This is a genomic window from Psychrobacillus sp. FSL K6-4615 (assembly GCF_038008225.1).
GTDB lineage: Bacteria > Bacillota > Bacilli > Bacillales_A > Planococcaceae > Psychrobacillus > Psychrobacillus psychrotolerans.
Genome location: NZ_JBBOYQ010000001.1, coordinates 3,056,591 through 3,114,261, shown reverse-complemented (window position 1 = coordinate 3,114,261; position 57,671 = coordinate 3,056,591). Strand labels below are relative to the sequence as shown.

51 protein-coding genes and 3 pseudogenes (2 of these 54 running past the window's edge) are annotated in these 57,671 nt (G+C 36.1%); 41 read left to right on the top strand and 13 right to left on the bottom strand.

Translation table 11 applies throughout. From position 1 onward, the window contains the following. From MKX53_RS15560 to MKX53_RS15525, 8 genes are all read left to right on the top strand, one after another. Positions 1-383, top strand: the 3' end of a protein-coding gene (locus MKX53_RS15560) for an ABC transporter substrate-binding protein (protein WP_340912404.1). Its footprint begins 988 nt before the window's first position; 383 of the gene's 1,371 nt are visible here — the last part of the coding sequence; its start codon lies off the left edge, out of view; the stop codon is at positions 381-383. A gap of 277 nt (positions 384-660) precedes the next feature. Continuing rightward, positions 661-1,557, top strand: coding sequence for a carbohydrate ABC transporter permease (locus tag MKX53_RS15555; RefSeq protein WP_434092747.1), 897 nt, complete (start codon positions 661-663; stop codon positions 1,555-1,557). A gap of 14 nt (positions 1,558-1,571) precedes the next feature. Continuing rightward, the gene (locus MKX53_RS15550) at positions 1,572-2,453 is read left to right on the top strand and encodes a carbohydrate ABC transporter permease (protein ID WP_245762756.1); all 882 of its coding nucleotides are present in this window, start codon (positions 1,572-1,574) and stop codon (positions 2,451-2,453) included. A gap of 13 nt (positions 2,454-2,466) precedes the next feature. Beyond that, positions 2,467-3,381: a dihydrodipicolinate synthase family protein gene (locus MKX53_RS15545; RefSeq protein ID WP_424514061.1), complete on the top strand. Its 915-nt coding sequence runs from the start codon at positions 2,467-2,469 to the stop codon at positions 3,379-3,381. An 18-nt stretch (positions 3,382-3,399) separates the two neighbouring features. Continuing rightward, the gene (locus tag MKX53_RS15540) at positions 3,400-4,104 is read left to right on the top strand and encodes an N-acetylmannosamine-6-phosphate 2-epimerase (RefSeq protein WP_340912397.1); all 705 of its coding nucleotides are present in this window, start codon (positions 3,400-3,402) and stop codon (positions 4,102-4,104) included. A gap of 5 nt (positions 4,105-4,109) precedes the next feature. Then, entirely contained in the window at positions 4,110-4,988 is an 879-nt protein-coding gene (locus MKX53_RS15535) for an ROK family protein (protein WP_340912394.1), read from the top strand. Between the two features lie 351 nt (positions 4,989-5,339). Continuing rightward, a complete protein-coding gene (locus MKX53_RS15530) occupies positions 5,340-5,966 on the top strand; it encodes a 3D domain-containing protein (protein WP_340912391.1) in 627 nt (208 codons plus the stop codon). A gap of 169 nt (positions 5,967-6,135) precedes the next feature. Continuing rightward, complete coding sequence (locus tag MKX53_RS15525; protein WP_340912388.1) at positions 6,136-6,894, top strand: 3D domain-containing protein; 759 nt, start codon at positions 6,136-6,138, stop codon at positions 6,892-6,894. Between the two features lie 49 nt (positions 6,895-6,943). Here the strand turns inward: MKX53_RS15525 and MKX53_RS15520 are convergent, their stop codons facing one another. Together MKX53_RS15520 and MKX53_RS15515 are read right to left on the bottom strand one after the other, a co-directional pair. Then, complete coding sequence (locus MKX53_RS15520) at positions 6,944-7,972, bottom strand: FecCD family ABC transporter permease (protein WP_407691721.1); 1,029 nt, start codon at positions 7,970-7,972, stop codon at positions 6,944-6,946. Further along, positions 7,969-9,003: a FecCD family ABC transporter permease gene (locus MKX53_RS15515; RefSeq protein WP_407691723.1), complete on the bottom strand. Its 1,035-nt coding sequence runs from the start codon at positions 9,001-9,003 to the stop codon at positions 7,969-7,971. The genes MKX53_RS15520 and MKX53_RS15515 overlap by 4 nt, the downstream gene beginning before the upstream one ends. Positions 9,004-9,116: 113 nt before the next feature. On the opposite strand from MKX53_RS15515, the gene MKX53_RS15510 reads away from it, so the two are divergent. Beyond that, the gene (locus MKX53_RS15510) at positions 9,117-10,109 is read left to right on the top strand and encodes an ABC transporter substrate-binding protein (RefSeq protein ID WP_340763557.1); all 993 of its coding nucleotides are present in this window, start codon (positions 9,117-9,119) and stop codon (positions 10,107-10,109) included. 25 nt (positions 10,110-10,134) lie between these two features. On the opposite strand, the gene MKX53_RS15505 is transcribed toward MKX53_RS15510, so the two are convergent. Beyond that, on the bottom strand, positions 10,135-10,653 hold the full coding sequence (locus MKX53_RS15505) for a hypothetical protein (RefSeq protein WP_340912386.1): 519 nt from the start codon (positions 10,651-10,653) through the stop codon (positions 10,135-10,137). A gap of 142 nt (positions 10,654-10,795) precedes the next feature. On the opposite strand from MKX53_RS15505, the gene purU reads away from it, so the two are divergent. Beyond that, on the top strand, positions 10,796-11,704 hold the full coding sequence (gene purU / locus MKX53_RS15500) for a formyltetrahydrofolate deformylase (RefSeq protein ID WP_340912385.1): 909 nt from the start codon (positions 10,796-10,798) through the stop codon (positions 11,702-11,704). Positions 11,705-12,203: 499 nt separating this feature from the next. Here the strand turns inward: purU and MKX53_RS15495 are convergent, their stop codons facing one another. Then, complete coding sequence (locus MKX53_RS15495) at positions 12,204-13,250, bottom strand: acyltransferase family protein (protein ID WP_340763554.1); 1,047 nt, start codon at positions 13,248-13,250, stop codon at positions 12,204-12,206. Positions 13,251-13,360: 110 nt separating this feature from the next. Here MKX53_RS15495 and MKX53_RS15490 point away from each other — a divergent pair, with 110 nt between their 5' ends. The 6 genes from MKX53_RS15490 (at position 13,361) to tsaD (ending at position 17,562) form a co-directional block, all read left to right on the top strand. Continuing rightward, the gene (locus MKX53_RS15490) at positions 13,361-13,972 is read left to right on the top strand and encodes a GDSL-type esterase/lipase family protein (protein ID WP_340912382.1); all 612 of its coding nucleotides are present in this window, start codon (positions 13,361-13,363) and stop codon (positions 13,970-13,972) included. Positions 13,973-14,033: 61 nt separating this feature from the next. Beyond that, positions 14,034-14,444, top strand: a complete 411-nt coding sequence (locus tag MKX53_RS15485; protein WP_093538274.1) for a YugN family protein — start codon at positions 14,034-14,036, stop codon at positions 14,442-14,444. Positions 14,445-14,965: 521 nt separating this feature from the next. Next, entirely contained in the window at positions 14,966-15,418 is a 453-nt protein-coding gene (gene tsaE / locus MKX53_RS15480) for a tRNA (adenosine(37)-N6)-threonylcarbamoyltransferase complex ATPase subunit type 1 TsaE (RefSeq protein WP_093538275.1), read from the top strand. Next, positions 15,415-16,101: a tRNA (adenosine(37)-N6)-threonylcarbamoyltransferase complex dimerization subunit type 1 TsaB gene (tsaB, locus tag MKX53_RS15475; protein WP_340912381.1), complete on the top strand. Its 687-nt coding sequence runs from the start codon at positions 15,415-15,417 to the stop codon at positions 16,099-16,101. The genes tsaE and tsaB overlap by 4 nt, the downstream gene beginning before the upstream one ends. After that, positions 16,091-16,546, top strand: coding sequence for a ribosomal protein S18-alanine N-acetyltransferase (rimI, locus tag MKX53_RS15470; protein ID WP_340912379.1), 456 nt, complete (start codon positions 16,091-16,093; stop codon positions 16,544-16,546). The genes tsaB and rimI overlap by 11 nt, the downstream gene beginning before the upstream one ends. Continuing rightward, positions 16,543-17,562 carry a tRNA (adenosine(37)-N6)-threonylcarbamoyltransferase complex transferase subunit TsaD gene (gene tsaD / locus MKX53_RS15465; RefSeq protein WP_340912378.1) on the top strand — a complete coding sequence of 340 codons (1,020 nt, stop codon included), beginning with the start codon at positions 16,543-16,545 and terminating at the stop codon, positions 17,560-17,562. The genes rimI and tsaD overlap by 4 nt, the downstream gene beginning before the upstream one ends. Positions 17,563-18,126: 564 nt before the next feature. On the opposite strand, the gene MKX53_RS15460 is transcribed toward tsaD, so the two are convergent. Continuing rightward, positions 18,127-20,058, bottom strand: a complete 1,932-nt coding sequence (locus MKX53_RS15460; protein ID WP_340912376.1) for an ABC-F family ATP-binding cassette domain-containing protein — start codon at positions 20,056-20,058, stop codon at positions 18,127-18,129. A 129-nt stretch (positions 20,059-20,187) separates the two neighbouring features. Here MKX53_RS15460 and MKX53_RS15455 point away from each other — a divergent pair, with 129 nt between their 5' ends. Beyond that, positions 20,188-20,829: a redox-sensing transcriptional repressor Rex gene (locus tag MKX53_RS15455; protein WP_093538280.1), complete on the top strand. Its 642-nt coding sequence runs from the start codon at positions 20,188-20,190 to the stop codon at positions 20,827-20,829. A 73-nt stretch (positions 20,830-20,902) separates the two neighbouring features. On the opposite strand, the gene MKX53_RS15450 is transcribed toward MKX53_RS15455, so the two are convergent. Next, complete coding sequence (locus MKX53_RS15450; RefSeq protein ID WP_093538281.1) at positions 20,903-21,631, bottom strand: CPBP family intramembrane glutamic endopeptidase; 729 nt, start codon at positions 21,629-21,631, stop codon at positions 20,903-20,905. A 187-nt stretch (positions 21,632-21,818) separates the two neighbouring features. On the opposite strand from MKX53_RS15450, the gene groES reads away from it, so the two are divergent. The 4 genes from groES to MKX53_RS15430 all read left to right on the top strand — a co-directional run bounded on the left by groES (position 21,819) and on the right by MKX53_RS15430 (position 26,792). Beyond that, complete coding sequence (groES, locus tag MKX53_RS15445) at positions 21,819-22,103, top strand: co-chaperone GroES (RefSeq protein ID WP_340770366.1); 285 nt, start codon at positions 21,819-21,821, stop codon at positions 22,101-22,103. Positions 22,104-22,145: 42 nt separating this feature from the next. Beyond that, positions 22,146-23,777: a chaperonin GroEL gene (gene groL / locus MKX53_RS15440; protein WP_093538283.1), complete on the top strand. Its 1,632-nt coding sequence runs from the start codon at positions 22,146-22,148 to the stop codon at positions 23,775-23,777. A 94-nt stretch (positions 23,778-23,871) separates the two neighbouring features. Further along, entirely contained in the window at positions 23,872-24,783 is a 912-nt protein-coding gene (locus tag MKX53_RS15435; protein WP_340912375.1) for a tyrosine-type recombinase/integrase, read from the top strand. A 554-nt stretch (positions 24,784-25,337) separates the two neighbouring features. Then, positions 25,338-26,792: a hypothetical protein gene (locus tag MKX53_RS15430; protein WP_340912373.1), complete on the top strand. Its 1,455-nt coding sequence runs from the start codon at positions 25,338-25,340 to the stop codon at positions 26,790-26,792. Positions 26,793-27,159: 367 nt separating this feature from the next. Here the strand turns inward: MKX53_RS15430 and MKX53_RS15425 are convergent, their stop codons facing one another. The 4 genes from MKX53_RS15425 to MKX53_RS15410 form a co-directional block, all read right to left on the bottom strand. After that, positions 27,160-27,681 carry a hypothetical protein gene (locus MKX53_RS15425; RefSeq protein ID WP_340912371.1) on the bottom strand — a complete coding sequence of 174 codons (522 nt, stop codon included), beginning with the start codon at positions 27,679-27,681 and terminating at the stop codon, positions 27,160-27,162. Between the two features lie 124 nt (positions 27,682-27,805). Beyond that, complete coding sequence (locus MKX53_RS15420; RefSeq protein ID WP_156187596.1) at positions 27,806-27,976, bottom strand: hypothetical protein; 171 nt, start codon at positions 27,974-27,976, stop codon at positions 27,806-27,808. Positions 27,977-28,061: 85 nt separating this feature from the next. Next, positions 28,062-28,943, bottom strand: a complete 882-nt coding sequence (locus MKX53_RS15415; protein WP_340912368.1) for an aminoglycoside 6-adenylyltransferase — start codon at positions 28,941-28,943, stop codon at positions 28,062-28,064. A gap of 456 nt (positions 28,944-29,399) precedes the next feature. Further along, positions 29,400-29,870: a DUF4188 domain-containing protein gene (locus tag MKX53_RS15410; RefSeq protein WP_340912366.1), complete on the bottom strand. Its 471-nt coding sequence runs from the start codon at positions 29,868-29,870 to the stop codon at positions 29,400-29,402. Positions 29,871-30,148: 278 nt separating this feature from the next. On the opposite strand from MKX53_RS15410, the gene MKX53_RS15405 reads away from it, so the two are divergent. From MKX53_RS15405 to MKX53_RS19755, 3 genes and pseudogenes are all read left to right on the top strand, one after another. Further along, positions 30,149-31,024 (top strand): tyrosine-type recombinase/integrase, encoded by an 876-nt coding sequence (locus MKX53_RS15405; protein ID WP_340912365.1) that lies wholly within the window; start codon positions 30,149-30,151, stop codon positions 31,022-31,024. Between the two features lie 376 nt (positions 31,025-31,400). Then, on the top strand, positions 31,401-32,309 hold the full coding sequence (locus MKX53_RS15400) for an STM4504/CBY_0614 family protein (protein WP_340912363.1): 909 nt from the start codon (positions 31,401-31,403) through the stop codon (positions 32,307-32,309). Positions 32,310-32,626: 317 nt separating this feature from the next. After that, positions 32,627-32,767 (top strand): annotated as a pseudogene (locus tag MKX53_RS19755) (hypothetical protein); the annotation flags it as partial. 9 nt (positions 32,768-32,776) lie between these two features. Here the strand turns inward: MKX53_RS19755 and MKX53_RS19750 are convergent. Then, positions 32,777-33,032: pseudogene (locus MKX53_RS19750) on the bottom strand (tyrosine-type recombinase/integrase); the annotation flags it as partial. A gap of 346 nt (positions 33,033-33,378) precedes the next feature. On the opposite strand from MKX53_RS19750, the gene MKX53_RS15395 reads away from it, so the two are divergent. From MKX53_RS15395 to MKX53_RS15375, 5 genes are all read left to right on the top strand, one after another. Further along, complete coding sequence (locus MKX53_RS15395) at positions 33,379-34,554, top strand: AAA family ATPase (RefSeq protein WP_340912360.1); 1,176 nt, start codon at positions 33,379-33,381, stop codon at positions 34,552-34,554. 6 nt (positions 34,555-34,560) lie between these two features. Beyond that, on the top strand, positions 34,561-36,012 hold the full coding sequence (locus MKX53_RS15390; RefSeq protein ID WP_422195084.1) for a VWA domain-containing protein: 1,452 nt from the start codon (positions 34,561-34,563) through the stop codon (positions 36,010-36,012). Positions 36,013-36,392: 380 nt separating this feature from the next. Beyond that, a complete protein-coding gene (locus MKX53_RS15385) occupies positions 36,393-36,962 on the top strand; it encodes an SF0329 family protein (protein ID WP_340912354.1) in 570 nt (189 codons plus the stop codon). A gap of 208 nt (positions 36,963-37,170) precedes the next feature. Beyond that, positions 37,171-39,957, top strand: coding sequence for a CHASE3 domain-containing protein (locus MKX53_RS15380; protein WP_340912353.1), 2,787 nt, complete (start codon positions 37,171-37,173; stop codon positions 39,955-39,957). A 14-nt stretch (positions 39,958-39,971) separates the two neighbouring features. Continuing rightward, positions 39,972-40,826: a CheR family methyltransferase gene (locus tag MKX53_RS15375; protein WP_340912352.1), complete on the top strand. Its 855-nt coding sequence runs from the start codon at positions 39,972-39,974 to the stop codon at positions 40,824-40,826. A gap of 169 nt (positions 40,827-40,995) precedes the next feature. On the opposite strand, the gene MKX53_RS15370 is transcribed toward MKX53_RS15375, so the two are convergent. Further along, positions 40,996-42,135, bottom strand: coding sequence for a fused response regulator/phosphatase (locus MKX53_RS15370; protein ID WP_340763543.1), 1,140 nt, complete (start codon positions 42,133-42,135; stop codon positions 40,996-40,998). Between the two features lie 179 nt (positions 42,136-42,314). Between MKX53_RS15370 and MKX53_RS15365 the strand changes: the two are divergent. Further along, positions 42,315-43,221: pseudogene (locus MKX53_RS15365) on the top strand (DNA-3-methyladenine glycosylase family protein). Between the two features lie 94 nt (positions 43,222-43,315). On the opposite strand, the gene MKX53_RS15360 reads toward MKX53_RS15365, so the two are convergent. Further along, entirely contained in the window at positions 43,316-43,834 is a 519-nt protein-coding gene (locus MKX53_RS15360) for a CarD family transcriptional regulator (RefSeq protein WP_340912351.1), read from the bottom strand. A 140-nt stretch (positions 43,835-43,974) separates the two neighbouring features. Here MKX53_RS15360 and MKX53_RS15355 point away from each other — a divergent pair, with 140 nt between their 5' ends. The 11 genes from MKX53_RS15355 to MKX53_RS15305 all read left to right on the top strand — a co-directional run. Beyond that, positions 43,975-44,403, top strand: a complete 429-nt coding sequence (locus MKX53_RS15355) for a MarR family winged helix-turn-helix transcriptional regulator (RefSeq protein WP_340912349.1) — start codon at positions 43,975-43,977, stop codon at positions 44,401-44,403. 165 nt (positions 44,404-44,568) lie between these two features. Next, positions 44,569-45,381 (top strand): class I SAM-dependent methyltransferase, encoded by an 813-nt coding sequence (locus MKX53_RS15350; protein ID WP_340912348.1) that lies wholly within the window; start codon positions 44,569-44,571, stop codon positions 45,379-45,381. A 175-nt stretch (positions 45,382-45,556) separates the two neighbouring features. Beyond that, positions 45,557-45,916, top strand: a complete 360-nt coding sequence (locus MKX53_RS15345) for a helix-turn-helix domain-containing protein (protein WP_340763536.1) — start codon at positions 45,557-45,559, stop codon at positions 45,914-45,916. 295 nt (positions 45,917-46,211) lie between these two features. Beyond that, positions 46,212-47,315: a sugar ABC transporter substrate-binding protein gene (locus tag MKX53_RS15340; protein WP_340770346.1), complete on the top strand. Its 1,104-nt coding sequence runs from the start codon at positions 46,212-46,214 to the stop codon at positions 47,313-47,315. A gap of 236 nt (positions 47,316-47,551) precedes the next feature. Beyond that, complete coding sequence (locus tag MKX53_RS15335; protein WP_093538301.1) at positions 47,552-49,072, top strand: sugar ABC transporter ATP-binding protein; 1,521 nt, start codon at positions 47,552-47,554, stop codon at positions 49,070-49,072. A 13-nt stretch (positions 49,073-49,085) separates the two neighbouring features. Beyond that, positions 49,086-50,261 carry a sugar ABC transporter permease gene (locus MKX53_RS15330; protein ID WP_093538302.1) on the top strand — a complete coding sequence of 392 codons (1,176 nt, stop codon included), beginning with the start codon at positions 49,086-49,088 and terminating at the stop codon, positions 50,259-50,261. 238 nt (positions 50,262-50,499) lie between these two features. After that, positions 50,500-51,480 carry a sugar ABC transporter substrate-binding protein gene (locus MKX53_RS15325; protein ID WP_340912346.1) on the top strand — a complete coding sequence of 327 codons (981 nt, stop codon included), beginning with the start codon at positions 50,500-50,502 and terminating at the stop codon, positions 51,478-51,480. After that, positions 51,477-52,940: a sensor histidine kinase gene (locus tag MKX53_RS15320; protein ID WP_340770340.1), complete on the top strand. Its 1,464-nt coding sequence runs from the start codon at positions 51,477-51,479 to the stop codon at positions 52,938-52,940. The genes MKX53_RS15325 and MKX53_RS15320 overlap by 4 nt, the downstream gene beginning before the upstream one ends. Continuing rightward, entirely contained in the window at positions 52,915-54,462 is a 1,548-nt protein-coding gene (locus MKX53_RS15315; protein WP_340912342.1) for a response regulator, read from the top strand. Before MKX53_RS15320 ends, MKX53_RS15315 begins: the two co-directional genes overlap by 26 nt. Positions 54,463-54,474: 12 nt before the next feature. After that, positions 54,475-55,536 (top strand): D-xylose ABC transporter substrate-binding protein, encoded by a 1,062-nt coding sequence (gene xylF / locus MKX53_RS15310; RefSeq protein ID WP_340912339.1) that lies wholly within the window; start codon positions 54,475-54,477, stop codon positions 55,534-55,536. A 456-nt stretch (positions 55,537-55,992) separates the two neighbouring features. Further along, a protein-coding gene (locus tag MKX53_RS15305) for an endonuclease MutS2 (protein ID WP_340912337.1) crosses the window boundary here: on the top strand, positions 55,993-57,671 show its 5' portion. It continues 226 nt past the right edge of the window; the window shows 1,679 of its 1,905 coding nt (coding positions 1-1,679); it begins with the start codon at positions 55,993-55,995; the stop codon falls past the right edge of the window.

Genomic DNA, 57,671 nt, shown 5'->3' with positions numbered 1-57,671 from the left:
ATCCAAAGCTTGAGCCGTTTCTTGGAGGGTTAGCTGTATTTAACAATGAAGATGACAAAAAGGTAGAGGCTTCTAAGAAATTAATCGACTTTATCGTGAATGATCCAGAATGGGGCGAAAAGAACCTTATTCAAACTGGAGGATTGTCAGCGCGTAACTCCGTAACAGGGATATACGAAGGGTCTGAATATGACTACTCAGAGTTAGCACGTAAATTTATAACAGATCCTCCAACTACTGCAGATGGTTATGCTGAAATCCGTACTTTCTGGTTCCCTGCGCTGCAAGAAGCAATTCTTGAAACGAAAACACCGAAAGAAGCATTAGATGAGTTTGCGGAAAAAGCGAATGCAACGATTGAAAAAGCAAAATCTGCAAAATAGTATTACCGATATTACACAGCAGCATGAATAGATGGAAAAGGAGCAGCATCATAGATGTCTTGCTCCTTTCTAAAAAGAAAAATTAGTCAAAAGCATGCTTGCCGTCGCCCGCGGAGGCCAACAGGATGTAGTCACAAAGGCGTTGCCACACGAGGTGGCGCTCTTAGCCTTTGAAATCAGTAGTATTATTCATTTTTAAAAATTCCATGAACTCAGTGTTCATACTCCATATTTATATACTTATCTTAAAAAAGAATTAGATTGAGGTGGTAGTAAATTGTTAGCAACTATTCGTAAGCCAAACAAACACAAATTGCACGATTGGTTGATGAGTTATTTGTTCTTGTTACCAGCGTTAACATTTTTCCTCATTTTCGTTGTATATCCTATGTTAAGAGGGATATATATGAGTTTCTTCGACTATAGCATTACAAGCTTTGAATTCATTGGATGGGAAAACTATGTAACCTTGTATCATGATGAAACTTTCCATAAGTCACTCATAAATACGATTGTATTAGTAGCTGTTGCAGTCCCTATAGTTATTGGCTTCTCTATTTTCGTCGCAATGGCGATTTACAAGAAAAGTGAGTTTATCCGGTCATTTTGTAGAGGCATCTTTTATCTGCCAGCGGTTACTTCTGTTGTAAGTGTGACCGTCGTATGGGGATGGATCTATCATCCAAACTTTGGACTGCTAAATTATATAACTAACTTTTTCGGAATGGAGCCGATATCCTGGCTTGGAGATCCAAAAACAGCATTAATGGCCATAACAGTCATATTAATCACAACTTCTGTCGGTCAGCCGATCATTTTATATGTTGCTTCTTTAGGTAATATTCCTGCCAGTTATATAGAGGCTGCTCAAATTGACCGTGCAAGTCCAGGACAAATTTTCCGCAAAATTATTTGGCCATTACTAATGCCAACAAGCTTGTATGTAATTGTCATTACTACGATAAATTCGTTTCAGTGTTTTGCACTTATACAATTACTTACTTCCGGCGGACCAATTCATAGTACCTCGACGGTCATGTATGGTGTTTACCAACAAGCATTTCTTTTAGGTAACTTTGGTATAGCCTCAGCTATGGGGGTAATTCTAGCCATTATCATTGGCATAATTTCAATCATTCAATTTAAATACTTAGGGAATGACGTGGAGTATTAAAAGGAGGAAACATCTTGAAAGCAATATCTCCGGTAAAAATGAAGAAAGAAAATGATGGGCGTGGACGTCCAAAATGGTTTCGCGACTTAAGCGCATTTAAAATAATATCCACAATTATATTAGTCCTCTCTGGATTATTCTTTTTGTTCCCACTTTACTGGATTGTTACTGGCGCGTTTAAATCTCAAGTTGTAGCAATCACAATTCCACCAGAATGGTTTCCGTTAAATCCTATACTGGATAACTGGGTAATATTATTTAACAATCCAGTTTGGCGTTGGACATTTAATAGTTTCTTCATAGCAAGTGCAGAGATGATTGCCGTATGTTTTGTAAGTGCAACAGCAGGTTTTGTACTAGCAAAAAAGGTATTTCCTGGTCGTAAGCTTATCTTTATCGCACTTATCGCTGCAATGGCGCTACCTAAACAGGTTATTTTAGTTCCGCTGTTTACGATGCTAGCAGATTTGGGCTGGGTAGATACATATAAAGGACTGATCATTCCTGCAATTGGCTGGCCATTTGGAGTTTTCTTGATGAAGCAGTTCTCACAAACAATACCAAATGAACTCCTAGAAGCTGCAAAAATAGATGGCTGTGGTGAGATTCGTTCATTTTTCCATATCGTGTTGCCGATGCTTAAACCAGCAATCGGAGCTTTAGCCATTTTCACCTTCATGTTAAGTTGGAATGATTATTTTAGCCAACTCGTTATTACGCGTTCCACGGATATGATGACTCTGCCATTAGGTATTGCAACCATGCAGGGTGAATACAAAACAGATTACGGTGTAATGATGGCCGGTGCTGCATTAGCTTCTGTTCCTATGATCATCATCTTCATGCTTTTCCAAAAATCATTCACACAAGGAATTACAATGGGTTCTATCAAGTAAAAGGGTGGGGATTATATTGCTAAACAAATTTAAAGGGATTATACCTGCTTTTTATGCTTGCTATGATGATGCAGGGGAAATATCACAAGAGAGAATAATAAAACTAAGTCAGTATTTATATGAAAAAGGGATCAAGGGTCTCTATGTGGGGGGAAGTTCGGGCGAGTGTATATATCAATCTCTTGCCGAAAGAAAGGCAACACTCAAGTATGTTGCGGAAAGCCTGCAAGGGAAATTGACGCTCATCGCACATGTCGGAGCACCATCTACTAAGGAAAGTGTGGAATTAGCCAAGTATGCGGAGGAATTAGGCTATGACGCGTTATCTGCTATTCCCCCGATCTATTTTCAACTACCTGAAAGTGCGATTGAAAAATACTGGTTGGAAATTATGAATTCAACGGAATTGCCATTTATCATTTACAACATTCCTCAAACGACGGGCTATAACCTTTCTGTTTCGTTACTGAAAAGGCTATTAAAAAATGACAAGCTAATCGGCGTTAAGAATTCTTCTATGCCAGTGATGGATATTGAGCGATTTAAAGCAGCAGCCCATGAGGAATTTATCGTTTTTAATGGACCAGATGAACAATATGTGTCTGGTAGATTAATAGGGGCAGATGGAGGAATTGGCGGAACGTATGGAGTAATGCCGGAGTTATTCTTAAAAGCAGAGGAATTTATTGCAACAGGTAACTTCTCAAATGCTAGAGAAATCCAACATGAAATTAACGATATTATTATTGCACTTTGTTCATTGAATGGTTCGATGTATTCCGTTATAAAAGAGATTTTAAAAATAAGAGGCATAAATATTGGAAGTGTCCGGGGTCCATTAGAGGCACTACATGGAGAAGATTTAGGGAAAGTAGAAGGTATTAAAAGGATGATTGATGAGGCAATCGAAAAATATCAAATGGCTTAAGTATGGAGATGAATATAGATGAAACGTAAAGAGGAAATATTAAAATCCATCGAGCGTGAACTCATCGTTTCTTGCCAGGCTTTGCCTGAAGAACCATTGCATAGCCCTTACATTATGGCAAGAATGGCTTATGCTGCGATGTTGGGTGGCGCAAAGGGGATTAGAGCGAATAGCATTGATGATATTAGAGAGATTAAAAAAGCAGTTAACCTGCCGATCATTGGCATTATTAAACAGGTCTATGATGAATCGAATGTTTTCATCACACCTACACATAAAGAAATAGATTTACTCTATCAGGAAGGCGTCGAAATTATTGCGATTGATGCAACTAATAGGATTAGACCTGATGGTAAAGTAATTAGCGAAGTTTTTCCAGCTATTCGTGAACAATATAGGAACCAATTGTTTATGGCTGATTGTTCCACTTATGATGAGGCAAAACAAGCATATGAATTAGGTTTTGATTGCTTAGGTACTACACTTAGTGGTTATACAACATATACGCAAGGTACTAAATTACCAGATGGGGAGCTGATTGCAAACCTAGTTAGAGATTTTCCAATTCCAATCATTGCAGAGGGTGGAATTTGGACACCTGAGGAACTAAAGGGAGTATTCGAATTAGGTGCATATTCAGCGGTAGTTGGAACTGCCATTACGAGACCGATGGATATTACGAAAAGATTTGTAAAAGCTGTAAAGTTCGATCTAGAAGGATGAACCCGATGAATATATTAGCTATCGATATTGGTGGAACATCTATTAAACTTGGCATCTCTGATGAAAAAGGAAATATAGTAAATTTTCAAGAGTTCGATTCTCAAGCTAAAATGGGAGGGAACCATTTAATAGAAAGAATAATTCAGTTAGTCAAAATGAATTATGTAGACTTCCAAGCTATTGGCATTAGTACCGCTGGGCAGGTTAATAGTAAAGAAGGCTCTATCATCTATGCAAATGATAACATTCCTAATTTTACTGGTATGAGGTTAAAGTCTATTTTTGAGTTGAATTTTAATGTCCCAGTTGCTGTAGAAAATGATGTGAATGCTGCAGCGTTAGGGGAAAAAAAGTTTGGTGCTGGTAAAAGGTATACTGACTTTTTATGTTTAACCTATGGAACTGGTATAGGTGGTGCTATTGTATATAATTCTAGTATCTATAGAGGGTTTAATGGCTCAGCAGCTGAGTTTGGACATATAATTCTATATCCAGGTGGAAGGAAATGTACTTGTGGGTTTTTAGGCTGTTATGAAGTGTATGGTTCCACCACAGCCTTAGTTGAAAAAGCACTTCAAGTCGATCATAAGTATGCGAACGGTCGAGCGATATTTGAAGGGCTTGAAAGAGGTAATGCAGAACTGGAGAAGATTCTGAATGCATGGATAATGGATGTAGCATATGGTTTAGTTTCATTGACCCACATATTCAATCCTCCTGTAATTATTTTAGGCGGTGGAGTTATGGAACAGGACAAATTAGTATCATTGGTAAACAGTAAAGTTAAGGAACTAGTAATGGAAAGTTATTCCGATATAGAAATTGTAAAGGCAACACTCGGCAACAAAGCAGGGTTATTAGGTGCAGTTTCCTTGCATTTATGAATGAAAACTTGTAGAGTTATAAAAAATAAATTGATCTAAAGCCTTGAATCATGATAGTTCTTATCCAATTAAATATAAAAAAAGAAGATGCCAATCCTCTTTGGTAGCTTCTTTTTTGCGTGACAAATAATGATTCTTTGTATGTAAAATACTTATTTCCATATAAAACCTTACATAAAATAATTGTTTTGATGCATATTAAAACAGTCGACAACTTCAGATTTTAAGAGACCTTTATAATGTACGCTTTGGAAAGCTACCTATTGCACTTATAGACAGAAATGTTTGTCTCTCTCTTTTTTAGGGCAATACATAAAAGGGATTATTGAAAAGTACATCGGAGGTATAACATTGAAAAATAGAATTATAATATTTACACTAATATTTATAAGTATAACTTTATCTACAGCAAGTGCTTCAGAACCATTGATAAACCAACTAGATTTACCAAATACAAAGGTAGAGGATACACCTATCGTAGAAGAAAGTCTTCCAGATCCAACTATTCATACAGTTGTAGAAGGAGATAATCTGTATGATATTGCGGAAGCTTATAATGTTCCCATTGACTTACTAATGGAGTGGAATGGATTGTCTGATCATGTGATTTATCCAAAAGACCAGTTAATACTAAGTAAGGATGCGGAGCTAGTGAAGCACCCAAGTACTATTCCGCCAGACGGACCAGGACAAGAGATGATAGTGGAGGCAACAGCCTATACAGCCTATTGCTATGGCTGCATCGGCATAACTGCTTACGGCATCGATCTAAGATCCAATCCAGAAGAGAAAGTGATTGCAGTGGACCCTACAGTTATTCCGCTTGGCACTAGAGTGTGGGTAGAAGGATACGGAGAAGCAATTGCTGGGGATACTGGTGGTGCTATAAAAGGTAATCGAATTGATGTGTTCATTCCTACTTATGATGGAGCAATTGAGTGGGGAAGACAGGAAATAATATTGAAAATCCTGGAGTAATTTAGATGTAAACTATGTGTATATAACACCATTTTTCCAAACAGATTTTATATGTTTGGGAGGATGGTTTCTTTTTATTTTGTTAGAATGTTTGTTTTTGAAAGTTTTTGGGCAATACTTAATCAAATTTAAAAGTGATTGAAAGATTGCTTGTAAGGAGGATAAAGTATTGAAAGCAAAAACGTTGTTAATGATTTTAGTAGCTACTTTTTCGATGAGCTCAGTAACGTACGCTGCTGATCCATTTCTAGTCGCCACTAGTGATGGAGAAGAATTTGATATATACAATTCAGATAGCGTCGCGGATTTTTCTTTTTTTGATGATGCACTAAATATCGAACTAGCTTATGATTTTCTACTGGAACCTAAGACATATACGGTAGAAAAAGGGGATAATCTATTTAGGATTGCTCTAGAGCATAGTATTTCATTGGAATCTCTGATGGAATGGAATAATATCGAAGGGGAACTAATCTTACCTGGCGATGTATTAACTGTAAGCAACACTGGTATCCCTGAAACTATTAAGAAGGTAGCAGCTGCTTCAACAACTGTAGCTAGAAGTTCCCCACCTACTAATACGGTGGAAGCACCAAAAGTAACCGTATCTTCTTCCAAAGAAGAGCCGGAAAGTTATGGAGCAGAGATGACGGTTACCGCCACGGCTTACACAGCGTATTGCGCAGGGTGCTCAGGGACGACCGCATATGGGATCGATTTGCGAGCTAACCCTGATCAAAAAGTAATAGCAGTAGATCCTCGGGTAATCCCATTAGGTACAAGAGTGTGGGTAGAGGGTTATGGAGAAGCAATAGCTGGTGACACAGGGGGAGCTATTAAAGGCAATAAAATTGATGTTTTTATCCCTTCCCATGATAATGCTATCGCTTGGGGAGTCAAAGAAGTAAAACTTAGGGTTATCAATTAAATCCAAAAAACAGATCAGCGACTTATGCTGATCTGTTTTTTTTACATATTTAGTTCGTTTTTATAAGTAAGTAGATAAAGTAAGGAGCACCAAGAACGGAGATGACCAATCCGACTGGGAGTTCCATTGGTGCTAATATGACACGGCCAAGGGTGTCTGCGAGCAATAGTAACAGTGCTCCTAGCAAAGCAGCTAGGGGTAGTGACTTGGCATGAGAAGCACCTACTAAACGGCGTGCCATATGTGGAGCGATTAAACCGAGAAAAGTAATTCCTCCTCCAACTGATACGCAAACCGCCGCAATCGCTACGGAAATGAACAGAAGGAAGCGTCTTTCTTTTTCAATATTGGCCCCGACACCTATTGCAATAGAGTCTCCTAACTTTAATACATCTAAGACTCGAGATTTATAAAGAACAATTGGGATCAGGACAACTAACCAAAGGGCAATCATCCAAACAAATGTCCAATTTGTTCCCCAAATACTACCAGAAAGCCAAACGATCGCTTTCATAAAGTCAATCGGCTCCATTTTCATTTGGAAAATAGTTAGACCTGCTCCAAATGCAGCATTAATCCCGATTCCTACAAGTATTAGCCGTATAGGAGTTACACGACCATTTTTCCAGGAAATTATATAGATAAGGAATGCTGCTATAAATCCTCCGATTAGTGCTGCAAATGGCATGATGAAAATAGAAAGCCAACCAGTTATAAAGACAGTTCCTTGAAAAAAGAACATATAAAGCACGATGGTAAAACCTGCACCAGCATTGATGCCTAGAATGCCGGGATCAGCTAGTGGGTTTCCAGAAATTCCTTGCAAAATTGCACCAGATATAGAAATTCCTAAACCTACCAGTAAGGCCATGAATATTCGAGGTAAGCGGAATTCAAATATAGTAAGTTCATTTTGAGGAGTACCATTACCAAACAATGTAGCAATAACATCGGCAATCGGTATTTTCATATATCCTGCATTAATACTTATTAGAATAGCCATAATGATTAAAATAAATGTAGTGATCATAAGAAACTTATATTTGGCTTCATTTTTAGCTAAAGTGTTTGGCATCATAATCCTCTCCCCTCTTTACGTGCTAGGTAGAGAAAGAACGGCACACCGATCAAGGCAGTAATTGCACTGACAGGTGTCTCAAAGGGAGGATTTACACTACGTCCAACGATATCTGCAGTGATCAATAATATACCGCCTAAAATAGCGGAACATGGAATAATCCACCGATAATCTACTCCAACAAGAAATCTAGTGATATGAGGAATTACCAGACCTACAAAACCAATCATCCCAGCAATGGATACTGCAGCCCCCGTTAATAGAAGCACAGCAATTGTTCCTAACAATTGTACATAACCGGTTCGTTGACCGAGTCCTTTTGCGACATCTTCTCCTAAACTTAGCACAGAGATAGAGCGCGACAAGATTAACGCTAATATAAGTCCGACGATGATAAATGGAATAGCAAATAAAATATGTTGCGGCTGAATACTCGATACGCCGCCAGCATACCAGTAGCTGATATCCTTTGATACATTGAATTTAATACCAATAGCTGTGGATAGGGAACTAAGTAGGGAAGTAATGGCTGAGCCGACTAGCGCTAATTTTACCGGAGTCACCCCACCCTTCGCCATAGCAGAGATTCCAAATACTAAAGCTGCACCGAGCCCCGCTCCAACGAATGAGAACATCATTAAGCCCAAGTAACTTATACCTGGTAACGCAGCTAGCGCAATGGCTATTAAAAAAGATGACCCTGAAGTGACCCCCATTATGGATGGGGAAGCCAATGGATTTCTTGTCATCCCTTGCATGATTGCACCAGATACTGCTAAAGCAGCTCCAACAGAAATAGCGGCTATAGCTCGGGGAAGTCGAAGTTCACGAATGATAACATGGGAAGAATTAGTTGGATCAAAGTGAAAAATAGCACTCCATACGTCCTGATAGCTTAAGGTGGAGGATGCCCCAAAATTTATAGATACCACCACACTAAGGGCAAGTAGTATGATGCCAATGATTATGACAGCAGAGCTAGTGAAAGGATTTTTATAATCTAATGTTGTTTTAGTATTCATATGTATCATTATCCCCATTTTAAGAAAAAATAAATATTGACAAATGAAAGAATTTGTATTCTAATTGAAATCGAGAATCATTATCAATGATTCTATTATATCATACCAAAAGGGAGATTAACATGAAAAATATACTAGGTAAAAATAAATGGATACAATTAGTAGGAGCAGGTGCTTTAGCTTTAGCATTAGCGGCTTGTGGGGATGAAGATTCTAAAGAGCAGTCCACAACAGATAAAGCAGAAGAACAAGCAACGGACGTACAGGAAAGCGATACACGTACATTGACAGATGCGATGGGCAATGAAGTAGTAGTGCCTGTTAACCCGGAACGTGTACTAGCTTCATACTTAGAAGATAATTTAGTCGCATTAGGAATAACTCCTGTTGCACAATGGAGTGTAAATGATGGTGCAAGCATACAGGGATATTTACAGGACGATTTAAAAGACGTTCCAATGATTCCTTATGACTTACCATTCGAAGCAGTTCAAGAATACGCACCTGACTTGATCATCATGGATTCAGCAAGCATGGTAGAAGGCGGTAAATACGAGCAATACAGTAAAATTGCTCCAACATACGTAATTGGAACAGAAGTCAACAACGATTGGCGCGACGAACTAAAGCGTGTAGGGGAGGTATTCGGTAAAGAAGCAGAAGCTCAAAAAGCACTGGAAGATTATGATGCAAAAGCGGCAGAAGCAAAAGCAACGATAGAAGCTGAGGTAGGAAATCCTTCAGTAGCTGCTGTATGGCTAGTAGGTGGGAAATTCTTCGTAGTAGGAGAAAACTTATCTAGTGGTGCGGTAATGTATGGTGATTTAGGATTGAAGACACCTGCAGTAGTAAAAGAAATTTCAGCAAGTGCAACTGGTAACTGGAGTGAAATATCTTTAGAAAAACTGGTTGAGTTAGATGCAGAGCATTTATTCTTGATCAATAGTGATACAACAAGTGGTTCTACTGCTTTAAGTGAAGCATTATGGAACAGTGTTCCTGCTGTAAAAGCTGGAAATGTATATGAATTTTCACCAGACGAAAGCTGGTTATACACTGGAACAATTGCTAATGAACAAATTATCGACAATATTTTAAAAAGCATTGTAAAATAGTTTGCCAAGAGAGGCTATCTCCCTGTTATTGGGAGATAGCTTTTAATTGTTTTAGTTCTTCTGCCAATTTAGATCTACGTAACTTTCTGTGTCGCAGAAAGTCCTTCATCTCATCCACGGATTGATAAGACAAGCGAATATTGTAATAATTTATATACTCTGCTAGCGCAAACAGATATAAAAAGAGGGTCCAATAGTAGGCTTTAGAATGATTTATCGATTCATATATCAATATAATAAAGCCAACTCCTATAAGAAAAAGATTCACTCGCTTTAGAATCCTGAAAAATTTCAGATGATAATCGGGCAATATAGTGAAATCCCTATGCTTAGCTTGTCTCCATTTTAAATACCAATAATAACTTCCTTGTAATAATAGAAATTCTAGGAATAGAAATGCATATAAAGGGGGAAAAGAAGTGAAGTATGGATTTGCCCATTCATGCATACGTAAAAACAGTAGCCATACACCTCCAAACATGATTGTTGCGGTCAATTCACCTGTAAACAATTTAAATAGTTTTTTCGTTAGTTTCTGATGCATGTACACACCCTCTTTGCGTAAAATTCTATGTTTAACATCGATTGTACCCCACTTTAATCATTTAATTTACTAAAGGGTTGAGAAGACAGATAGAATGTAGCATAATAAGAAAATTAATATTTATATAATGGGAGCTGTTTCTATGTCTATTAACATGAAAGCAAAAAGTAACTCACAACATCAAAACAGTCATTTTGAAAATCGTGGACGATTGCTAGTAAAATGCCCTGATAAACCAGGAATCGTGTCAGTGCTATCAACATTTTTACACACACATAATTCAAATATTATTGAGTCTAGCCAATATTCCAGTGATCCAGTGAACGGTACATTTTTTATACGAATTGCATATCATTGTGAAGGTTTAGTTGGAAAGTGTGCACAAATGGAAAAGGATTTCGAACAAATTGCTGCAGTGCATAATATGGAATATAGTTTTAATTATTTACGTGAGCGTACACGTTCTGCAATTTTTGTTTCTAAGGAACCACACTGTTTAATGGAGCTTTTATGGGAATGGCAAAACGGAGATTTGGATACAGATATAGTTGTAGTCATTAGTAATCATGAAGACGCCCGGCCATTTGTCGAGGCTCTAGGCATTCCATATTATTATATACCAGCAAACAAAGATATTCGAAAACAAGTGGAAGCTGAACAGGTTCGTTTAATGGAGCAGTACAAAGTAGATTTACTCATCCTGGCTCGTTATATGCAAATATTAACACCAGAGTTTGTAGAGCATTTTGAAAATCGGATTATTAATATACATCATTCATTTTTACCAGCGTTTATCGGTGCTGGTCCATATGAGCGGGCATACGAACGCGGAGTGAAGCTGATTGGGGCTACTTCTCATTATGTAACAAACAATTTAGATGAAGGTCCAATTATCGAACAAGATGTGGAGCGAGTAGATCATCGGGATGACGTAGTTCAGTTAAAGAAAATTGGTCGTACTATCGAACGACGAGTATTAACAAAAGCTGTGAAATGGCATTTAGAAAATCGTGTTATCGTAGAAGGCAATAAGACAATCGTTTTCCACTAAGTCAAAAGTTGGTAATGCTCATATAGGTTGAATGCGCTACTCCTTCTGTATATAATGGATATAGAAACAGAGACTATAAAGACTGGATACGCGAATATCCAGTCAGCAATTACAGACCGCGGAAAGAGCGGTTGGTCCAAGGTCGAAAATAACCGTCAAACCTTTAGCTCAGGGGACGGTTATTTCTTTTTTACAAAGAAAATGATAATGGTCACTACTATGGAAAAGGTTGCTATCAGTACAGCACTAAGCTGGATCAACAAACTCATCATCTGGTATGTTGTCATGGCAACACCTCCTAACGGAAAAGTGACCAGCCGCCTACCCTACTATGTAATTGCCAACTTATTATAACACAAAAAAGAACTAATGTTCTATTTTATTGTTGTGTCGTTATTCGAATCTCTATCTAATGATGTCACAGATGCATGATTTTTCACATAAATTCTCCGACAATAAAAGCCCTACCAGAGCAATTATTTCTCTGGTAGGGCTTCTATTAAATTTGAATGGGTTTCTTTGCTCGAATATCTCCTAATAAGAACCTTCCGTATGGAATCATTTTTTGAATTATGATAGATGCTATGATCGGTATGATTAATCCGAGTGTCGTAAAACCAATAATGCCGTATTGGAAATAGTCGTTCAGGATAATATCAGTGAAAATATGCAAATACATAATAGTAATTGAATGTTTTTCAATTTTTGCCAACCAGTCTAACGAAAGAATAGTAGTAATTCTTTGGAACAGACCAAGAATAACGATTATGAACGCAATGGGTATCACTAAGTCTAGTAGTAAATGTTCATAGCGAAGGAATTTCATACTTAAGTGATAATCAATAACCCCAAGTTTATCAGTAACTATGGCAGTTATTGCCACGATTAGAGCTCCGATAAACCACGTTTTAGTAATGTTCATCCAAATAGATTTAGCATAATAGCCAAGAGAAAAATAGACGATTGCCATTAAGACGACATCCAAGTTCCAAAGCATTGGAATTGTTTGTGAAGCTTTATCTGGTGCTCCACTAATATATTGCATTGCAAAAATACTTTCTAAATGTGCGACGATGTAAAAGACGATAAGTAATACTATTTGTTTGAATCGATTTAAATACTTTGTCATCAATGTGAACAATAAATATGTAAAGAACAATGTGGTGACGAACCAGAAAACTCCATAAGCACCCCGTGCAAAACGACCCGCAATAACTAATTTCCATAAATCTTGTATGTACCAGGATAAGTCGAAGTTACCTCCTGCAAGCTCCATTCCATATCGAACAGTTGTAATGGCTAATAGGAAAAAGAAATAAGGTACCATCAGCTGTAGAAACCTTTTTTTGATAGAGACTTTTGTATCTTGTTCCTCTTTTAATTCTTTGAAAAATAATCCACTTAATAAGAAAAAGGCCGGCATATGAAACCAATATATATAAGTGATAAACGGAAAATCCAATTCACCTGGATAATGTCCGATTACAACTAATATCATTAAGAATCCTTTTGTCACATCCACCCATGTTAATCGCTTGTTAGCCATAAAACTTCCTCCAAAACATAATATCTATGTTTGTTTATCCGTTTTTGGGTAATTATAAACGTATAATGTGTTTCAAGTATATTACATATTTTTAAAAGGAGTTTTGTTATATGTTGGAAGTAATTTGTTTTGGTGATAGTATCACTGCCAGAAAAGAAGGGTATCCATCGCCCATATTAACTCATAAAATGTCTTCAAAAATGCCTAATTATAAATTTATCAATGCAGGAGTATCCGGAAATACAACGGAGCAAGCGATGTTTCGTTTTAACAGAGATGTGTTATCTAAGCGTCCAGATGTAGTGACTGTATTATTTGGAGCAAATGATTCGGCAACTGATAAGTTGGTAGATATAGATACGTTTAAGCGTAATATTTCATTGTTTACAAAGCAGATTGGTCCAGAAAAGACTATATTAATAAGCCCAGCTCCCGTTGATGAATCTCTTCAGCGCAACCGAACGAATGAACGTTTAAAACAATATGCTCAGGTCGTTCAAGAGGTAGCAGAAGAGACAAACAGTTATTTTATCGATTTTTTTCAAATTGTATACTCAAAGCCAAACTATAAGGAGTTATTAGTTGGAGAGAAGAATGATGGACTTCATTTTGGGGAAGCTTGCTATGAATTGCTTTCTGATGTAATAGTGGAAAAGATAGAGGACATGGAAATTGAGGATGGTTTCTTCAAAAAGTTAGTAGACCGATTAATGAGAGGCTAGTATTTTTCTAGCGATTGTTGGTAATGATAATAGAAAGATTCGAATGAGGAGTGAATTTTTCATGCTGCAATTACAAACAGAGTTAGAAGGAAAAGAAATCGGTTTTGGTGATTTAAGAAGTAGAATAGATAGCCTCGGGTATACGATAGGTGGAAATTGGGACTACCATAAAGGCAGTTTTGACAATGTATTATGGCGAAATGAAGGCGAAACCATTTACTTGCGACTTCCATTTGAAGTGGTGGAAGGGGAGTTAGATAATTACGACGCACAGATTAAGTTTCAAACTCCTTATGTGATCAAGCATGTTGTTAATATAGGTTTAGATGATGAGGAGAATTCACTGCTCACTTCTACAGGGTTCAATCAATTCCAACCTCCAGTTGATAAGGATGGTCAAATTGAAAACCAAAATAAATGGACAGCAGCTGGAGAACAAGCAGTTGAGAAAATCGTACGGTTAGTTCAATAAGTGAAAGATCATTTTGCACAAGTTGCGAAATGGTCTTTTTTTAACTGATGAGAAAGTGTATGTAGTGTGAAATTTGGAATTACAGAACTATAAAGGATAAATAATACTACTGACTTTCACTTCCGGCGGACACTTCCCGTGAGCTTGGCTTCAGCTATAGCTGGTGTCACCGCCCCCCTCCGCTCCACTCAATGACATATCTACTTTTTTTAAGTACCGGGTGTTTTTTACCTGGTTTTTCTTATGCTTTAGGAAATTATAAAATCTACGGCATATGGATAACCTTCTACAAGTAATTATTCGTCCAGACTTCAGCGCCTAGCCCCTCGAGTCGCTTCAGAATAGCAATAAAGACAAAGAGCGCCTTTATTGCTATTCTTCCAGCGCTTGTAGGGTCTTACATAGGCGCTTGCGCTTTTGTTCTTGCTAGAAGCTAACTAGAAAGACCCCACACTTACAATATTCGACGTATTTCATTATAATAGAAGCATTAGAGATGTAACTGGAAAGGAAAGCAACCGATGAAATATGAACGAATGATTAATTCGGAGCAAGAAACACAGGCTCTTGCCGAGCAAATGGCAGCTCGCTTACATGCCGGGGATGTCCTGACTCTAGAAGGTGATTTAGGAGCAGGTAAAACGACATTCACTAAAAGTGTGGCAAAAGGCTTGGGTATTAAGCGTAACGTGAACAGTCCCACTTTTACTATATTAAAACAGTATGAGGGTAGGCTCCCGTTAAACCATTTAGATGTTTACCGACTTGCAAATAGTGATGAGGATCTAGGGTGGGACGAGCTGTTTTACGGGGATGCGGTCAGCATTATTGAGTGGGCCCATTTGATAGAAGAAGACCTACCGGCAGAACGACTAGCGATTCAGATACTACGGCTAGATGAGAATGCCAGAAAATTTACGTTTATGCCTCTGGGCGAACGATATGAACAATTATGTGAGGAGCTTTTTGAATGATTTGGTTAGGAATAGATACATCACATTCACCGCTAGCGGTAGCTATTGTAAAGGATGAACAAGTACTTGCTTCGATTCAGTCCTCTATGAAAATTACTCACTCGATTGGGACAATGCCAGCGATTGAAGAATTAATGGAAAAAGCAAATATCAAGCCAAATGAAATAGAGGCAATTGCTGTAGCGAAAGGACCCGGTTCTTATACAGGAGTCCGTATTGGAGTTACGATTGGAAAAACGCTCGCATGGACACTAAAGGTGCCGATATATTCAGTATCAAGCTTACATGTACTTGCCGAGAATGCACCCTATTTCCAAGGAGTAGTGTGTTCTATTATGGATGCACGTCGCGGTAATGTCTTTGCTGGAATCTATACAAACGGTGAAGTAGTAAAAGAAGCGCATATGTCTTTAGTAGATCTACTGACCACGTTAGATAATTTAGAACAGCCAGTTTTGTTTGTTGGGATGGACGTTACAATTCACTGGGAGCGTATAAAGGAAATACTTGGAGATAAGGTGCAACGTGTTAATGCTGCTTTCGATTTACCAAATGCTGCAGTTTTAATAGAAATGGCAAAAAAAATGGAGCCTAACGAAGTGCATACAGTAGTGCCGGAGTATTTACGTATTACAGAAGCAGAGGCAAACTGGATGAAAGAGCAGAAGAAAAATGGAAACTAATATTACGTATCGCAAAATGACAATAGATGATATAGACCAAGTTCTGTTAATCGAAGAGGAAGCTTTCGATACACCGTGGACAAGAGAAGCCTTTGAGCACGAAATGACGACAAATGAATATTCACACTATCTTGTAGCTGAAACTGAAACGAAAGAGATAGTTGGATACTGTGGCATGTGGGTAGTGATGGATGAAAGTCATATTACCAATGTGGCGGTATCGGAAAGAATGCGTGGAAACAAAATTGGCGAAGGCTTAATGCGTGAAGCTATCCGTGTTGTAACAGAGCAAAATGTAGTTCTCATGACGTTAGAAGTTAGAGTTTCAAATGATGTAGCGAAGAACTTATATCATAAACTCAATTTTCAAGACGGAGGCATACGGAAAAATTATTATTCAGATACCGGAGAGGATGCACTTGTGATGTGGGTGGAATTTAAATGATGAAAGACCAATATATCTTAGGGATAGAAACGAGCTGTGATGAGACAGCGGCATCGATAGTAAAAAATGGTCAAGAGATTATTTCCAATGTAGTCGCTTCACAAATTGAAAGTCATAAACGATTCGGTGGGGTAGTGCCCGAAATTGCATCCAGACATCATGTGGAGCAAATTACGATTGTCATTGAAGAAGCATTAAAACAAGCGGGCATGACACCTCAGGATTTAGATGCAGTTGCAGTAACAGAAGGACCTGGGTTAGTAGGGGCTCTTCTAATAGGTATAAATGCAGCGAAAGCATTTGCTTTTGCGAATGGGCTTCCACTTGTTGGGGTTCATCATATAGCAGGGCATATTTATGCAAATGCGTTAGTACAGAAGATGGAATTTCCACTTCTTGCATTAGTTGTTTCTGGAGGGCATACAGAGCTTGTATTGATGAAGGACGATGGTCTGTTCGAACTAATCGGTGAGACTAGAGATGACGCTGCAGGTGAAGCGTACGATAAAGTAGCACGTGTACTGAATCTCCCTTATCCAGGAGGCCCACATATCGATAAACTAGCTAATGAAAGTGACGAAGCACTGCAATTTCCAAGAGCTTGGCTAGAAGACGGGTCCTATGATTTTAGCTTTAGTGGATTAAAATCAGCAGTTATCAATTATCAGCATAACGCCGAGCAACGAGGGGAAAAAGTAAATCCGAACCATCTGGCGGCGGGCTTCCAGCAAAGTGTAGTGGAAGTGTTAACAACAAAAACAATTCGTGCTGCACGAGAATTTAAAGTTAAACAAGTCATAGCGGCAGGTGGAGTTGCTGCCAATAAAGGACTTCGTACATCACTAGAAGAAGCTTTTACTAAAGAAAATATACCTTTTTATGTTCCTCCCATCAAACTGTGTACCGATAATGCTGCGATGATTGCAGCTGCAGGAAATTCGAAATTTTCAGCGGGTCATAGAGGTAATATGTCGATGAATGGTAGGCCTGGACTAGAATTAGATAGTTGGAACTGAAAAAAAACAGAAATACCTATAATAGCCCTGAAAAGCGTTGCAGAATTGACGGTAAGGCTTCTTTTGCCTTTATCCGACATTCTGAAACAACTCAAGGGGCTAGAGCCTAGACAAATAATTGATGCCCCCTTTTCTTCGACAAGAAAAGAGGGTTTTTTAACACGGAATTTAGTAGTTGTCAATAGAGAACATCCGTACTTATGCACAATTTGTGGATAACATGTGTGTAACTTAAGATAAAACTATATATAGTATGATTGTTATGCACAGTGCTGTGGACAACTAAGTTTTTGAATTGTGGACAATGTGGATAAACCTGTTGATAGATTGATATAACTCGTTTTTCTTTGTGAATAAATATGTGGAGAAAAATTTATTGCAAAATAGCACTTGACCAACATATATGTACACCATACGACAGGCATTCAATGAAAAATTAATATAAAGGAAGGATTAATACTAAAATTGTAGAATTTTAGTAGTTAGGGAGAAAATACCAAGATTAGAAAGCAAAAAGAAAAGGTAGTGAAGCCAAAACAAAATTGGTTACACTACCTTTTTTCTTTAAGTCGCTATTTCTTCCAGTTGTTCCTGTAATTCCAACCACTCATTGGATAAGTTATCTTGTTTTTCCTTCAATTGATCGAGTTCCATTTGTAATTGTTGAACAGCTTCATGGTCTTGGAAAATCTCCGGTTCACATAGCTTTTCTTCGATTATCGTAATTTCCGCGTCCACCGTCGGCATCTGACTTTCTAATTCCTCTAACTGACGTCGAAGCTGGCGTTCTTTTTTCTTAGCTTCTTTATCTATAGTGGATGTGTTCACTTTGGTAACTACCGTATTTTCCACGACAGCATTTTCTAAAGCAAGCTCTTCCATTTCTTCTTTTTTCTCTAAGTAATAGTCGTAGTCTCCAAGGAACAGGGTTGCATCATCACTTGCTAACTCAATCACTTTTGTGGCAATTCGGTTAATGAAATACCGGTCATGGGATACGAATATAATAGTCCCTGGGAAATCAAGTAATGCATTTTCGAGAACCTCTTTACTGTCTAAGTCTAAATGGTTAGTAGGCTCATCGAGTACAAGGGTGTTCGCTTTTAAAAGCATGAGCTTGGCAAGTGCAAGTCTAGCTTTTTCACCACCGGACAGTGTAGATACCGTTTTTTGTACATCATCTCCCGTAAATAAGAATCGACCTAATACGTTACGGATATCTCGTTCATTCATCAATGGCCATTCATCCCACAGTTCTAACAAAGCTGTCTTATTGCCAGTCAGTGCCGCTTGCTCTTGGTCATAATAACCAAATTGGACATTTGTTCCGTATTGAATTTTGCCTCCAGTAGCTTCCAGTTGTTTCATAATGGTTTTTAGTAAAGTCGATTTTCCAACTCCATTTGGTCCAACAAGTGCAATTCGATCCTGTTTGTACACAGAAAAGGATATGTTAGATGAAACTGTATTTTTTGGATAACCGACTGCAATTTCCTCTAGGCGGAGAACGTCATTCCCACTAGGTCGGTCGATAGTAAATCCGAATGAAGCAGATTTTTCATCGCCATCTGGGGAATCCATCCAGTCTGTTTTTTCAATAACCTTCCGTCTAGATTGGGCCATTTTAGTCGTAGAGGCACGAGCTAGGTTTTTACTAACAAACTCCTCTAGCTTTGCTTTTTCCTCTTGCTGTTTTTCATATTTCTTACTATCTAATTCATAGTTTTTTGCTTTTTGCGTTAAGTAAGAGCTATAGTTTCCAACAAATCTTGCTACATTATGACGAGATACCTCATACACAAAGGTAACTACCTGATCTAAAAAGTAACGATCATGCGATACGATAAGAACAGCGCCATTATAATTCTTTAAATAATTTTCTAAAAAGCTTAATGTTTGAATGTCCAAATGGTTGGTAGGCTCATCGAGGATAAGTAAGTCTGGCTTACTTAAAAGCATTTTAGCTAATGCTAGTCTCGTTTTTTGACCACCAGACAATGCTTGCACTGGCTTCTCATAATCTTCTGGGAAGAACTGCATGCCATGTAGGATAGATCGAATATCAGATTCGAAGCGATAACCACCAGCTTCATTGAAAGCTAATTGCAATTCATCGTACGTTGCTGCCACTCTTGCATAAGCCTCGGTATCTTCATATACAGAAGGATCAGCCATCTGTGATTCTAAGGAACGAAGCTCTTTTTCTGAGTTAATGAGATGACTAAAAATAGTCTTCATTTCGTCCCAAATAGTCAGCTTAGATTCTAGACCTGCATGTTGCTCTAGATAGCCAAGACGAATATTTTTGGGCATAATGATTTCGCCTGAATCGTATGACATTTCACCAGCGATTATTTTAAGTAAAGTAGATTTTCCAGCACCGTTTCTGCCAACAAGGGCGACCCGGTCTCTGTCCTGAACCTCTAGCTTTACGTTTGTTAATATATCTTCACCGTTAAAGGATTTTGTTATTTGATTGACTTGTAAAACGATCACAGTATTCGCACCTCAATTCTAACTTAAGTGTAATAGATAGGGCTTGTTGTTGCAACGCCATAGCTTTACAATGGTAGAAATGTCTAGTAAGATAAAAACGATTTGTTTGACTAAACTAGGAGGATTTTTATGAAACCAGATATACCAAGAATTCCTCAAGCAACTACAAAAAGACTTCCATTATATTATAGATTTTTACAAAGCTTTGATAATGCTGGACATAAAAGAGTTTCTTCACAGGAATTGAGTGAAGCGATGAAGATTGATTCCGCAACAATTAGAAGAGATTTCTCTCATTTTGGTGCTCTCGGGAAAAAGGGTTACGGCTATGAAGTACCAACGTTACTGGAGTTTTTCCGTAAAACACTTGATCAGGATGAGGCAGCGAATGTCGCGCTTATTGGTGTTGGTAGTTTGGGAACTGCTTTCTTGAAGTATAACTTCCAAAAAAATCATAACACTAAGATTGTCGTAGCTTTTGATACAAAGGCACCTGTTGAGGGAACGACTATTAGTGATATACCTGTATATCATTCTAGTGTTATGCTAGAAAAACTAGAGGAATATGGAATTGAGTTAGTTATTTTCACTTTACCGAGTAGATCAGCACAGCAAGTAGCAGACCAACTAGGGACTTCGTCTATTAAAGGGATACTAAACTTTACACCAATTCGTATTCAAACAACGGATGCGATCCGTGTACACACAATCGATTTATCTGTTGAATTGCAAACCTTGATTTATCTCATAAGAAACGAACATACTGAATAACTAAAGAAGCCTTTGACCACAATGCTAATGGGTCAAAGGCTTTTTATTGAGGACTAGAAGTTATAGGAGGGTACTATTGAAAGAATATTAACTGCATATTGGAATATTGCTTCAAAAATTGCTGGATTTCATCTCCGTAAAATTGAACGAGTACAACGAATCCATTTAATAGCATATGGGAAATCATAGACGCTATAATCCTTTTCGTCTTGTAATAGATAAAGGAGAATATAAATCCTGATACTGCATATAGTAGTATGTGCGTAAAGTCAAAGTGAATAATTCCAAATACAATCGCACTAACAGAAGCAGCTACAAAGAAATTAGTTTTTGGTAATAATGTTCCGAAGATTATGCGTCTGAATATGAGCTCCTCTAAAATAGGAGCGAAAATAACGATGGAAAAAATAGCTAATGGTACAGCTTGGGCGATTTCGATAAACTGGGTTGTATTCTCTGATCCAGGATCCACACCAAACTTTTGTTCAATGTTAGCTGCATAAGCTTGACCTAAAAGGACTAGGAAAAAACCGATAACTCCCCAACCAACTGTTTGAAGGAGTGGACTAGACTTGCCTTTTAACGGTTTTAAGTAATTATTGTCTTTCTTAATAATGAACAAGGTGATTAATGTGGCGATCCCCATACTAAGAAATACCCACCATCCAGAAGCAATGAGGGCCGCATTTTCTATTTCCATAGTTTCTAATAACTTATAAAGAAGCGGTGCAAACACAGCTCCTGATAACTGCATAATACAATAAACAATTAAAATGTAGATACCGGTTTTTTGTTGTTTCATGAACAGTTTGATTCCTCTCTGTATGTACCTTCTCCTTTTATTGTATAGGAAATAGGAAATAAAAGAAAAAGATACCTTCTCACTTGCAAAATGTTCTGTGATTAATTATTATTATAAGTGTGTTAGCACTCAAAGAGTAAGAGTGCTAATAATATTACATTTTACTATTTTAGGGAGGTAGTTTCACTTGTTAAGACCATTAGGTGATCGTATCATAATCGAATTAATCGAAGCTGAGGAAAAAACAGCATCTGGCATCGTACTTCCAGACTCTGCTAAAGAAAAACCGCAAGAGGGAAAAATTGTTGCTATAGGTACTGGACGAGTACTTGAAAACGGCACTCGCGTTGAACTTGACGTTAAAGAGGGAGACCGTATCATCTTCTCTAAATATTCAGGTACAGAAGTGAAATATGACAACAACGACTATTTAATATTACGCGAAAGCGATGTACTAGCTGTAATTGGCTAATAATAAAACTTTACAAAATATATTCAGGAGGTAACTATACACATGGCTAAAGAAATTAAATTCAGTGAAGACGCTCGTAGTGCAATGCTACGTGGAGTGGATAAACTTGCAGATGCTGTTAAAGTAACACTTGGACCAAAAGGACGTAACGTTGTTCTAGAGAAAAAATTTGGTTCACCACTTATTACTAATGATGGTGTAACAATTGCAAAAGATATCGAATTGGAAGATGCATTCGAAAACATGGGTGCTAAATTAGTGGCAGAAGTTGCTTCTAAAACAAACGATATCGCTGGTGACGGTACAACAACTGCTACAGTACTTGCACAATCCATGATTCGCGAAGGATTGAAAAACGTAACAGCTGGTGCTAACCCAGTAGGGATCCGTAAAGGTATTGACCTTGCAGTTGCTGCAGCAGTTACAGAACTAAAAGCAATCTCTAAACAAATCGAAGGCAAAGAGTCTATTGCTCAAGTTGCAGCTATATCTTCAGGTGATTCTGAAGTGGGTGAACTAATCGCTGAAGCAATGGAACGCGTTGGTAACGACGGTGTTATTACTATTGAAGAATCTAAAGGGTTTACAACTGAACTTGATGTAGTAGAAGGTATGCAATTCGATCGTGGATATGCATCTCCTTATATGGTGACAGATTCAGATAAAATGGAAGCTATTTTAGATAATCCATATATTTTAATTACTGATAAAAAAATCACAAGCATTCAAGAAATTCTTCCTGTGCTTGAGCAAGTAGTTCAACAAGGCAAGCCACTTTTACTAATCTCTGAGGACGTAGAAGGAGAAGCACTTGCTACTCTAGTGTTAAACAAATTACGTGGAACTTTCAATGCTGTAGCTGTTAAAGCTCCAGGATTTGGTGACCGTCGTAAAGCAATGCTAGAAGATATTGCCGTATTAACTGGTGCTGAAGTAATTACAGAAGATTTAGGTTTAGATTTAAAATCTGCTAATATTACACAGTTAGGTCGCGCATCTAAAGTTGTTGTATCTAAAGACAATACGACAATCGTAGAAGGTAACGGAGATTCTGATCGTATCGCTGGTCGTGTAACACAAATTCGTTCTCAATTAGAAGACACAACATCTGAATTCGACAAAGAAAAACTACAAGAACGCCTTGCTAAATTAGCTGGTGGTGTAGCAGTAGTGAAAGTTGGAGCAGCTACAGAAACAGAACTAAAAGAACGTAAGCTTCGTATTGAGGATGCTTTAAACGCAACTCGCGCAGCTGTAGAAGAAGGTATCGTAGCTGGTGGTGGTACTGCACTAGTAAACGTATATAACAAAGTTGCAGAATTAGCAGAAACTAAAGAAGGCGACGTAGCAACTGGACTGAAAATTGTACTTCGTGCATTAGAAGAGCCAGTTCGTCAAATCGCTAACAACGCAGGTCTTGAGGGATCTATCGTTGTAGATCGTTTGAAACGTGAAGAAGTTGGTATCGGCTTTAACGCAGCAACAGGCGAATGGGTGAACATGATCGAAGCTGGTATCGTAGATCCAACTAAAGTTACTCGTTCAGCACTTCAAAATGCTGCATCTGTAGCAGCATTATTCTTAACTACAGAAGCAGTAGTAGCAGATATTCCAGAACCAGCAGGCGGCGGCATGGGTATGCCTGACATGGGTGGAATGGGCGGCATGATGTAATCTTTTTTACATCGTTTTCTGTGAAGTAGTGTAAATCACAATTAATTAGTAAAGCTATGACCACTTCTCATAATTAGAGAGGTGGTTATTTTTTATGCTGTTGAAATTTGCCTATCAAGACTTTTTAGCTGACAGAAAGTTTAAGAACACAACCGAGACGAACATTAAGAACTATGAAATGACTTTAGGGCAGTTTATTAAGTATTGTCTTGAACAAGGTGTCATTAACATTGAAGAGGTTGGTCATCATCATGTACGTAATTATTTGCTAGATTGTCAGGAGAGAGGAAATAAACCGAATACTGTTAACACGAAGATTCTCAGAATCCGAGCATTCTTCAAATACCTCATCGAAGAAAAAATAGTAGATGAAAATATGGGGCGAAGAGTAAAGTTACAAAAAGAAGATGTAAAGATTGATGTTTTTACAGATGAACAGATATATCAGATGTTAGCTTACTATCGAAGTTTAAGACGCAAGGAGAAGAGTTATTTTAGTTATCGTGGCTATCTGTTGATAATGCTGTTACTTGGAACGGGATTACGACGCAAAGAGGTTATTAATCTAAAATGGTCAGATGTTGATATGCCAAGTTTTACGATGAATGTTTACGGTAAAAACCGTCAATACGAAACAGTATTTATGACTGAAAAGCTTGCCAAAGAACTTTCAGTGTATCAAGTTTTTTGTAAGAATCATTTCGGACAAGGAAATGAATATGTCTTCTTGAAGCGTGATAATACACAAATGACCGATAATTCAATAACACAACTGTTTAACAACTTACAGAACCACATGAATTTTAATGATGTTCGTGTGTCTGCACATACTTTTAGGCATTCTTTCTGCCATCGCTTAGCAATGAGTGGTATGTCTGCCTTTGCCATACAAAAGATGATGCGCCATAAAAACATCAATGTGACGATGCGCTATGTGGCTATGTGGGGGAGTGAGCTAAGGGAGCAAAATGATAAACATAATCCATTGAATAACTTAAATATATAGAAAAGAATTCAAGTGAAAATATTAAATCACTATATATAGCTCATATATTTTTAATTCCTAAGAATCCAGTCTTTCCTAAGATTGGGTTCTTTTTTTGTCTAGTGGAACAAGGTGAACTAATAGTGTCAGCCTCATACCTAACTAACAGAAGCCATTAGAATCAATCCTAAGCCTTCTGTTTAGTTAATTAACAAATATATCCATGGGTAGTCTGTGTTACTTGTAACGCTCATTGAACAGTATTAAGACAGAATGTAGATTGGTAGATAAAAAAATTAAAAACGAGTTTGCATCTAACCTACCATTTACTTACAATTAAATAACTAGAAAATTGCAGAGTACATTAAACAAACAAAAATGAAAAATCTAATTCAAAAGAAAAGAGGGTAAATGTATATGAAATGATAGAAACCGGTTAGAGTACGAGTAAAACTATTTAACATGTTGCAGTTGGGAGATTATTTAAAAATTCCTACAACCCATAGCATAGTATACATATATTTATACCTATGGAGTGGGTTGTAGGAATTTCAAATTTAAAGGAGAGAAAAAGAATGTTTTTAGATAACAAAATATTTGGGATTACTGAACTTGAAGCTATTCTATTAACGATGACTTGGGGTTTTGAAGGAAATGAGCTGAATACTAGAAATTGGCTTAAAAATGGGTCGCTTGATGGTACTAAAGATAAAGAAACACAGGAATTTACAGATAGAGCAATTTTAGGATTAATCAGCAAATTATACACTAGGTATGAAAATATAGAAGTCATGGGTAGAGGGAAAAATAGAAAATATATTCTATTGGACTTAAGGGTTACTCCAATAGAAAGAAAAATGAATTATAAAGGCACAGAAATAACAGATGATGAACAAATGATGAAAGAAATTATTTTTAATCAGTTGGTGTCTAATCCACTCCCAAAAGGAAATGAAAAGAATGGAAGAAGTAATAATTCATGGGCTAATCATTTTGGTATTTTCGATTCTGATAGAACAAAAAAAACAGAAGATTTCCTGATAGAAACTTTAGTTGAGCAATTTGGAGAAGAAACAGTTTACTTTAAGCCTAAACATATTATAAATGGATTTAACCAAGCTATCTACGATTTGAGAGTAACTGCAGTTGAAAAAGCCTTTGAAAGATTACAAAAAGAAAATCGTATAAAAGTTACTATGTTTCATATAGCTGTAAAGCAAAAAGAAAATGTTAAAACTAAGCATGATGTTGAGTTTGTAGTTATTTCACAACAAGAATATGACAGAATAGAACAACATAAAGAAATGATTATTAATGCAATGGGTAGCTCAATAAAAGAGTATAGACAGAATTATATTAAGAGAGAGAAAACTTTAAAGATGAGATTAGTTTTTAGTGCAGTAGAAGAAATGTTGTGGAATGATTATGGAGTAAAGAGAATATACAAGTCTTATTCAATTGAAGTATTGGATTCTAAGACTAAAAAAGATACAACTTATTACTCATTTGAACAATTCCTCTTTAACCGTTTAAAAAAACTTACTAGAGATAGAAGTACAACTGTTAAATATACAAATTCAACTTTCTACTGGCATCGATTCTACTTATTAAATACTTATACTATTTTAGAAGTTCTTGAAAAAGAACATGGAATAGATTTTGAATTATTTCAACTGGAAAAAGAACTATATTCCGATAAATTAGAATTATTCAAAAGTGAATTTTACAGTAATTTAGCAGATAAAAGAGCTAAAGATGTTAAACCTACATTTGCTGAGATTATTGCAGAAGAATTCGATAAAAGAGAAATTGAAGAAACAGACCAGATTGAAATGGAAGGGGAGAGAAGTGAAGAGAGCGGAATTCGAGAAGCTAGGAGTCTTCAGTTTGATAGTACATTTAATATTAAGCCAGAGGAATTCAGAGTTAAATGGGATAACTCATTATTAGAAATACATTCAGAAGAAGAATTAGAAATGATGAGAGAAGAACAGCTCTTAGAAAACAGTCAATTGGAACTTTGCAGTTAACTAAAGGGAAGATAAATAACAATAGGAAGAAATTGAGTTGTACCAATTTAAATGTTGGTACGCTTTTTTATTTGTAACAGAGCAGATGAGTATAAAAAGTTTGCAGTTATCGTCCGAAAGGAGAACAATTTAAAGAATCTAATTATGATGAAAACCCTTATATATCAACTGATTTCTTCAATCTGCTCCTCTGATATTTCACTTCTATCGAAGTAAATTAGCGCTCGAAGAGGTTTTTGGTTTTTATAGCCGTTTAAAATCCCTAATAAATCTAATGATTAAGGTACACCAATATAGCATATTCGGTTTCGCTGAGATTCGATAGAGGAATCTTAATGTATGACATATCGTAATTGGACATAATCTTTTAATCCCACTCATTGGGAAGACGACTAATATTTGCATCATCAAAATGCTCGTCAATAACCACATCTACAATATTTGTTTTCTCATTCAGTTCATAATCTATTTCTTTAGATAAACCTAACTCAGATAACATATCATCTTTCGTTACTCCGTCCTTTAATTCCAGTTGAGCTTGAACAAGTTGACCATCTATAAATGTACCAGTTGCATAATCAAAGGTTTCACCCTCTAAATAAAAATACCAATCCGCATATAAAATAGAACCATCTTTCAATTCAAATTTGCCATTTATAAACGGTTCACTATATTCCGTATCAAGTTCATAACGATTGTTAAAATCGTCTAAAGTTAATGGTGTTAATTCACTTACCTCTGTTTCTGGCACAATAACCTCAATTTCTTCAGATGGCTCAGAAACTTGTGTTTGTTCGTTATCCACTGTAACTTCTTTACTTATGGATGGTTTTGAATCACTACAAGCAGCTAACACCATGGCGCTAATTAAAATAAAAATCCATTTCAAGATAAACCCTCCATTTTGCAATATATAGAAATTTAGCTGATAGTTGTAGAGCTTGTAGAAGCATCACAAAGCTCATTTTCTCCTGCCTTTTTTTACTAAAGCACCCGTTAATTGAGCACTTTATCTATACTTTTTCAGACTTATCCTTTAGAAATAATCCGATTAACGTAACTACAAATCCACCAGTTACAATAAAGAACTCTTTATCACCACGCAATATTCCACCATATTCTTGTATCCAGAAACCTAAAATCATTATTGCAATGCCAAGTAACATTATTTTAGTAGAACGCATTATTCTCCCTCTTTTCTTATTGAAGTAAAGCACACCGTTAGTTTAATAAGCTCTCCTTCTAATTTTCAGGGGGACACCCATTAACTTAATATATTTCCTTTGCATTAGAAGGTAAATTTCTAATATGTTTAAGATATATAGTCATGTTTCTATCATCATCTATTGGATACGTAAAATTAAAATGTTCAGCAACTTCTTGAGCTAAGATTCTAAATAGTTCACAAGTAACAAATATTGATTCCCACATATTTGTATAATCGGAATTAGAATAAGTTTTTTTGTACATATTCCAATATAATTCTGGAAGATATTTCTTAAAATACTTTCCTAACTTTCCTGTTGAAACCTGAAAATCTTGTTGTATACCAATCCACCAAGAAACCATTTTATCCAAAGAATCTCTCGTTGTATATTCAAACATTAGTTTTGCATACGGTAGTTCATCACGCCAAATTCCCTTAGCAACGTTTTGTAAACACCACCAAAAATTGTTTGTGTAACTATCATATTCACCTTTAGATGGCATTTTGATATGATAATCAATATCGGTAGGATATGGGATTGTTGGCAAGAGTTCATCTTTGTTCATTAAGGGAAGCGTGAGCTTATCTTTTCCATACTCTTCAAGCATAATCTCTTTTGTTTGAATACGAAGGTCTATACGATTTCCATCTGTAAAAAGCATTAAAAACCCATAAGACCTATTAACATCGAAATCAATTTCCCTACCAAAATCATTTTTGTCAGGTTCTTGTATCATGATTAAATCTCCAAAATCGTTAATCCATGTCTTATCTTCTATAAAAGACGCTGTTTCTGTTACAACATACACAATATCATAATCCTGAAAAATATCTTTTGTAACCTTAGTATTAGTTTTTGAACCATTCATATAGACTGCTCGGATTCTTTCATCTCTTTGTGCAAAGCTTAATATTAAATCCATCATTTCATTTTCATTTCTCAATGCTATTCACCCCGCAAAATAAAATATCCTATTACATTTCTTGTTAAACAAAACTGCTTCGTAAGCTCAATAAGGAAAAAGGCTTCAGAAGTAAAGCACCCGTTACTTCAAGAAGCACCTTCTCTTTTATTACACATTATGGTCGTAATGTGCATCATAGTATAGTTTTCTTCATACGATTACTTGAGGTGAATAAAATGGAATTACTTTCTGAAAAGGATGCATTGAACTGGATACTTTATGTTCTTTACTTTGGATTTCCTATTCTAATAGCAATAAATTTAGGTGTATTAATAACTTTAATCCAATTAAAGAGAAGAAATAAAAGATAAAATATAACCCTAAAGGAACAGAGTAATTGTTCTTTCTCTTATTGAAGTAAAGCACCCGTTAGTTGAAGAAGAACTTTTTATAACGACTCCAATCTTTTTCAGATAAAGGGTTGGCATAAATAGACTATTTACTTACTCTATTCCTTGCAGAATCGGTCTTTGAAGCTACTGGCATATGAGAGTAAGCCTTGGAAAGTCCGAACTTTGGCATATTGTTATATATAGCTTCTGATGAACCCTTTTCAATTATGTATGTTTCATGGTATATCCCAACACTTCCGTCATCTTTAATCTTTTGGTTAAAGTTTTTCCAAGCAACAGAGTGAGTTTTCCCATGAGCATATGCCTCCAAATCTTCAAAGCTCCTCCAATACTGGATCAGTGTGACTCCCCTCCAACTAAGAAGAAATTCAGTGTGACGGAATCCCAATTCAGGGTTCTGATATAATTCTTTTATCATAGGACCCATTGCCTTAATAACTGGTACCCACTTTGTGAATGAAAAAAATTTATTAATACGCATTCCAATTATAAATAAAACCAAACTCTCCTCAGTGCTTGCAATAAACCTACCGTTATAAATTTTTTTTCCCAAAAATTCACCTCATAATTTGTGATTAAAGTAGTATATTCTCTATTTCTTCATAAATATCCTTTTTCACTAACCTGCTTCGTTAGTTTAAGTGAACACTTTCACAATCTTATGTTTATTTTAACATAAATATCCAGTATCTAAATTAAATAGCGAAACCCATTTCAATTTAATATTAGATAGCTCTGAATGTTTTCAAGTTATGAAAAACTTGCTTTTCGTAACCTATAAAAGATACAATAATATTAACAAAAAGTTACAGAAAAGGTAGGTTTTTTTTAGTGGGTGAAGTGGTAAAGGTTGAAATGTTCGCAAAAAATAAAAAAGTGAATGAAGCTATTCAACAACAAATTAATAAGAAGTTAAAAATGTATGAAGGTGATTTCAAGCGATTTGAACAGTATTGTAAACAATCAAGCAGAATAATTTCATTTGATGCACTAGAAAAATATCTATATCAAACCATTGCAGAGGATAAACTAAAGCTATCAACATTTAATAGACGTGCTGCTGGTGTATCTTATTATCTTGTAAATCAATACAACCAGTTTGAAACAGCGGAACAAAAGCAACGTATTGCACAGTTACGCAGTATATACAACGATAAGGAACACAGCGAACAGAAGTTAATGAAAGGACAATCTGCAAAGAATAAAGATGAAGTAATGTACGAGATAAATAAACTAGATACAAGAGCAAAAGCAATCAGTTTAGTGAATTTAATTACAGCTTGTAGACCCTCAGAAATGATTGCTATTCAGATTAAGCATATTGAATTAGATAATCATTCAGTCAGTGTATATATGCAGAAACAAAGTCAATGGAAAACAAAAAGGTTAACGCTTGAATGTGTGAATACTTTACGCAAATATATTAAAGGTTATCAACTAACAGATGAAAGTTATCTTGTATGTAGAACAGATAAGCATGGCAATGTGTCAAAGGATAAATCAATTAGCGATACAGCATACAGAAAATCAATTCATAAATGGTTGGGATTTGCACCCTATAGCTTACGTAAAACTCAAATTAGTAGTATGCATGAAGCAGGAGCTGACCTACCGACAATAGCTAAACAGAGTGGTCATAGGAGCTTAGAGACTATTACTAAGCATTATTTGGAAGTGAATGACACAACAGTAGACAAATATCTGTAAATTAAACTAATAGGAGCGTTCATTTATTTAAAATGAATTGCTCCATTTGTATTTATAATAGAAGAAACAGCAATAAAGTAATGATTTTATTTGAAAATGGTATGACTTAAATACCCATAGAATGGGCGTTCAGAGGTTTAGGAGGGGGAGCTATTTTCCAATTTTTCAATAGGTATTATCCAAGTAGGCAGGGGGGCAAGTATTTTCACACACTCAAAGTATAGATTTTAGGAGCAGCTATATTAGTGGACTGCTCCTTTTTCTATCATACTTTTCTTTTATTATATGAATAGTCAAATATTAATGGTGGTATAATTACTTGGCATAGGGATTTTTAGATTATTTAGTAAGAGATGTATATTAAGGAGTGTTTGTGATGAATGATTATGAATTATTTTCTGTAAGATATAAGGTTAATAATGAAGAAGATGTTTATATTTATGATGATGTACCCCAAAAACTTAGAGCTCAAATAATTAATATTGTAATGAAGTATATAAATAACATATCAGGTAATCAATATGTTTCTATTAAGATGTGGAATGAACTTGAAGAAAATATTAAGATAGAATTGGGAATCATATCATTGAAAGGTACTGTAAACTCTCAATCTAGAGTATGTAACTTTTTTATCCATGCTGAAAATAATATTGTTATCGACTTGATAGACCTGATTGTATACAGCTTATACAAAAATACGGAAAAAACTAGATTAGAATCTTTAAAGAATACAGTTAATGAAGTAATTCATAAAATTAATAAGAAAATGAAAGAAAATTCTTTTGGTTATGAAATCCATGATTATAAGTTAGTTCGGATTGATAATCAATTTATTCATAAGGAAATTGTAAAACAAACAATTTTACTAATTAATAATCCTCTTTTTCACTCAGTTTCAGAAGAATTTTTAAAGGCGCATGAACATTACAAAAAAGGTGATTATAAAGATGCTCTTGTTAACTCAGGAAAAGCTTTTGAAAGTACAATGAAAATTATATGTAGTGCAATGGGTTATGAATTTGATGAGAAAAGAGACACAGCAAGTAGATTGATAGCCGTTCTATTTAAAAATGACTTTGTACCTGAATATTTGCAAAACCATTTCACTGGGTTAAAACAAACATTAGAGAGCGGATTACCCACTTTGAGAAACAAATTAGGGGGACATGGACAAGGAGAAAGTATAATTGAAGTCCCTGAGTCACTTGTAAAGTATACATTAAATTTGTGTGCAACTAATATAGTTTTCTTAGTGAATACATTTGAAGAAGTACAAGGAAGATAGTAATTAGTATGCAGCTTCAATGAATAGAATAACTTTCTAAACACATAAAAGTAATTAAAGATGCTTTCAGAGATAATTATCAGATTTTAGGTGTGAATGGAATTATGGTTGTTCAATTGAGCATATGACTCAGTAAAGTAACATAATCATTTTTTTAAACGTGGAGTAACTATTGACCAATATACCAATCAATTAAGAGCACTTTTTCATCATTTGAGGATACTACTTCACAAAATGCAACGAATACTTCATAATATAAATATATTAAATTTTTTGAGAAGTGGTACTTCTCTAATTAATCGTGAATAAACGGCGTTGTTACTCGTTCAGCACTTCAAAATGCTGCATCTGTAGCAGCATTATTCTTAACTACAGAAGCAGTAGTAGCAGATATTCCAGAACCAGCAGGCGGCGGCATGGGTATGCCTGACATGGGTGGAATGGGCGGCATGATGTAATAAGCCACTTCAACCCTTGATATGTATGGGTTTGTATGTAAGGTGAAAGTGAAATTGATTATAATCGAGGCTTCTCATTAGTTGTGTAAACTTTTGGGAAGCTTCTTTTTTCATTTCTTTTGTAACGTGGAGATAGACATTCTTGGTGATTTGATCATCTGAAATGGCCAAGTCTATCCATGATTTGTTCGAGTGCGATACCTGCTTCTGCTAATAATGAAGTGTGTATATGCCTCAATGAATGCGGTGAAATGGATTGGTTTAGTCAACCATTCCACTTATATAGGAACAGAGCCCCATCTGCGCCTCTAAATACTCTAAATAGGAAGGTCTTTCATCAATTCGCTGAATTGTTGAAAGACCTTTTTTATATTAAATATTGATGCCTCTCTTTAATCCGCTGAATTTTGGAGAGGTATTTTTAGTTCTGTTTTGGAAGGAGAAGAAGCATCTTTCAGTAAAATATAGTTATGGGAAGAGTAAAGTGAATGAGTTTGAATCAAACTGTATTAAAACCAGTTCTCGCATATATTTTCTTTCGAGAAATGGGAAAGTGAGACTACAAGCAAGGGTTTTTTCTATTTATATTACAAAGTAAGGAGTTATATAAAATGATATTTACTAATGGCAATAAGTTAGAGGAAATCAGACAGGCGCTCAATTCAAAGTTTTTTGAACGAGAGAATGAGGTTGAGGGAATTCTAGTTGCATTACTCTCTAGGCAGCATATGCTCATGATTGGTCCTGCAGGAACTGCAAAATCGGCATTGTCGAGTGAATTATCTAAAATTATAGAGGGATCTGCATATTTTCAATGGTTGCTGACAAAGTTCAGTACACCCGAGGAAGTATTTGGCCCATTGTCGTTAAAAGGTTTGGAACAGGGCGTATACCAACGGATTATTACATCTAAAATGCCGGAAGCGAATATAGTTTTCTTAGATGAAATCTTTAAAGCAAACTCTGCTATTTTGAATAGCTTGCTTACGCTTATTAATGAAAGACTATTCTATAATAATGGGTCACCAGTTCAAGTTCCCTTGATGTCTGTAATAGGTGCTTCTAATGAATACCCTGAGGAAGAAGAAGGGCTTGATGCGCTATTTGATCGTTTCCTTTTGCGATTTGAGATTGACTTTATCGCAGATGAAACAAATTTTGTCTCGATGTTGAAAGCTGCTGAGAAAACTATACAAATGCCATTCATGACATTGGAAGAATTGTTGCATCTCCAGTTTTTGACCGATAGGGTAGTCATTCCTGACGAGGTTTATAAAGCCCTATCGAAAATTCGTGTGGAGTTAAGGGATGAAGGAATTCGCCCATCAGATAGAAGGTTCAAGCAGTCATTGAGTGTTCTACAAGCGAAAGCAATGATTAACCAAAGGCAAGCTGTCCAGATGGATGATATCGCGATTCTTGAAAATGTTCTTTGGGAAAAGGTGGAGCAAAAAGATGTCGTGTCTTACATTATTCGGAACCATGCACATGACGTTATTACGCAAACTCTCTATTCCTTACAAAATGAAGCAAATGAAGTGTTCTACTCCATACTCCAGGATCAGTCACCAGAGACTGGAATGGAAGCGACTCAAAAAATGATGGTCTTAGTGGCTGATTTAAATAAGCTTAAAAATCAAAATGAAAGTCGAAAGGCTGATATCGATGTCTTACTAAATAAAGTAACCTCGATGCAACATGAAATGTTGGATAGGATTTTAGAACCCTGTTATTTGGATAACCTAAAAGAAAAAAGATGTTCCACGAGTATCTTTTTTAAGATGTGAAAAGGGATGACCTCTGTGAAATCTCCTAAAAGTTACATCGACAATCTTTCCGTATTGAACACGGACTCATTCGATAAAAGACGCTTCAAAGAAGTATTTGAGATGTCATCCGGCCTTCAAAAGGTTAGAGGTGAAGGTGTATTACCGATGTTCGAACCATTACTAGCTGACATTTGGGCATCATTATATAAGATGAAACCTGAAATTACGGAAAGTGATGTAGATAACATGCTTATGGTCAATAAAACACTCATGGAAAGAATTATGAAGGATGAATATTTTGTAGAATACCGGAACTTCACCCGATTGGATGATTTGTCGTCAGCTATTGCCACTGTGAAAATCGGAGAGAGGACGAACCAATGGCTGGTTGACCAAATACAGGAAGATGAAAAAATTCAGAAACAGATGCAGGAACTTCACATGATTCAAAGGAATTTTCTAAAGCAAAAGCGGCAAGAGTATATAGGAAAAGAACCTTTGTTGTCAGAAGAGAATCTTACAGAAGCGATGACTATGTTTAATGAGAAATTGCAATGGATGCTTCAAATCAACAGTGACAGCTTTTCCCATGCATTGGTTCACGCTATGCAAGAAACAAAACAAGTGAAAGATAGTCTGAAGTCGTTGCTTGGTGGCTACAGTGCAGGGAATAGTGATGCAGAACTGAAAAAGATTCCTTTGCGTGACCAAATCTCATTAGCTGAAAAAATTGCATCTAATAAAAAGATGAAAGAAATTGCGGATTGGGCTGGAAGATTTAAACAGATAGCTCGCAATAAGCAAAAGCCCAATAAAAGTGATTCAATAGAAAGAAGTGGGGTTACGTTAGGCAACGATGTGGAGAGAATACTGCCGATAGAATTGGGCTTATATATACACCCAATAACAAAGAACGACTTCCTTCGTCGCTTTGTAGAAGGGCAGACGATGCAATATGAGCAAATAGGGAAAGAAGTATTGGGGAAAGGACCAATCATACTTTGTCTAGATCAATCAGGAAGTATGCAAAGGCTAGACACCCAATCCAAAGGCTTTACATTAGCTCTTATGTCAATTGCAAGAAAGCAAAGAAGGGATTTTTGTTTAATTTTGTTCTCTACCTCCACGCAGATTTTAACATTCGAAAAAGGAAAAATAAAAAGTTCAGATATGATCAATTTAGCTCAAACTTTCTTAGGTGGAGGTACGAACTTTGCACTTCCTCTTGATGGAGCAATGAATGTAATAAATGAAAGCCAGTTTAAGCAAGCGGATATTGTGTTTGTAACAGACGGGGAAGATAAGGTTTCGGCTTCATTTCTGGAAGCATTTAATAGAAAGAAAAAGGAGAAGAATTTTAAAGTGCTATCCCTTGTAATAGGTTGCAGCATAGATACTGTTGAACAGTTTGCCGATAAGGTTATTAAAGTTAAAGATTTTGATGAAGAGGGTAGTTTTACTGCGTTTGAAATATAAAAGAAAGCTTTCCATTTTGGCACTTCTTTTCATTTACTTTAAAGAGAAAGAAGAGCTATCAATAATTTCAACGTATTTCCTTTTTTTACATCATTTTAAGTAATCATCATTAAATAATAAAGCTATAACCACTTCACGTAAGTAGAGAGGTGGTTATTTTTTATGCTTTTAAAATACTATTCAATTTAACAAGGATGAATAGTAAGTTTCCTATATAGTAAAAATGAGTAATCACCAAATCAAAAATTTTGGTAAAGCCTGATATCTTTTAAAATCACCTAGCATTTAGTATGTTCGATGTGTTGATTATTGTATGATAATATTAGAACAGCTTAACTAACTCAATTTATTTATACAGTATGAAAATTAAGGAGAATGATATGTCCTGGAGCAAATTAAAACACAATTTGGAGAGTTTTCTCAGTCCTGCATTACAAGGAAGAGTTGAATACCGTGCAACTAGCTACCGTTATTTACCCGATAAAGCAGGGAGTTGTTATATCGCGGTCGATAAAAAGAATGTCTTCAATATGAGCGATAGAACTACATTAATCAAATGGTATCAGACAGAGCTAGAAATTAAGAATGACTCTGGTATACAAATTCCTATCAGTAATGAGGAAATTGAAGTATTGAGAAAAGAAACCAAGGGATTAGTTCCAGAGGATCGCCTACTAGTAATAGCAAGGAGCAGAAAGTTATCAGAATTGGCAAAGGAGCTTTTGTCAGCGCAGTCATCATTAAGCAAATCAAACTTTATCGTTGTAGCTAATAAGTTTTTATCCACTCCTCTAGAGGAAAGCCTAGAGAGCAATGATATTCTAATGAATATTCTAGCTTTGGTAGACAGACGGCTTGGAAAAAAACGAATTTTAAATATGGCTGAGAAGATTAAGCTAAAGCATCCAATTGTACAGTATTTTTATGCAATACGACTTAGTAAATTATGATAATAAATAACGATGTGAAAATTTATAATGACATTCAAAAGTTTAGCGACCTTTCATCCAAACATAGCTTTGGAGAGAGGTCTTTCTTCTTTTTTATATTTAAATATTTTAAATAATAGATTGTTTTAAATAGTCTAAGGAACACTGTTATTTTACGGCTAATTGCTATAGTATAAAATAAGAAATCTAAAATAAAGGTAGGATATAAATGGAGAATAAATGGAAGTTTGGTATACGTCCTAAGATTACCATCGGATACATCATTATTATTGTTTGTTTATTTGCTTCCGTGATTATATTAAACAATCAAATTCGTTCACTTCAGCAAGAAAGAAATTTTCTTCTTCAATATAATAATAAAGTTGAAACACTGACAAATAATGTAGAGAAATTTGTGATGGATATGCAGGCAGGTCAGCGTGGGTTTGTCATTACAGGAAATGAAATCTATTTAGAGCCTTACTACAAAGCAGCTGGTGAGTGGCAGATTGAATTCAAGGAACTGTATCAGTTAATGGCGGATAAACCAGATCAGCAACAAAAACTACAGGTGGTAAGAGAAACAACTGACCTGTGGATAGAGGAGGCTGGGGAGAACGCGATTAGACTGAAAAGGGACAATGATGATGCTGCTATTCAACAGTTCTATGCCAATGACCGTGGTCGTGAATACATGCAATCTATAAGAAAGCAGTTTAACGACTTCCGTGAATCCGAAAGAGAGATTGCCCAAGTTAGGGCAGAGGAGTTAGATAAGCAAAATAATAATTTGACAGTAGGATTATTCGGTCTGCTTTTAACTGTTTCTATCATTGCAATAGTTATATCAAGCCAGGTTTCGAAATCAATTGTTAGAACTATTAATGACGTGACACAAACCATTAAAAAAATTGCCTCTAACAATGGTGATTTGAAAGAAAGAATACATGTAAATACGAATGATGAAATAAATGAACTTGCAAATGCAACCAATGATCTATTGGATAATTTGGATGGCAGAGAATGGTTGCAAACAAATCTTGCTGACATTGTGACAAAATATCAAGGCGTTGCTTCTATAGACGCACTTGCAAAAGTATTTATGTCTGAAATAGCGAAGATGACTAACTCTTCTTCTGGTGCATTTTATATTAGAGAAATAGAGGATAACCGAAATCATTTCATAAAGAATGCCTCCTTTGCAGATAATAATTTCGAGAAGGATATTGGAAGAGAAAGTTTTCGAATTGGACAGGGGCTAATTGGGCAGTGTGTCCAAGAGAAACAAACCTTCATCTTTAATGAAATACCGGAAGATTATCGCTATATATCTACTGGTTTAGGGGAAGTACCTCCTCGTAGTATATTTATTGTTCCTATATTATTTGAAGGGGACGTCATAGCAGTGATGGAACTTGCTACTATGTCTGAATATAGTAAGCTACAGCAGGACTTAGTAAAACAAATTGTGGAGACCTTTGGATTATCGATTAATAGTGTCATAGGACGCATGGAAATTATTCGACTACTAAACGAATCTAGAGCGATGACAGAAGAATTACAAGTACAGTCTGAGGAATTACAAACTCAATCCGAAGAGCTTCAAATGCAAACGGAAGAATTAACACAAATTAATGAGCAGTTAGAAGAAAAAACAAAGGATGCGGAAACAAAAAACAAAGAGCTAGAGAAAATTAGGAAAGAATTAGAAGAAAAGGCAGAGCAACTTACCCTACATTCAAACTATAAATCAGAGTTTCTGGCGAATATGTCTCATGAACTCCGAACACCTTTGAATAGTATTCTGATATTATCGGAAATGCTAGCAGAAAACGATCAAGGACGTTTAACAGATGAGGATGCAGAGTTTGCAAATGTTATCCATTCTTCAGGAGAAGATTTACTCTCATTAATAAACGACATCTTAGATCTTTCTAAGGTAGAGGCAGGTAAACTCGAAGTTCTATTTGAAGAAGTCAATTTAAGTGAGTTACCTCAACATATGGAGCATGTATTCTCGCCTATTGCACAGAAGAAAAATTTAGAATTTCATATTTTCAAAGAAGACGATGTAATAGACCTTTTCTTTACAGACGAAAAAAGGTTGCAGCAGATTTTAAAAAATCTTCTATCCAATGCCTTTAAATTCACGGAAGAAGGTTCCGTTGCATTAACGATTAAACAAATTGAGAACCAACTGCAAACAGAGGAAATGAGAGCAATAAGCAAAGATTGGTTGGAAGTATCGATAGCCGACACAGGTATTGGTATTCCTGCAGACAAGCATGAGCTGATTTTTGAGACATTCCAGCAAGCGGATGGTGCAACCGTTCGTAAGTTTGGTGGAACAGGTCTTGGTTTGTCTATTTGTAAACAGTTTGCAAGGTTGCTTGGTGGTTGGATTACACTGCAAAGTGAAGAAGGTGTTGGTAGCGTATTTAAACTAGTTGTTCCAAGTCTTCCTAACGGCCTTATTCTAGATAAACATTTAAATATAGATTATTCAGAGGTAGCTGTAACACAGGCATCATATGAACCGTCCACAGCTTTTGTGTCAGACTTGGCTAAGCTTGAGGTCCAGAAGCAAACTGTAATTGAAAAAGATGAAGTGTTAGTTTCATTGCATGATCACACGAATGTTTTTCAAAACAAAAATATTTTAATCGTTGATGATGATTACCGTAATATATACGCTCTTAAAACGGCCCTTGAAAAAAGGGGAGTGAATATCCTGGTAGCCAAAGATGGCATTGAATGCTTGGATATATTACAGGACAATACTGAAATTGATATAGTACTAATGGATATCATGATGCCGAATATGGATGGATATGAAGCAATGTATAGAATTAGAAACGATTTACAATTGAAAGAATTACCTGTAATAGCTTTAACAGCGAAGGCAATGAAGAATGATCGAGATAAGTGTTTGGAAGCTGGTGCTTCTGACTATATCAGTAAACCGCTAAATCTAGATCAACTATTCTCTGTTCTTCGAGTATGGTTAGTATCTTAAGGGAGTTTTAAAAGATGGACAAGCAAGGTGAAAATATGAAACTTGAGGAAGTATATAAACAACATGAAGACTTGGAGATCGACTTCTTGCTGGAGGCCATCTATCGCTTATCAGGATTCGATTTTCGACAGTACAACCGATCTTCCATTTCTCGTCGTATTCACAATCGCATGAATATAAATGGCATTGAGACAGTTACCGGGTTACTAGAAAAAGTGATACATGAAGAGCACTTTTTAGAAAAATTGCTAAATGATTTTTCCATCAACGTAACAGAAATGTTTCGTAATCCTAGCTTCTTTAAGACTTTTAGAAAAGAAGTAGTTCCTATTCTTCGCAAGTATCCAGAGATTCGAATTTGGCATGCAGGATGTGCAACCGGTGAAGAGGTATACTCCATGGCAATTTTGTTAGAAGAAGAAGGACTCAAGGACAAAGCAGTTATATATGCGACGGATATGAATGAACAAGTATTGGAAAAGGCAAGAAAAGGCGCCTTTCCTATCCAAAAAATGCAAGCATATACGAAAAACTATATGCTTGCAGGAGGAAATTACGCATTTTCTGAGTACTATAAAGCAGATGATCAATATGCTTATTTTCATCCATCTATACTAGAGAATATTATCTTTGCTCAGCATAATCTAGTGACAGATCAATCATTCAATGAGTTTCATGTGATTATATGCCGAAATGTCCTTATTTACTTTACTGCAGATCTCCAAGAACAGGTACAGCATCTATTCTATGAGAGTTTAAGCCCTCAAGGGTTCCTAGGATTGGGAGACAAAGAAACACTCCGTTTCTCTCAAGTCACGGAGAAGTATCAAGAAATAGCAGGGAATGAACGTATTTATCAAAGGGTTTGATAATGATTACTTTAGGATGTTTTAGGAGGAGTATTTACATTTACTTTTTAAGCTTCTAATCATAGCTGACTATCATATCTCTCCTAAGTTAACCAATAAGTTTAAAAAAGCACAAATGTTGTAAAATAACATTTGTGCTTTTTTTTATATAAGAATGTACTTTTTAAATTTATTCGTTGCATTTAATCATTAACACACACATATCGTCAGGTTGAGCAGTTTGTTGTTCTTTTGTTAATAGGTTATCAATCAATGACTGTGATTGTTTCCATCTTTTAGAAGCTAACTGTTCAAGTTTTTTTTCAGATTCTATTTCACAAGGATCCATAGCTTCTAGAACTCCGTCTGTATACAATATAATTTGTATATCTTTCTCGTACGTAATAACCTCTTTTTTAACCTCAATCTCATCGAAGAAACCAACTGCGCAGCTCCCTTTATCTAATGGAACCATTTTAGTATCGTCTACAAGTGCGAATCCCGGAGGATGACCAGCATTCACGTATTCAATCGTTTTCTTTTCTGTGTCTACGACCATATAGATAGCTGTAAAATAATAAGGGATTCCAATTTTTTCATTATGTAAAAGAAGCATATAACGATTTAATTCCTTAATAACTAGTTCCGGCTCTACTAATTGCTTAATAGACTCTCTTAGTACGGAGGATATAAACATACATACTAAGGAAGCCGAAATACCATGTCCCATCATGTCCAATAAAACGATCGCATATCGATTGTCACTTATTTTATGCCAATAGTACATATCTCCCGCAAGATTAAAAGAAGGAAGGTATGATACTTCGATTTGTATCTTTTCTTCTTTAAAAGGAGCGGTCAATAAACTTCTTTGGACATGTGTGGCCAAGTCTAGCTCGTATTGAATTTTGTTTTCATGTTGGGTATGCCAGTCAAGTTCAGCCTTTAAGCGAAGGGCTACGCGAATACGTGCTAATAGCTCCACTTTGTTTATTGGCTTAGTTATATAATCGCTCCCACCAATATCAAGTGCTTCAGCTAGTTTGTTTTTATCTTCGAGTGCTGTTACGAAGATAATTTGGATATCTTTAAATCTCTCATTTTGTTTAATACGTTTACAAGCCTCAATGCCATCAATTTCGGGCATCATGATGTCTAGTAAAATTAAATCAACCGAATTAAAGGTTGGATTAGGATGATCAAGTTGTAAATAGTCAAATAACATTTGAGCCGATGTTAGTGAAACTGTATCTTTATAACCAGCGCTATCTAATATTTTTTCTATTACAAATAGATTGACGGTATTGTCATCTACCAGTAAAATCGTCATTGGTTATTTCCCCCAGTAGTTTATAAAGATATATTTTTGTATTTTATCACTTAATAATATGAGTTAATACTTATTATCTCTTTATTATACAAAAGATTAAACAGATACGGTATTTAAAAGATTAATGCTTTAATTTAAAATTTAGTTTAATAATTTTGTGTTGAAAGGAGTGTTTTTTTATGGGTGTTTATCACTATGATGATATAGTTACTGTTCCAAAAGAATTTAGCTTCAGTGAAAATATTAGATATATGTTAAGGTCTTCCTATGAGTGCTTGTTCGAAATCAGGGACGATAAAGTCACAAAGGCAATTCCAGTAACAGATGTGGTTCCATTGATTGAAATTAGCGAGAATGTTGACGGAAATATTGGTATTCGTTTTTAGGGGACTCCTCACTAGTGAGCGAAAAGGTGCGTAGCGAGGTACACCACTATGTAAGAGAATGGTTTGATCTAGATAATGATTTAAGACCTTTTTATGAAATGGCTAAAAAAGATAACTTACTACATAATGCAGTGGATGAGTTTTATGGGCTTCGTAATATTGGGATTCCAGGTTTATTTGAAGCAATAGTTTGGGGAATTCTTGGACAGCAGATCAATCTTGCGTATGCATATACATTAAAAAGAAGATTGGTAGAAACATTCGGAAGTTCAATTGAATGGGAGGGTCATCGATATTAGATCTTCCCTAAAGCTTACGATATTGCTAATTTAACAGTGGAGGATTTAGCTCCACTAAAAATGACCGTCAAAAAATGTGAATATCTTATTGGTGTTGCATAGCTAATTGTCGAAGGAAGTCTCTCAAAAACGCTTTTAAAGGGAACTGAAAACTTTAAAGAAGCAGAAAAAATACTTGTTAAAATCCGTGGCATCGGTCCCTGGACTGCAAACTATGTATTAATGCGTTGTCTACGATTTTCGAGTGATTTCCGATTGATAATGTCGGATTGCATAATGCGATCAAACATTTAACTGGTACAGTAGATAAACCATCAAAAGAAGAAATATCAAAACTAGCAGTCCCATGGAGCGGCTGGGAGTCATATGCAACCTTTTATTTATGGAGATTCTTATATTGAATCGAAGATGTTCTTAGGTTCGTTGGAATGAAAAGAACTAAATAAGCCTCCAATCAATTCACTGAATTGGTCGGGGCTTTTTGTATAGAATATATCACACAGTACTGGAAACTTTCATTTTTGAGTGAACACTGTTTGAAATCTCTTCCAATATGGATTCAAAGGAAGTATTTAAAGAATATGCCAGTTCTCTATACAGAATGTTTTGAACGGAAATCAATAATTTCAAGTCCTGGTCAACTAATTTTTTATTTTCCAACTGGGCATCATATTTTTTTCGTAAAAGTGTATTTACTACTTTTGCGAGCCCTTTTCGATTACCACTTTTAATAATCTCAGAGTAAGTTTTTGTACGTTGTTTACTATCTTCAATCCACTCAATACCCGATGAGCCAAAGGAATTTAATATTGTTTTAGCCTCAGCTTGATCAAGGAGTTCAAGCATAGCTACCGCTTTACTATTGACCGGAGTGCTTATCGATAACTTCAGATTGTCTAATGGGTGTAAAACATAATATTTCTTTGTAACATCGAAATATGTTTTTTCACAAATATCATCTATCTGACATATGCCATGAGTAGAATAAACAATTAGTTCGCCAACTTTAAACATTTACATGCTCCTCTAAAGAATATTGTCAACTAAGTTAACTAAGCTAATTATAACCCAAATATAAAAATAGTCAACTTAGTTGACGATTTGATAGAGGGCTTGTATATTTGTAAAGGACATTATTGAACGGGGGAAAGTGCTTGAATTTCGAGATAAATGATTTAGATTTATTTGATCTAATAAGTGAGAGGAATCTTATGATTCGAAAGGTAACAGAAGAATTATGGAATAGTAGCAATGATATCTATATATCTAATTCAGAGTGGTTCATCATCGCAAGAATATACAATAAGAATCCGACCATATCCTCTATTAATAAACAAGTAAATATTACACGCCAGGCAACGCATAAGTTCATAAGAAGCTTAGAATCAAAAGGATTAGTGGAAGTTAATCAAGTAACACACAATAAAAAAGAAAAATGCATTCGGTTAACTACCTTAGGAGAAGCATGCTATGAAAAAAATGAATCACTTAAGGCTGGATTAGAGAAAAAAATTGCAAATCAAATAGATAGAGAAAAGTTAGATGTATTCAAAGAAATATTGAAACTGGACTGGGGAATTTAATTTAGAACCCATAGATCATACAAGTCTAGTTTTATAAATTGAAGACCACTCTCCATAATTAAATGGGTGAGTGGTCTTTTTTATATATGTAAACTTAGATCTTTGAAGGAACTTTGTGCCATTGTGAAGAACTACTTATAAAATGAACAGAAAGTAGGAGGCAATATGAAAAACATTATTATGGAGTATTATAATAGGTTTGATGAATGGGGACGATTGGATAGGGAGCCTATCGAGTTCCAAGTGAATTGGCATTATATAAAAAAGTATCTTCCTTTAAATGGAGAGATTCTAGATAATGGTGCGGGACCGGGAAAATATTCTATGCGATTAGCAAATGAGGGATACAGAGTTACACTCACCGATTTAACTCCACAGCTTGTGGAAATGGCTAAAGATAAAGCAAATGAGCTTAAGTTAGAACAAAATTTTAATGGATTCCATGTAGCGGATGCAACAGATCTTACTATACTGAAAGATAACCAATTTGATGCCTCATTAATGCTTGGCCCTTTGTATCATTTACAAGAAGAAGCAGAGCGTGTTCAAGCGGTAAATGAGTTATATAGAGTTACGAAAAAGGGTGGAATTGTTTTTGTGGCGTTTATGCCGAGAGTTAGACATATTTTAACGTCTCTCATGTATCCAGAAAATTGGAAGCCGAATAACCAAATGGATAATATAGACCAGTTTTCTCAAAGTGGACGTTTTAACCATAAGGAGGAAGGACGATTTACAGGAGCTTATTACTTTAATATAGAAGAAATAAAACCATTCATGGAGGCAAACGGATTTGAAAGTCTAGATTTAATAGGTTCTAATATAGGTACTCTCTTGAGCGGTGATAATTGGAGCTACTGGAGAGATAAAGGTTCAAGTGAGTTTGAGAAAGTTATTAGATTACTAACCGAGAAAGCTAATGATCCCCATGTTTTAGGAATCTCCTCGCATTTACTTTATATCGGGAAAAAGATTTAGAACATAAAATATAGATTAACAATAAGATATCAAAATCTATTTAGTCAGTCTAAATAACTATTCTTCCAGTATAGGTACTTTCTAGTCATTATCAGATAATTTACATAATATTTATGAAGTGGGGTAAATACTAGTAGATTACTTTTTAAATAACGTTTAGAAAGGGGAATATACAATGCAAGTAAAAGGAGAGGTTCTGCGCAAAGTTCGAAAAGAACAGAACATGTCACAGGAGGAACTTGCCCTAGAGTTAAAGGTAACAATCAGCACTGTTTCTAATTGGGAACGTCAGGATGTGCCAGACGGCCGATATATTAGACCAATTGCGGAAGCCTTAGATGTAAGTGTTCATAAGTTAACTGGAGTTCCACCAAATGTTGCATCAGTGGAAGTGAAATCTATAGATACGTACGAGGAAGAAAATATTTTGCTTGAACGTTTGATGGAATCATTTGAACAATATGTACAGGATAAAGAAAAGAGTGTAGGAAATAACAAGCAGGAATTCTGGGAAGATGAATGGAGAAATGGTTAAGAAGACCGGATGCAGGTGTTTTGGAAAAAGCGAATATACCATAACCTGGTTCATCCGCAAAATAGGTTATGAAAGAAGCCGGTAGCACTTAATGCTAAAGGTTTCTTTTTTTATGGAAAAATTTAATAATCACCAATCGACTCTGAATTCTACCCCAATATCCTATAAGTTATTCTAAAAGCTAAAAAAGTATAGGTAATGATAAAAGAATACAGTTGATAGCGCTTTCATTTAAATATTCTGAATTTATAATAAAGAAGTAACCAACTTTTAGAAAAAGGGAGAGGGATAAAGAATGAAGAAGTTCAAGGGGTTAACTTTTTTAGTTATATTAATGGTTTTCGCATTAGTGGCCGCAGGGTGTAATAATGGCGGAGGTAATTCGGTAGATGTTGGTATTGTATTACCAACAAAGGATGAGCCACGTTGGGTTCAAGATGAGCAACGCTTCAAAGACGCTTTAGCAGATTCGGATTATTCTACAGAAATTCTATTCAGCCAAGGTTCTTCAGCGAAGGAAAAAGAAAATGTAGAAGCATTATTAAATAAAGGAATTAAAGTATTAATCATCACTCCTCATGACGGTGCAGCAGCGGCTTCAGCAGTAGAGGCAGCGAAAAAAGAGGGTGTAACAGTTATTGCATATGACCGTTTAATCACGGATACGGATGCAGTAGATTACTATGTGACTTTTGATAGCTTAGCAGTTGGTGCAGCACAAGCGCAGTATCTAGTAGACAATGCTGATGGCTCAGATGTTCCACTTTACTTGTATGCAGGTGCAGCGTCTGATAACAATGCATTCTTGTTCTTTGAAGGAGCATGGAAAGTGCTTCAGCCGAAAATTGCTGATGGAACTTTTAAAATTGCCAATTCAAGTGAAGCAGAGGCATTAAAAGACTCAGCAGATCTTTCACGTGATCAGCTAGGTAAAATTATTGGTCAAATCACTACAAACTGGGATCCAAACGATGCAAAAAACAAAGCACAAACTCATTTAACAGCAGCAGCAGATAATCTAAAAGGAAATGTTTCCATACTTGCACCGAATGATGGAACTGCTCGTTCTATCGCAGATGTATTTGCATCTGATAGTGCTATTACTGATTACTTTGTAACTGGCCAAGATGCAGAAAAAGCTTCCATTCAATACATCATTGACGAACAACAATCGATGACTGTTTTCAAAGATGTTCGTACATTAGTAAAAGATGCAATGGGTATGGCAGTAGAAGTTCTAGATGGCAACACACCAAAAACAACAGGTTCTTACGATAATGGATCCGTGGAAGTAAAAGCGAAACAAACGGATGTAATCGTAGTAGACAAAGACAATGTTAAAGCAGAACTTATCGATTCTGAGTATTATGAGTCAAGTGAATTTACAGGTCTAGAGTAAAACAGTTGAAAAGGAGGAATAGTGATAGATTCGTCTATCACTATTTCTCCATTTTTACCCCGCATCGACGGGCGGTAGGCATCTATCTTCTACACCAAGGTAAAGGACTAAGGCGTAAGTGAAAGTGCAAATGGTCGTAAATGCCCGAATGGTTCAACTAACAAATAGTAGATGAAAAAGAGTCACCTACTGTTTGATGTTTCACTTTTTTTGTTTAAGTAAGGGGAGGCATTAGTATGAGTGAGTATATTTTAGAGATGAATAATATTTCTAAAGAATTCCCAGGAGTTAAGGCGCTTTCAAACGTGAATTTCAAAGTGAAAAAAGGCGAGATTCATTGTTTGGTTGGAGAAAATGGAGCAGGTAAATCGACTTTGATGAAAGTGTTAAGTGGAGTTTACCCATATGGTAATTACACTGGGGACATCGTATATGAGGGAAAAGTTCAACAGTTCAATGAAATTTCGGATAGTGTCAAAGTAGGCATCGGTATTATTTACCAGGAACTAGCTCTATTTCCCGATTTGACTGTATATGAAAATATATTTGCTGGAAACGAGCAAAAAAAAGGTCCTTTTGTAGACTGGAATAAAACAATCGTTCAAGCAACCGAATTATTGCAAAAAGTGAAGTTAAGAGTAACTCCAGAAACACTGATCAAGGAATTAGGTGTAGGCAAGCAGCAGCTGGTGGAAATCGCCAAAGCTCTAAGTAAGGACGTTAACTTGCTTATATTAGATGAACCGACTGCGGCGCTTAATGAAGATGATAGTGAGAATTTGTTAGTACTTCTAAAAGAGCTGAAAGAACAAGGCATTAGTTGCATTATGATTTCTCATAAGCTTAAGGAAGTTATAAATATTGCAGATAAAGTAACAGTATTGCGTGATGGACAGACAATTTGCACGCTTGATGCGAGTGAGGGAGAAGTATCTGAAAACGTCATTATAAAAAATATGGTTGGCCGTGATATTGAAGATATTTATCCGAAACGTCCTGATAAGAAAATTGGTGAAACAATTCTTGAATTATCTGATTGGACTGCTTATGATTCACAGCTCGGTCGGAATGTAGTGAAAAACGTAAAGCTTGAGGTAAAAAAAGGCGAAATAATCGGGATTGCAGGTCTGATGGGATCTGGTCGAACAGAGCTTGCCCTCAGCATTTTTGGTAACCCTAAAAACTATAAAATACAGGGTAATATGAAAATGTTTGGGGAAAAAAAGGTGTTAAAGCATACAAGTGAGGCGATTAAAGCTGGTATTGCCTATGTAACGGAAGATCGTAAAGGGGACGGCTTATTTCTATTACAGGATATCAAGAGTAATGTTTCTGCAGCGCATCTCAAAGGAATTTCTACAAAGGGAATACTAAATTTAAACGAAGAAGTGAAAGTTGGAACAACGTATAAGGATTCTCTCTATATAAAAGCTAGCTCACTAGAACAGATTGTCGGGAAGCTCAGTGGAGGAAACCAACAAAAAGTATCACTTGGTAAGTGGTTGTTTACAGGACCTAAGATTTTGATATTAGATGAACCGACAAGGGGAATCGATGTCGGGGCGAAGTTTGAAATTTACACAATTATGAATGAACTGATCAATGAAGGAATGAGTATTATAATGATTTCCTCTGAACTGGGCGAAGTACTAGGGATGAGTGATCGAGTTTATGTCATGGCAGAGGGCTCCGTTAAAGGAGAGCTAACTATGGAGGAAGCGACACAAGAAACGATAATGGAACTTGCGACGCAATAAAAGGGGGATAATGATGAACTTTTTTGGAGAAGCAAAAGCACTCGTCAAAGCCAACATTCGGGATTATGGAATGTATATTGCGTTAATATTCATTATGTTAACGTTTACGATTATGACGAACGGACTATTTATGTCCTCAAGAAACATTAGTAATCTATTGGATTCAGCAGGATATATCGCTGTATTGGCAGTAGGGATGACGCTCGTAATTGTCATTCGCCATATAGATTTATCGGTTGGATTTTTAGCAGGATTTTTAGGGGCAATTGCAGCAATATTTTTAACGCAAATGGGCGTGTCGGTTTGGATTACTATTCCAGCAATTTTAATCCTTGGAGCACTCATTGGATTGGTTAATGGTGTCTTAATCGCTAAAATAGGTATACCAGCCTTTGTAGCAACGCTTGCGGGAATGTTAATTTTCCGAGGTGCATTACTTCAAGTAACAGAAAAAACTGGAACTATTATTATTAAAGATGATCAATTTAATGCGATTGGGAATGGATTTATCCCTTCGATTATGCAAATAAATGGTTTGCATCTATTAACATTATTAGTTGGTTTAGTTGGGATTCTATTATTTGTCTACAATGAAATTTCTACTCGTCGCAACAAAATGACTTATGGTTTCGAAGTTATGTCTAGTGGGTTATTCAGTGCGAAACTGGTGTTAATATCCGCAATTATTGGATATATTACATGGATTTTAGCAGGATACAATGGTTTATCATGGACAGTAATCATTATGATTATAGTAGTAGTTATCTATCATTTCTTAACGACGAAAACCGTACTTGGTCGCCATATTTACGCAGTCGGAAGTAATCCAGAAGCTGCCCATTTAAGTGGTATCAATGTACAAAAGATTACATATATCGTATTTGGATCGATGGGTATGCTCGCAGCATTATCTGGGATTCTATTTACTTCGAGACTACAATCAGCTACGACTACAGCAGGTACATTATTTGAACTGGATGCAATCGCTGCTGCTTATGTTGGAGGGGTATCTTCTGCTGGTGGTGTTGGTAAAGTAACAGGTGCTGTTATTGGTGCTATTGTAATGGCTTGCTTATCAAGCGGGATGAACTTGCTAGGTGTCGGTATATCTTATCAATACATGATCCGTGGAGGAGTTTTGGCAGGAGCGGTAATTTTCGATGTGATGACACGTAAGCAAAGAGCTTAATGTATAGGTTAATGTGGCACCCTTTTTTTCAAGGGGTGCCTTGTATTTTATCTAGGAGATTATGGAGTTTACTTGTGATCAACTGTTAGTTACTCACGGAAAGGGAATAATACTTGCTCCAGTCGGTGAAGTATTTGCAAAAGGGATAAAAAGATTGGGAATCATCTGAATATAGGATTGTCAATTTAATTGAAGGTGTTAATATGGAAGAAACTAGCCTATGGAAAGGGGAAGGTGAATGAGAAAAACAATTGTTCTATTATTAGGAACACTAATTATTATTTTTAGTTATTTAACAATTGTATCTGCAACAAAGGCTTTTCGGTCCTCTAGTGAATTACCTGCTTCCCTTTCCGAGATGGAAGATTCCATTCGCCTTGTATTGATAACACAAGAACTGGACACCCCTTTTTGGAATAAGGTTGGACAAGGAGCAAAACAGCAAGCAAAGCTAGAAAATGTGGACCTCGAAGTATGGGGAAGCTATGGAAATAACGAAGACGATTTTTTGAAAAAGATGGAGATCGCTATTCACTCCAAAGTAGATGGAATCATTGTTCAAGGCCTGGACACGGATGAATTTAAAGAACTAACCAAAATTAAAGCTGCTTTTTATGGAATACCTGTTATTACAGTAGCTAACGACGTTCCGGTAGAAGAAAGCTTGCGCAAAACATATGTAGGATCCGACCAATTTGGGGCGGGTAAAATGGTTGCTTATGAACTGATTAAAGAAATGGGTACGTCTGGAGAAGTGATAGTTCTTAGAGATGAAGTACAAGCATATTACCAAAAAGAGCGCTTGGCTGGAATACAAGATGTCCTCGAAAATTATCCGGATATTGACATAACCATTAGAGGAACAGAAGACACAAACGAACAAGTGATTTCGACAACCCAACAGCTTATGAATGATGCGCCGAGAGCTACTGCGTTTATCGCGATTAATGCAAATTATGCGGGACCTATGATTCAGGAAATAGGAAGACGAACGCAAGTAGAGCCGTATCATATTTATACGTTTGATGACGGAGTTGAATCGACTACTCTTTTGGAGCAGGGAAAACTAGATGGCATTTTAGAACAAAAACCAGAGCAAATGGGCCAGGAAAGTGTGAAATGGCTCATGGAGTGGATTTCTGGAGAGACAGTTCCTCTAAATTCTAGTGGTTATTTGACGGAAACCAAGATGCTTGTATCAGATGGTGACAAGCCATGACTACTATTCAACGAAAGATTTGGCTACTCGTTTCTGTTATGTTGCTCATCATGGGAATTATTTGGATGACGCTCACTTATTACAATCAGCAAACACAAGAACAAACAAATTCTATTCTACAGCGTTATTTACGCCTTAATGAAGTAACAATTGCTAGTCAAAAAATGATAACCGACTTAAATAATTATTTGTTGGATCCTACAGAAATACATAAAGTACAGATAGAGAAAAGTATTAAAACCATTGAGGAAGTTCAACAGGATGTAGTAAAGCTTCGCAATGAAGAAAATGCGTTTTCTGTTACGAATTATATTCATTTAATCGATAGTTTAGTAGAGACGGCCAATCGTTCTATATTATTTTCAGAAGAGCAGGAATTAGAGGGCTCCACAAATGAATTCAATGAGGCAAATCGTATATCAATGTACATATCAGAAATGACATTAACTATTTTAGAGCGGGAGTTAAAAACCTATAATCTATTTTACCGAGAAATCATCGATCAGTCAGAGGAGTTAAAAAAACTAGGAATCTGGATACTCCTTCTAGTAACAGCAGTGTTGCTTCTAGCTACTTATTGGTTCTCGCTCAGTATTACAAAACCTGTACATCAGCTCACGAAGGCTGCAAACGAATTAGCACATGGTCGTTTCAATCAAAAAATAAAAGTAGAATCTAATGATGAAATTGCATTCCTAGCACAGACATTTGATACAATGCGCATAAATATTAATGACTTGATATTGGAGATTCAGCAAAAGGCGCAGCTTGAACATGAACTTCAGCAAAGTAAGCTACTATTAAAGGAGAGCCAATTAAAGAGTTTACAAAGCCAGATTAATCCCCATTTTTTGTTTAACACATTAAATACATTGTCCAAGAAAGCTTACTTAGACGGGGCAGAGGAAACGAGTGATCTGTTAGTAAGTGTAGCTGGGTTACTGCGGTATAATCTGAAGCGGATCGATCGCCCAGTTACATTGTATGAGGAAGTGCTTGTGCTCTATCAATACATGGAAATACAGAGAGCACGCTTTGCTGACCGTCTGCATTTTGAAGCAAATATCGATGAATCCTGCTTACATGTTAATATTCCTGGCCTTACCCTTCAGCCTATTATCGAAAATGCTGTTATACATGCAATCGAACCAGAAGAGGATGGAGGTACTATCTCGGTTAGAATTTCAAGAGATGGGTCCTGGATTATTATGGAGATAGAGGATAGTGGGAAAGGTATTTCTCAGGATAATATAGAATTGCTACTAAGTGGGCATCTGGATACAAATGTAGGACATTCCACTGGAATTGGGTTTCAGAATGTAGTGAAAAGGCTCCAACTATTTTACGGTGTAGAAAATTTAGTATCGATTGAAAGTGAAGAGGGTATTGGAACGAAAGTAATCATACAAATCCCAGAAACTAGGGAGGAGGTAAATGATGAGACTACTAATAGTGGATGATGAACCAATTGAGCGAGAGGGAATGGAGGCCATCATCCAAAAGGCATTTCCTGACCTTTTAATTGAACAGGCGAAAAACGGTAAAATGGCAATCGAATTAGCAGATACTTTTCAGCCTGACTTAGTCTTAATGGACATAATGATGCCGGGTATTAATGGATTAGAGGCAATTGAAGCAATGAAGGTTTCTCATCCGACTATCAAATTTGTCATGGTAACTGCTTTTGATATGTTCGATTATGCAAGACAGGCTATCAAACTTGGAGTAAAAGATTATTTATTGAAACCTAGTAAAGCTAGTGAAATTGTTATAACAGTAGGAAGAGTATTAGATGAGTGTCAGAAAGAGCTAGAGGCAGAGAATAATAGTAAAATGCAAATCGAGAAGTGGGAACAGGCACTGACTTTGGCGGAAACGGATATTGTCACCCAGTTATTATTTGACCATGTTCATGAGGTCCATATTGATATGCTTGTAGAAATGCTTGAAACTCGTTCCACACTAGAAAAATTTGTTGTTGTACTTGTATTGCCAGAAGGTGCACATCATTATTATTTATCGATTAAAGAAAAGGTAAGAGCAACTGGAGATGCTTGGATAGGTGCTCTAAACGGGAGGCAGTTACCTCTAATTATTTTTCGAGATTCTAAGAGTAGCTTTCGATCGCAGGCGATAGCTTTAGCTAAATCCATTCTATCCTTGGGCAATGAGCAGCAAGGGACAGAGTGGTTCATGGGGATAGGTCAGGTATGTGAAAATCTAGATGATATTCGCCTATCTTACCAGGAGGCACTTATTGCGACAATGGATACAACCTTAGCAGTTAAGTATAGATTTTATATGGACGTTCCAGCCCTTACTTTAGAAACCGATAATCATATTATTAAGCAGCAACAAAAAGAATTTTTTGATCATATCCGGCTTGGGGATTGGGCTGCTATTCGTACCCGTTTGTTGGAAGTAATTCAGCAATATGAAAATGTGGGCAATTCATTGATCTATACTCAGCAACGCATACTCGAATTACTTTGGGTGGCAAACCGTGTAATGGATGAAATGGGAATGGAAACGAATGCATTGTTTTTCTCGTTCCAGGCAAATGATTATAGACAGTTACGAACAGAAACACTATTACTGTTGGAACAGATGAATGCTGTTTATAACGCCCATTACGATCAAATAGAAGCTGATAAGATACATCAAATTCAACAGTATATTCGTGAACATTCACATGAAGATATTTCTTTGGATGCACTAGCATATCGAGTGAATTTGAGCCCAATTTATATTAGTAAAATGTTTAAGGAAAAGCTAGGCGTCAACTATATAGACTATTTAACAGAGTGCCGCATTGAAAAAGCAAAGAAATTATTGAATGACCCAGAGAAAAGTTTAAAAGAGATTACTTTTGAAATTGGTTATCATGAACCCAATTACTTTAGTAAAGTATTCAAGAAAATGTGTGGCGTGTCTCCGAAAGAATATAGAAAAACATTATGGACTAAAAAAGCGGAAGTCTAGAGGAGGAGACAGATGAAAAGTAAGTTTATGACCGTTTGTCTTTTCGGAATGACCATGTTTCTTTTTGCCTGCACGGATAATTCTGTACCTAAAACTCAAGAGCCGGAACATAGTCCAGTTGTTAATGAGGAAGAGCCTGTTAGAATTGGTTTTTCCATGGATACATTGCTAGAGGAGCGTTGGCTAAAAGACCGTGAATTGTTTAAAGAGGCTGTAGAAAATCTAGGAGCAGAAGTAGAGATTGTTGCTGCAAATGGTGACGATGCGTTACAGATTTCACAAGCAGAGACACTTATTCAAAGTGGTATCGATCTATTGGTAATCGTACCTCATAATGCGGCAGCTACAGCAGCAATCGTCCATAAAGCACATCTTGCGGGAATTCAAGTAATTGCTTATGATCGTCTAGTTAAAAATGCAGAGGTCGATATGTATATTTCGTTTGATAATGAACAAGTTGGTAAAATGCAAGCGGAGGCTATGACGGCACTTGTTCCAAAGGGGAATTATGTCTTTATAGGAGGAGCCATCACGGATAATAATGCACATCTTTTAAAAAAAGGTGTATTTAAGGTGTTGCAACCATTTATAGAAAGTGGAGATATTCACGTTGTCTATGACCAATGGACGAAAGATTGGACTCCTGCAAATGCCCAGGCCAATATGGAACAAGCTATTCGTAATTCAAATGGTCAAATTGATGCAGTGATTGCTGCAAACGATGCTACAGCTGGCGGTGCCATTCAAGCACTCCAGAATCATGGACTAATTAGTCAAATACCAGTAGCGGGACAAGATGCAGATCTCGCTGGTGTTCAAAGAATTGTAGTTGGAACACAAACAATGACTGTTTATAAACCTATTAAGATACTTACTCAAAAAGTAGCGGAAATAGCGGTAGCCATGGCAAAGGGAGAAAAAGTAACTGCCAACCAACAAGTCAATAATGGGAAGAAGGAAGTGCCATCCATATTACTATCCCCAATTGCAGTGAATATAGATAATATTGAAAGTACTGTAATTGAGGACGGTTTTCATGCCGCAGAAGAAGTATATGCAAGAGAATTAGAGTAAAATATTAGGATGTGAACTTCTAATTCCAAGCATAATTCCCGATTGACTCTCTTTTTGAATGATGCTATAGTGTAAATATTCTAATAAAAGGTGTGGTGAAGTATGTCTGAAGTAGGTATGAGCTAATTTTCATTAGTTTAATAAGGTGTGTAAAAATCTGGTGATTAACCAGCTTGTTTAGTACGCCTTGTTCTACATTGTTTTTCAATGTGGATACCTACCTTAAGACTGCTTCCTTTCCATAGTTCGTTTAACATGATGTATGTTAGGACGAAGAGTGTGGTGGGATTTGTCCTGCTGCGCTCTTTTTGTTCTTCACTTTTTGTGAACGATTTATATGCCTTGTCTAATATACTTGGCAGATGCCCGCAGAAGCTTTCTATCCATTTTTAAAAATGGAGTGGTAGGAAACTTTTTTGCGGGCATTTTTTTATTATTCTTAATGGAGGTAAGTAAATGAATACGATGGCATATGAAAAATTACAATATAACGAACTAAAAGAGCTGGTGAAATCTTACTGTGTTAGCAGCTTGGGGAAGGAATTAATGGATAATCTTTTTCCGAGTCCAAACAGTAAAGTAGTAGAAAATAGACTAAACGAGACAACTGAAGCGAGAAGACTGTTAGATGCAGAAAATCATCTTCCATTAAAAGGTATCTCCAATATTAATCACCTAATGGAGAAACTTGAAAAAGGGATTATTTTGGGTCCCTCTGAGTTAGTAGCAATATCGGACTTCTTAAGAGGATGTAGGATGATTAAGAAATTCATGTTAGGGAAGGAATTTTTTGCGCCTATTCTCCATTCTTATGCTTATTCCATGATGGAATTTACGATGATTGAAGAAATGATTAATGCTTCTATTAGAGGGAATATCGTAGATTCTGAAGCGAGCAGAGAGTTAAAACGTATACGAAATCAAATAGTAAAAACCGAAGAAAAGATTGAGGAGCGGCTTAATAAATTTCTCAAAAGTAGTGCCAACAAAGAATATATACAGGAATTTTTTATCAGTAAAAAAGATGATAGATTTACTATCCCGATTAAAGCGTCTTATAAAAACCAAGTACAGGGTACGATTATTGACTCGTCCTCTAAAGGATCTACGGTATTTATTGAACCAGCAACAATCACTAAATTTAACGGAGATCTTGCAATTCTTAAATCGGAAGAATCAATAGAAGAGTATCAAATTTTAGCTACTATTTCTGGAATGATTCAAGAGGAAAATAGACAAATTCTTATTAATATTGAATTGATTGCTCAGTATGATATGATTTTTGCAAAAGCGAAATTCAGTAAAAGCATCGATGGTATTGAACCTAAGTTAAACAATTATGGTTATATCCATTTAAAAAATTGCAAGCATCCACTTTTATCAGGTAATATCGTACCTCTAGATTTTGAAATTGGGAAAAACTATCGTAGTTTGATAATTACTGGACCAAATGCGGGTGGAAAAACGGTAGTGCTGAAGACGATTGGTATTTTAACTCTTGCTGTCATGTCCGGATTTCATATAGCCGCTGATGTGGGGACGGAAATAGCGGTGGTCGATAACTTATTTGTTGATATCGGAGACAATCAGAGTATTGAAAATGCTCTTAGCACTTTTTCTTCTCATATGAAAAATATTTCGGAAATTATGAGCGTATCAACAAATAATACATTACTTCTCTTCGATGAAATAGGTAGTGGAACTGAACCAAATGAAGGAGCAGCACTAGCTATTGCAATCTTGGAGGAATTTTATCAAATGGGTTGTATAACAGTGGCAACAACCCACTATGGTGAGATAAAGCGCTATTCTGAAATCCATAGTGATTTTATGAATGCAGCGATGCAGTTTGATAGTGAAGTATTAGAGCCGATGTATAAGCTTCTCATTGGTAAGTCGGGAGAAAGTAATGCGCTATGGATTTCTAAAAAAATGAATATTCGGGAGAAAGTTTTACAAAAAGCGCAAAATTATATCGAAAGTAAAACATATGATTTAGGCCGTGTAAGAGAAAATAAGATTAAAAAATCAACTACTCTCATGGCTACACAAGTAGAAACGTACTGCTTCGAAAGAGGAGACAGGGTAAAATTACTTGAACATGACGATTTTGGTATCGTGTATGAGAAAAAGGA

Excerpts from the sequence above, each read along its gene's own strand:
- MKX53_RS15540 (WP_340912397.1), top strand. The coding sequence starts at position 3,400 with ATGAAACGTAAAGAGGAAATATTAAAATCCATCGAGCGTGAACTCATC.
- MKX53_RS15535 (WP_340912394.1), top strand. The coding sequence starts at position 4,110 with ATGAATATATTAGCTATCGATATTGGTGGAACATCTATTAAACTTGGC.
- MKX53_RS15520 (WP_407691721.1), bottom strand. The coding sequence starts at position 7,972 with ATGATGCCAAACACTTTAGCTAAAAATGAAGCCAAATATAAGTTTCTT.
- MKX53_RS15515 (WP_407691723.1), bottom strand. The coding sequence starts at position 9,003 with ATGATACATATGAATACTAAAACAACATTAGATTATAAAAATCCTTTC.
- MKX53_RS15510 (WP_340763557.1), top strand. The coding sequence starts at position 9,117 with ATGAAAAATATACTAGGTAAAAATAAATGGATACAATTAGTAGGAGCA.
- MKX53_RS15505 (WP_340912386.1), bottom strand. The coding sequence starts at position 10,653 with ATGCATCAGAAACTAACGAAAAAACTATTTAAATTGTTTACAGGTGAA.
- purU (WP_340912385.1), top strand. The coding sequence starts at position 10,796 with ATGTCTATTAACATGAAAGCAAAAAGTAACTCACAACATCAAAACAGT.
- MKX53_RS15495 (WP_340763554.1), bottom strand. The coding sequence starts at position 13,250 with ATGGCTAACAAGCGATTAACATGGGTGGATGTGACAAAAGGATTCTTA.
- MKX53_RS15490 (WP_340912382.1), top strand. The coding sequence starts at position 13,361 with ATGTTGGAAGTAATTTGTTTTGGTGATAGTATCACTGCCAGAAAAGAA.
- MKX53_RS15485 (WP_093538274.1), top strand. The coding sequence starts at position 14,034 with ATGCTGCAATTACAAACAGAGTTAGAAGGAAAAGAAATCGGTTTTGGT.
- tsaE (WP_093538275.1), top strand. The coding sequence starts at position 14,966 with ATGAAATATGAACGAATGATTAATTCGGAGCAAGAAACACAGGCTCTT.
- tsaB (WP_340912381.1), top strand. The coding sequence starts at position 15,415 with ATGATTTGGTTAGGAATAGATACATCACATTCACCGCTAGCGGTAGCT.
- rimI (WP_340912379.1), top strand. The coding sequence starts at position 16,091 with ATGGAAACTAATATTACGTATCGCAAAATGACAATAGATGATATAGAC.
- tsaD (WP_340912378.1), top strand. The coding sequence starts at position 16,543 with ATGATGAAAGACCAATATATCTTAGGGATAGAAACGAGCTGTGATGAG.
- MKX53_RS15455 (WP_093538280.1), top strand. The coding sequence starts at position 20,188 with ATGAAACCAGATATACCAAGAATTCCTCAAGCAACTACAAAAAGACTT.
- MKX53_RS15450 (WP_093538281.1), bottom strand. The coding sequence starts at position 21,631 with ATGAAACAACAAAAAACCGGTATCTACATTTTAATTGTTTATTGTATT.
- groL (WP_093538283.1), top strand. The coding sequence starts at position 22,146 with ATGGCTAAAGAAATTAAATTCAGTGAAGACGCTCGTAGTGCAATGCTA.
- MKX53_RS15435 (WP_340912375.1), top strand. The coding sequence starts at position 23,872 with ATGCTGTTGAAATTTGCCTATCAAGACTTTTTAGCTGACAGAAAGTTT.
- MKX53_RS15430 (WP_340912373.1), top strand. The coding sequence starts at position 25,338 with ATGTTTTTAGATAACAAAATATTTGGGATTACTGAACTTGAAGCTATT.
- MKX53_RS15420 (WP_156187596.1), bottom strand. The coding sequence starts at position 27,976 with ATGCGTTCTACTAAAATAATGTTACTTGGCATTGCAATAATGATTTTA.
- MKX53_RS15400 (WP_340912363.1), top strand. The coding sequence starts at position 31,401 with ATGAATGATTATGAATTATTTTCTGTAAGATATAAGGTTAATAATGAA.
- MKX53_RS15395 (WP_340912360.1), top strand. The coding sequence starts at position 33,379 with ATGATATTTACTAATGGCAATAAGTTAGAGGAAATCAGACAGGCGCTC.
- MKX53_RS15390 (WP_422195084.1), top strand. The coding sequence starts at position 34,561 with ATGACCTCTGTGAAATCTCCTAAAAGTTACATCGACAATCTTTCCGTA.
- MKX53_RS15385 (WP_340912354.1), top strand. The coding sequence starts at position 36,393 with ATGTCCTGGAGCAAATTAAAACACAATTTGGAGAGTTTTCTCAGTCCT.
- MKX53_RS15380 (WP_340912353.1), top strand. The coding sequence starts at position 37,171 with ATGGAGAATAAATGGAAGTTTGGTATACGTCCTAAGATTACCATCGGA.
- MKX53_RS15375 (WP_340912352.1), top strand. The coding sequence starts at position 39,972 with ATGGACAAGCAAGGTGAAAATATGAAACTTGAGGAAGTATATAAACAA.
- MKX53_RS15370 (WP_340763543.1), bottom strand. The coding sequence starts at position 42,135 with ATGACGATTTTACTGGTAGATGACAATACCGTCAATCTATTTGTAATA.
- MKX53_RS15360 (WP_340912351.1), bottom strand. The coding sequence starts at position 43,834 with ATGTTTAAAGTTGGCGAACTAATTGTTTATTCTACTCATGGCATATGT.
- MKX53_RS15350 (WP_340912348.1), top strand. The coding sequence starts at position 44,569 with ATGAAAAACATTATTATGGAGTATTATAATAGGTTTGATGAATGGGGA.
- MKX53_RS15345 (WP_340763536.1), top strand. The coding sequence starts at position 45,557 with ATGCAAGTAAAAGGAGAGGTTCTGCGCAAAGTTCGAAAAGAACAGAAC.
- MKX53_RS15340 (WP_340770346.1), top strand. The coding sequence starts at position 46,212 with ATGAAGAAGTTCAAGGGGTTAACTTTTTTAGTTATATTAATGGTTTTC.
- MKX53_RS15335 (WP_093538301.1), top strand. The coding sequence starts at position 47,552 with ATGAGTGAGTATATTTTAGAGATGAATAATATTTCTAAAGAATTCCCA.
- MKX53_RS15330 (WP_093538302.1), top strand. The coding sequence starts at position 49,086 with ATGAACTTTTTTGGAGAAGCAAAAGCACTCGTCAAAGCCAACATTCGG.
- MKX53_RS15325 (WP_340912346.1), top strand. The coding sequence starts at position 50,500 with ATGAGAAAAACAATTGTTCTATTATTAGGAACACTAATTATTATTTTT.
- MKX53_RS15320 (WP_340770340.1), top strand. The coding sequence starts at position 51,477 with ATGACTACTATTCAACGAAAGATTTGGCTACTCGTTTCTGTTATGTTG.
- MKX53_RS15315 (WP_340912342.1), top strand. The coding sequence starts at position 52,915 with ATGATGAGACTACTAATAGTGGATGATGAACCAATTGAGCGAGAGGGA.
- xylF (WP_340912339.1), top strand. The coding sequence starts at position 54,475 with ATGAAAAGTAAGTTTATGACCGTTTGTCTTTTCGGAATGACCATGTTT.